This window comes from Methylobacterium oryzisoli (assembly GCF_046557895.1).
Taxonomy (GTDB): domain Bacteria; phylum Pseudomonadota; class Alphaproteobacteria; order Rhizobiales; family Beijerinckiaceae; genus Methylobacterium; species Methylobacterium oryzisoli.
Genome location: NZ_JBKIBX010000018.1, coordinates 1 through 53,232, shown reverse-complemented (window position 1 = coordinate 53,232; position 53,232 = coordinate 1). Strand labels below are relative to the sequence as shown.

Annotated in this window: 60 protein-coding genes and 1 tRNA gene (1 of these 61 only partly in view); 26 read left to right on the top strand and 35 right to left on the bottom strand. The window is 71.6% G+C overall.

Translation table 11 applies throughout. The features are described from left to right. The 8 genes from ACKUB9_RS18335 to ACKUB9_RS18300 form a co-directional block, all read right to left on the bottom strand. Positions 1-208: the 5' portion of a ParA family protein gene (locus ACKUB9_RS18335; protein WP_407525092.1), read on the bottom strand. It extends 641 nt beyond the left edge of the window; only the first 208 of its 849 coding nucleotides appear in the window; its start codon is at positions 206-208; its stop codon lies off the left edge, out of view. Then, a complete protein-coding gene (gene rsmG / locus ACKUB9_RS18330; RefSeq protein ID WP_407525090.1) occupies positions 205-843 on the bottom strand; it encodes a 16S rRNA (guanine(527)-N(7))-methyltransferase RsmG in 639 nt (212 codons plus the stop codon). Before rsmG ends, ACKUB9_RS18335 begins: the two co-directional genes overlap by 4 nt. A gap of 100 nt (positions 844-943) precedes the next feature. Next, complete coding sequence (gene mnmG / locus ACKUB9_RS18325) at positions 944-2,824, bottom strand: tRNA uridine-5-carboxymethylaminomethyl(34) synthesis enzyme MnmG (RefSeq protein WP_407525280.1); 1,881 nt, start codon at positions 2,822-2,824, stop codon at positions 944-946. A gap of 102 nt (positions 2,825-2,926) precedes the next feature. Further along, entirely contained in the window at positions 2,927-4,228 is a 1,302-nt protein-coding gene (gene mnmE, locus ACKUB9_RS18320) for a tRNA uridine-5-carboxymethylaminomethyl(34) synthesis GTPase MnmE (protein WP_407525087.1), read from the bottom strand. 115 nt (positions 4,229-4,343) lie between these two features. Beyond that, positions 4,344-5,654 carry a transcription termination factor Rho gene (rho, locus tag ACKUB9_RS18315; protein ID WP_238240808.1) on the bottom strand — a complete coding sequence of 437 codons (1,311 nt, stop codon included), beginning with the start codon at positions 5,652-5,654 and terminating at the stop codon, positions 4,344-4,346. Positions 5,655-5,996: 342 nt separating this feature from the next. Then, the gene (locus ACKUB9_RS18310; RefSeq protein WP_407525084.1) at positions 5,997-6,572 is read right to left on the bottom strand and encodes a Smr/MutS family protein; all 576 of its coding nucleotides are present in this window, start codon (positions 6,570-6,572) and stop codon (positions 5,997-5,999) included. Beyond that, a complete protein-coding gene (gene mltA / locus ACKUB9_RS18305; RefSeq protein WP_407525082.1) occupies positions 6,569-7,771 on the bottom strand; it encodes a murein transglycosylase A in 1,203 nt (400 codons plus the stop codon). The genes ACKUB9_RS18310 and mltA overlap by 4 nt, the downstream gene beginning before the upstream one ends. Before the next feature lie 21 nt (positions 7,772-7,792). Then, a complete protein-coding gene (locus tag ACKUB9_RS18300; RefSeq protein ID WP_407525277.1) occupies positions 7,793-8,518 on the bottom strand; it encodes a Tim44/TimA family putative adaptor protein in 726 nt (241 codons plus the stop codon). 361 nt (positions 8,519-8,879) lie between these two features. On the opposite strand from ACKUB9_RS18300, the gene secB reads away from it, so the two are divergent. Then, entirely contained in the window at positions 8,880-9,386 is a 507-nt protein-coding gene (gene secB / locus ACKUB9_RS18295) for a protein-export chaperone SecB (protein ID WP_407525079.1), read from the top strand. A 40-nt stretch (positions 9,387-9,426) separates the two neighbouring features. Here secB and ACKUB9_RS18290 read toward each other — a convergent pair whose 3' ends face one another. Genes ACKUB9_RS18290 through ACKUB9_RS18275 form a run of 4 tightly spaced genes read right to left on the bottom strand, consistent with a single transcriptional unit; the run spans position 9,427 to position 11,933 of the window. Further along, positions 9,427-9,705, bottom strand: a complete 279-nt coding sequence (locus tag ACKUB9_RS18290; RefSeq protein WP_407525077.1) for a hypothetical protein — start codon at positions 9,703-9,705, stop codon at positions 9,427-9,429. Positions 9,706-9,722: 17 nt separating this feature from the next. Further along, a complete protein-coding gene (locus tag ACKUB9_RS18285; RefSeq protein WP_407525074.1) occupies positions 9,723-10,736 on the bottom strand; it encodes a CobW family GTP-binding protein in 1,014 nt (337 codons plus the stop codon). Continuing rightward, positions 10,733-11,029, bottom strand: a complete 297-nt coding sequence (locus tag ACKUB9_RS18280) for a hypothetical protein (RefSeq protein ID WP_407525071.1) — start codon at positions 11,027-11,029, stop codon at positions 10,733-10,735. The genes ACKUB9_RS18285 and ACKUB9_RS18280 overlap by 4 nt, the downstream gene beginning before the upstream one ends. Positions 11,030-11,033: 4 nt before the next feature. Beyond that, a complete protein-coding gene (locus ACKUB9_RS18275; RefSeq protein ID WP_407525068.1) occupies positions 11,034-11,933 on the bottom strand; it encodes a polysaccharide deacetylase family protein in 900 nt (299 codons plus the stop codon). A 125-nt stretch (positions 11,934-12,058) separates the two neighbouring features. Here ACKUB9_RS18275 and ACKUB9_RS18270 point away from each other — a divergent pair. Then, positions 12,059-12,150 (top strand) — tRNA-Ser (locus ACKUB9_RS18270). 161 nt (positions 12,151-12,311) lie between these two features. Here the strand turns inward: ACKUB9_RS18270 and ACKUB9_RS18265 are convergent. Continuing rightward, on the bottom strand, positions 12,312-12,971 hold the full coding sequence (locus ACKUB9_RS18265) for a hypothetical protein (protein ID WP_407525066.1): 660 nt from the start codon (positions 12,969-12,971) through the stop codon (positions 12,312-12,314). A gap of 99 nt (positions 12,972-13,070) precedes the next feature. On the opposite strand from ACKUB9_RS18265, the gene ACKUB9_RS18260 reads away from it, so the two are divergent. Then, positions 13,071-14,468: an ADP-ribosylglycohydrolase family protein gene (locus ACKUB9_RS18260; protein ID WP_407525063.1), complete on the top strand. Its 1,398-nt coding sequence runs from the start codon at positions 13,071-13,073 to the stop codon at positions 14,466-14,468. A 48-nt stretch (positions 14,469-14,516) separates the two neighbouring features. Continuing rightward, positions 14,517-15,428, top strand: a complete 912-nt coding sequence (locus ACKUB9_RS18255; protein ID WP_407525060.1) for a hypothetical protein — start codon at positions 14,517-14,519, stop codon at positions 15,426-15,428. 108 nt (positions 15,429-15,536) lie between these two features. Here ACKUB9_RS18255 and dgcA read toward each other — a convergent pair whose 3' ends face one another. Further along, on the bottom strand, positions 15,537-16,517 hold the full coding sequence (gene dgcA / locus ACKUB9_RS18250; protein ID WP_407525057.1) for an N-acetyl-D-Glu racemase DgcA: 981 nt from the start codon (positions 16,515-16,517) through the stop codon (positions 15,537-15,539). Continuing rightward, on the bottom strand, positions 16,514-17,536 hold the full coding sequence (gene dgcN / locus ACKUB9_RS18245) for an N-acetyltransferase DgcN (RefSeq protein WP_407525054.1): 1,023 nt from the start codon (positions 17,534-17,536) through the stop codon (positions 16,514-16,516). Before dgcN ends, dgcA begins: the two co-directional genes overlap by 4 nt. 274 nt (positions 17,537-17,810) lie before the next feature. Here dgcN and ACKUB9_RS18240 point away from each other — a divergent pair, with 274 nt between their 5' ends. The 5 genes from ACKUB9_RS18240 (at position 17,811) to ACKUB9_RS18220 (ending at position 21,653) form a co-directional block, all read left to right on the top strand. Then, positions 17,811-18,716 carry a transporter substrate-binding domain-containing protein gene (locus ACKUB9_RS18240; RefSeq protein ID WP_407525051.1) on the top strand — a complete coding sequence of 302 codons (906 nt, stop codon included), beginning with the start codon at positions 17,811-17,813 and terminating at the stop codon, positions 18,714-18,716. A 177-nt stretch (positions 18,717-18,893) separates the two neighbouring features. Next, positions 18,894-19,616 (top strand): amino acid ABC transporter permease, encoded by a 723-nt coding sequence (locus ACKUB9_RS18235; protein ID WP_407525048.1) that lies wholly within the window; start codon positions 18,894-18,896, stop codon positions 19,614-19,616. 42 nt (positions 19,617-19,658) lie between these two features. Beyond that, a complete protein-coding gene (locus ACKUB9_RS18230) occupies positions 19,659-20,351 on the top strand; it encodes an amino acid ABC transporter permease (RefSeq protein ID WP_407525045.1) in 693 nt (230 codons plus the stop codon). Positions 20,352-20,404: 53 nt separating this feature from the next. Continuing rightward, entirely contained in the window at positions 20,405-21,133 is a 729-nt protein-coding gene (locus ACKUB9_RS18225; RefSeq protein WP_407525274.1) for an amino acid ABC transporter ATP-binding protein, read from the top strand. A 16-nt stretch (positions 21,134-21,149) separates the two neighbouring features. After that, positions 21,150-21,653, top strand: a complete 504-nt coding sequence (locus tag ACKUB9_RS18220) for a hypothetical protein (protein WP_407525042.1) — start codon at positions 21,150-21,152, stop codon at positions 21,651-21,653. Positions 21,654-21,703: 50 nt separating this feature from the next. Here ACKUB9_RS18220 and ACKUB9_RS18215 read toward each other — a convergent pair whose 3' ends face one another. The 3 genes from ACKUB9_RS18215 to ACKUB9_RS18205 form a co-directional block, all read right to left on the bottom strand. After that, entirely contained in the window at positions 21,704-21,958 is a 255-nt protein-coding gene (locus tag ACKUB9_RS18215) for a hypothetical protein (protein WP_407525039.1), read from the bottom strand. A 200-nt stretch (positions 21,959-22,158) separates the two neighbouring features. After that, positions 22,159-22,887, bottom strand: coding sequence for an acetoacetyl-CoA reductase (phbB, locus tag ACKUB9_RS18210; RefSeq protein WP_407525036.1), 729 nt, complete (start codon positions 22,885-22,887; stop codon positions 22,159-22,161). Between the two features lie 150 nt (positions 22,888-23,037). After that, a complete protein-coding gene (locus ACKUB9_RS18205) occupies positions 23,038-24,219 on the bottom strand; it encodes an acetyl-CoA C-acetyltransferase (protein ID WP_407525033.1) in 1,182 nt (393 codons plus the stop codon). 299 nt (positions 24,220-24,518) lie between these two features. Here ACKUB9_RS18205 and phaR point away from each other — a divergent pair, with 299 nt between their 5' ends. Both phaR and ACKUB9_RS18195 read left to right on the top strand, forming a co-directional pair. Next, the gene (gene phaR, locus ACKUB9_RS18200; RefSeq protein ID WP_407525030.1) at positions 24,519-25,118 is read left to right on the top strand and encodes a polyhydroxyalkanoate synthesis repressor PhaR; all 600 of its coding nucleotides are present in this window, start codon (positions 24,519-24,521) and stop codon (positions 25,116-25,118) included. 91 nt (positions 25,119-25,209) lie between these two features. Then, positions 25,210-25,506 carry a hypothetical protein gene (locus tag ACKUB9_RS18195; RefSeq protein ID WP_410825862.1) on the top strand — a complete coding sequence of 99 codons (297 nt, stop codon included), beginning with the start codon at positions 25,210-25,212 and terminating at the stop codon, positions 25,504-25,506. Here ACKUB9_RS18195 and rpmF read toward each other — a convergent pair. Continuing rightward, entirely contained in the window at positions 25,490-25,675 is a 186-nt protein-coding gene (gene rpmF, locus ACKUB9_RS18190; protein ID WP_410825860.1) for a 50S ribosomal protein L32, read from the bottom strand. The genes ACKUB9_RS18195 and rpmF overlap by 17 nt on opposite strands. 394 nt (positions 25,676-26,069) lie before the next feature. Here rpmF and ACKUB9_RS18185 point away from each other — a divergent pair, with 394 nt between their 5' ends. Beyond that, positions 26,070-27,278: an ABC transporter substrate-binding protein gene (locus ACKUB9_RS18185; protein ID WP_407525024.1), complete on the top strand. Its 1,209-nt coding sequence runs from the start codon at positions 26,070-26,072 to the stop codon at positions 27,276-27,278. Positions 27,279-27,485: 207 nt separating this feature from the next. Then, on the top strand, positions 27,486-27,974 hold the full coding sequence (locus tag ACKUB9_RS18180; RefSeq protein WP_287740889.1) for a MarR family winged helix-turn-helix transcriptional regulator: 489 nt from the start codon (positions 27,486-27,488) through the stop codon (positions 27,972-27,974). A 293-nt stretch (positions 27,975-28,267) separates the two neighbouring features. On the opposite strand, the gene ACKUB9_RS18175 is transcribed toward ACKUB9_RS18180, so the two are convergent. The 4 genes from ACKUB9_RS18175 to ACKUB9_RS18160 form a co-directional block, all read right to left on the bottom strand. Further along, positions 28,268-28,495: a hypothetical protein gene (locus ACKUB9_RS18175; RefSeq protein WP_407525022.1), complete on the bottom strand. Its 228-nt coding sequence runs from the start codon at positions 28,493-28,495 to the stop codon at positions 28,268-28,270. Next, positions 28,495-28,677, bottom strand: coding sequence for a hypothetical protein (locus tag ACKUB9_RS18170; protein WP_407525019.1), 183 nt, complete (start codon positions 28,675-28,677; stop codon positions 28,495-28,497). The genes ACKUB9_RS18175 and ACKUB9_RS18170 overlap by 1 nt, the downstream gene beginning before the upstream one ends. A gap of 73 nt (positions 28,678-28,750) precedes the next feature. Further along, on the bottom strand, positions 28,751-30,259 hold the full coding sequence (locus tag ACKUB9_RS18165) for a flavin-containing monooxygenase (RefSeq protein WP_407525017.1): 1,509 nt from the start codon (positions 30,257-30,259) through the stop codon (positions 28,751-28,753). Continuing rightward, on the bottom strand, positions 30,256-30,930 hold the full coding sequence (locus ACKUB9_RS18160) for a DUF938 domain-containing protein (protein ID WP_407525014.1): 675 nt from the start codon (positions 30,928-30,930) through the stop codon (positions 30,256-30,258). Before ACKUB9_RS18160 ends, ACKUB9_RS18165 begins: the two co-directional genes overlap by 4 nt. Before the next feature lie 166 nt (positions 30,931-31,096). Here ACKUB9_RS18160 and ACKUB9_RS18155 point away from each other — a divergent pair, with 166 nt between their 5' ends. The 8 genes from ACKUB9_RS18155 (at position 31,097) to ACKUB9_RS18120 (ending at position 37,295) form a co-directional block, all read left to right on the top strand. Continuing rightward, positions 31,097-31,744 (top strand): biliverdin-producing heme oxygenase, encoded by a 648-nt coding sequence (locus ACKUB9_RS18155; RefSeq protein WP_407525011.1) that lies wholly within the window; start codon positions 31,097-31,099, stop codon positions 31,742-31,744. A gap of 42 nt (positions 31,745-31,786) precedes the next feature. After that, positions 31,787-32,458, top strand: coding sequence for an amino acid ABC transporter permease (locus tag ACKUB9_RS18150; RefSeq protein WP_407525008.1), 672 nt, complete (start codon positions 31,787-31,789; stop codon positions 32,456-32,458). A gap of 12 nt (positions 32,459-32,470) precedes the next feature. After that, positions 32,471-33,121 (top strand): amino acid ABC transporter permease, encoded by a 651-nt coding sequence (locus tag ACKUB9_RS18145; RefSeq protein ID WP_407525006.1) that lies wholly within the window; start codon positions 32,471-32,473, stop codon positions 33,119-33,121. Between the two features lie 32 nt (positions 33,122-33,153). Then, a complete protein-coding gene (locus ACKUB9_RS18140; RefSeq protein WP_407525003.1) occupies positions 33,154-33,990 on the top strand; it encodes a transporter substrate-binding domain-containing protein in 837 nt (278 codons plus the stop codon). A gap of 17 nt (positions 33,991-34,007) precedes the next feature. After that, on the top strand, positions 34,008-34,790 hold the full coding sequence (locus ACKUB9_RS18135; RefSeq protein WP_407525000.1) for an amino acid ABC transporter ATP-binding protein: 783 nt from the start codon (positions 34,008-34,010) through the stop codon (positions 34,788-34,790). 138 nt (positions 34,791-34,928) lie between these two features. Continuing rightward, positions 34,929-35,726, top strand: coding sequence for a lytic murein transglycosylase (locus ACKUB9_RS18130; protein WP_407524997.1), 798 nt, complete (start codon positions 34,929-34,931; stop codon positions 35,724-35,726). 46 nt (positions 35,727-35,772) lie between these two features. Continuing rightward, positions 35,773-36,657: a 2-dehydro-3-deoxygalactonokinase gene (locus ACKUB9_RS18125; protein WP_407524994.1), complete on the top strand. Its 885-nt coding sequence runs from the start codon at positions 35,773-35,775 to the stop codon at positions 36,655-36,657. After that, positions 36,648-37,295, top strand: a complete 648-nt coding sequence (locus ACKUB9_RS18120) for a 2-dehydro-3-deoxy-6-phosphogalactonate aldolase (protein WP_407524991.1) — start codon at positions 36,648-36,650, stop codon at positions 37,293-37,295. Before ACKUB9_RS18125 ends, ACKUB9_RS18120 begins: the two co-directional genes overlap by 10 nt. A 108-nt stretch (positions 37,296-37,403) precedes the next feature. Here the strand turns inward: ACKUB9_RS18120 and ACKUB9_RS18115 are convergent, their stop codons facing one another. From ACKUB9_RS18115 to ACKUB9_RS18065, 11 genes are all read right to left on the bottom strand, one after another. Further along, positions 37,404-37,664, bottom strand: coding sequence for a PepSY domain-containing protein (locus tag ACKUB9_RS18115; RefSeq protein WP_407524988.1), 261 nt, complete (start codon positions 37,662-37,664; stop codon positions 37,404-37,406). A 234-nt stretch (positions 37,665-37,898) separates the two neighbouring features. Next, a complete protein-coding gene (locus ACKUB9_RS18110) occupies positions 37,899-38,204 on the bottom strand; it encodes a helix-turn-helix domain-containing protein (RefSeq protein ID WP_407524985.1) in 306 nt (101 codons plus the stop codon). A gap of 405 nt (positions 38,205-38,609) precedes the next feature. After that, entirely contained in the window at positions 38,610-38,753 is a 144-nt protein-coding gene (locus ACKUB9_RS18105; RefSeq protein ID WP_407524982.1) for a hypothetical protein, read from the bottom strand. A 64-nt stretch (positions 38,754-38,817) separates the two neighbouring features. Beyond that, positions 38,818-39,135 (bottom strand): hypothetical protein, encoded by a 318-nt coding sequence (locus ACKUB9_RS18100; protein ID WP_407524979.1) that lies wholly within the window; start codon positions 39,133-39,135, stop codon positions 38,818-38,820. Between the two features lie 4 nt (positions 39,136-39,139). Beyond that, positions 39,140-39,772: a TPM domain-containing protein gene (locus ACKUB9_RS18095; RefSeq protein ID WP_407524976.1), complete on the bottom strand. Its 633-nt coding sequence runs from the start codon at positions 39,770-39,772 to the stop codon at positions 39,140-39,142. Continuing rightward, on the bottom strand, positions 39,762-40,535 hold the full coding sequence (locus ACKUB9_RS18090) for a TPM domain-containing protein (protein ID WP_407524974.1): 774 nt from the start codon (positions 40,533-40,535) through the stop codon (positions 39,762-39,764). Before ACKUB9_RS18090 ends, ACKUB9_RS18095 begins: the two co-directional genes overlap by 11 nt. A 54-nt stretch (positions 40,536-40,589) precedes the next feature. After that, complete coding sequence (locus tag ACKUB9_RS18085) at positions 40,590-41,222, bottom strand: LemA family protein (RefSeq protein ID WP_407524971.1); 633 nt, start codon at positions 41,220-41,222, stop codon at positions 40,590-40,592. A 99-nt stretch (positions 41,223-41,321) separates the two neighbouring features. Further along, positions 41,322-41,768, bottom strand: a complete 447-nt coding sequence (locus ACKUB9_RS18080) for an acyl-CoA thioesterase (RefSeq protein ID WP_407524969.1) — start codon at positions 41,766-41,768, stop codon at positions 41,322-41,324. Beyond that, entirely contained in the window at positions 41,765-43,588 is a 1,824-nt protein-coding gene (locus ACKUB9_RS18075) for a feruloyl-CoA synthase (RefSeq protein ID WP_407524966.1), read from the bottom strand. The genes ACKUB9_RS18080 and ACKUB9_RS18075 overlap by 4 nt, the downstream gene beginning before the upstream one ends. A 5-nt stretch (positions 43,589-43,593) precedes the next feature. Continuing rightward, complete coding sequence (locus ACKUB9_RS18070; RefSeq protein ID WP_407524964.1) at positions 43,594-44,799, bottom strand: ABC transporter substrate-binding protein; 1,206 nt, start codon at positions 44,797-44,799, stop codon at positions 43,594-43,596. A 182-nt stretch (positions 44,800-44,981) separates the two neighbouring features. Then, the gene (locus ACKUB9_RS18065; protein WP_407524961.1) at positions 44,982-45,773 is read right to left on the bottom strand and encodes a crotonase/enoyl-CoA hydratase family protein; all 792 of its coding nucleotides are present in this window, start codon (positions 45,771-45,773) and stop codon (positions 44,982-44,984) included. A gap of 139 nt (positions 45,774-45,912) precedes the next feature. On the opposite strand from ACKUB9_RS18065, the gene ACKUB9_RS18060 reads away from it, so the two are divergent. The 3 genes from ACKUB9_RS18060 (at position 45,913) to ACKUB9_RS18050 (ending at position 49,176) form a co-directional block, all read left to right on the top strand. Beyond that, positions 45,913-46,896 carry a 3-hydroxyacyl-CoA dehydrogenase NAD-binding domain-containing protein gene (locus ACKUB9_RS18060; protein WP_407524958.1) on the top strand — a complete coding sequence of 328 codons (984 nt, stop codon included), beginning with the start codon at positions 45,913-45,915 and terminating at the stop codon, positions 46,894-46,896. A 150-nt stretch (positions 46,897-47,046) separates the two neighbouring features. After that, the gene (locus tag ACKUB9_RS18055) at positions 47,047-47,928 is read left to right on the top strand and encodes a beta-keto acid cleavage family enzyme (RefSeq protein WP_407524955.1); all 882 of its coding nucleotides are present in this window, start codon (positions 47,047-47,049) and stop codon (positions 47,926-47,928) included. Between the two features lie 96 nt (positions 47,929-48,024). Continuing rightward, a complete protein-coding gene (locus ACKUB9_RS18050) occupies positions 48,025-49,176 on the top strand; it encodes an epoxide hydrolase family protein (protein WP_407524952.1) in 1,152 nt (383 codons plus the stop codon). 22 nt (positions 49,177-49,198) lie between these two features. Here ACKUB9_RS18050 and ACKUB9_RS18045 read toward each other — a convergent pair whose 3' ends face one another. Then, positions 49,199-50,536, bottom strand: a complete 1,338-nt coding sequence (locus ACKUB9_RS18045; RefSeq protein WP_407524950.1) for an ABC transporter substrate-binding protein — start codon at positions 50,534-50,536, stop codon at positions 49,199-49,201. 160 nt (positions 50,537-50,696) lie between these two features. Here ACKUB9_RS18045 and ACKUB9_RS18040 point away from each other — a divergent pair, with 160 nt between their 5' ends. Beyond that, complete coding sequence (locus tag ACKUB9_RS18040; protein WP_407524947.1) at positions 50,697-51,182, top strand: MarR family winged helix-turn-helix transcriptional regulator; 486 nt, start codon at positions 50,697-50,699, stop codon at positions 51,180-51,182. A gap of 83 nt (positions 51,183-51,265) precedes the next feature. Further along, the gene (locus tag ACKUB9_RS18035) at positions 51,266-53,191 is read left to right on the top strand and encodes an FAD-binding monooxygenase (RefSeq protein WP_407525270.1); all 1,926 of its coding nucleotides are present in this window, start codon (positions 51,266-51,268) and stop codon (positions 53,189-53,191) included. Positions 53,192-53,232: the final 41 nt, after the last annotated feature.

The following is a 53,232-nucleotide window of genomic DNA, read 5'->3' as shown; positions in this document are numbered from 1 at the left end:
TGCGCCGGTCGATGCCGAGCCCAGTCGAGGCGTTGCCCTGCGGATCGAGATCGATGATCAGCACCTGCTCGCCGATCGCCGCGAGCGCCGTGCCCAGATTGATCGCGGTCGTGGTCTTGCCGACGCCGCCCTTCTGGTTGGCGAGCGCGATGATGCGAAGAGGGCGAGAGGACGATCCCGCCTTCACCTCGGTTCGGTCCGCATTCATGAAAGTGGGCCGCTCAAGCTGGAGATGCGGAGGATTCCGGCAGCGGAATCGGTCCGGCTCGGGATCACGTCGACGTCGAATGTCCACGTTTCGCGGGCGGCGGTCAATTCGGCGGCAGCCTCCCGACCCTTCGGAAACAGCCCGATGACGCCGTTTTTCAACAAGGGTGCGGTCCACGACAACAATTGGGGGAGGGGGGCGAGGGCTCGAGCGCAGACGACCTGCACCTCGGTGAAGCCGGCGACGACGGTCTCGATCCGGGCGACGTGGATGCGGGCCGGTGCACCGGTCAGGCGCGCGGTTTCCTGCAGGAAGGCGCCCTTGCGGGTGTTGCTCTCGACCAGATCGACGTGGAAGCCGGGCCGTTCGGCCCCCGCGATGGCGAGGATCAGGCCGGGGATGCCGGCGCCGCTGCCGAGGTCGAGCCACCGCGTCGCGTGCGGGGCCGCGTCGAAGAGTTGGAGTGAGTCGGCGATGTGGCGGTTCCAGACCTCCGGCAAGGTCGAGGGACCGATGAGGTTCTTCACCTTCTGCCAGCGGGTGAGCTGGGCGACGTAGAGGTCGAGACGCGCGGCTGTTTCACGTGAAACACCGGCTTGCGCCAGGATGGCATCGCGGTCGCGCGGAAGGGGCATCTGTTCTCGTCGTGTTGCAGGGCATGCGTCTCGGAGGCGTTCGCTGCGGCGTCACCCAAACCGCCGTAGTGGGGAGGCCGCTCGGCGGATGTACGACCGCTCAGCGAGCCGCGGCGGTCGCCTCGCCTCGGCGGGCGTAGGCGGCGAGCAGCGTCAAGGCCGCAGGCGTCACCCCTTCGATGCGGGCGGCCTGACCGAGGGTGAGCGGGCGCACCCCTTCGAGCTTGACGCGAAGCTCGTTCGACAGGCCGGGGATGCCGCCGTAGTCGAGGGAGGCGGGCAGGTGGATCGCCTCGTCCTTGCGGAATGCCGCGATGTCCGCCTGCTGCCGGTCGAGGTAGACGGCGTAGGTCGCATCCGTGCGCAGCCGGTCCGCGAGGGCGGGCGGCACCGCATGAAGCTCTGGCCAGATGGCCGCCAGACGGTCCCAGGTGATCTCCGGATAGGACAGGAGCTGGAAGGCCGTGCGCCGGACCCCGTCCCGGTTGACGCTGAGGGCGTGACGCGCGGCCTCCGTCGGGGTGAGGCTCAAAGCGTCGAGCCGGTCGCGCACCGAGGCGAGGGCGGTTTGATGCGCGGCGTAGTGGCGGGCGCGATCAGACCCGACGCAACCGAGGACGTGCCCACGCGGCGTCAACCGCTCGTCGGCATTGTCGACGCGCAGGCTCAGGCGGTACTCCGAGCGGGAGGTGAACATGCGGTACGGCTCGCTCACCCCGTGGGTGACGAGGTCGTCGATCATCACGCCGATGTAGGATTCGGCGCGGTCAAAGACCGCCAGGGCCTGCCCGCCCGCAGCCCGGGCCGCGTTGAGGCCGGCAACGATGCCCTGGCCTGCCGCCTCCTCGTAGCCGGTGGTGCCGTTGATCTGACCGGCCAGAAACAGGCCCTGGATGCGCCGGGTCTGCAGGGTCGGATCGAGTTCGCGCGGGTCGACGTAGTCGTACTCGATCGCGTAGCCGGGCCGGAGCATCACCGCCCGCCCGCAGCCCGGGATCAGGGCGAGGAGCGCCCGCTGCACCGGCTCGGGCAGCGAGGTGGAGATGCCGTTCGGATAGACGGTCGGATCGTCGAGGCCTTCCGGCTCCAGAAAAATCTGGTGACCCTCGCGGTCGCCGAACCGCACCACCTTGTCCTCGATCGACGGGCAGTAGCGCGGCCCGCGGCTGGTGATGCCGCCCGAGTACATCGGGGAGCGGTGCAGGTTCGCGCGGATCAGGTCGTGGCCGGCCGTCGTGGTCCGGGTCACCCCGCAGGCGACCTGCGGCGTGGTGATCCGCTCCGTGAGGGTCGAGAACGGCACCGGATCGTCGTCGGCTGCCTGGAGCTCGATGCCGTGCCAGTCGATGCTCCGGCCGTCGAGGCGCGGCGGCGTCCCTGTCTTGAGACGGCCGAGCGCGAAGCCGTGGCGGTCCAGGGTCTGGGCGAGGCCGACCGCCGGGCTTTCGCCGACGCGGCCGGCCGGAACGGTGTGCTCGCCGATATGGATCAGGCCGCGCAGGAAGGTGCCGGTGGTGAGCACCACGGCCGCGCAGGGGATGGCGCGGCCATCCGCCAGTGTCACACCGCCGACGCGGCCGTCCCGCACCATCAGGTCCTGAACCTCGCCCTCTACGACCGTGAGGTTCGGGAGCGCGGTCATGGCGGCCTGCATGGCCCGGGCGTAGAGCTTGCGGTCGGCCTGCGTGCGCGGCCCGCGCACCGCCGGACCCTTGCGGCGGTTGAGCAGGCGGAACTGAATTCCGGCGCGGTCGGCGACGCGCCCCATCAGCCCGTCGAGGGCGTCGACCTCGCGCACGAGGTGGCCCTTGCCGAGACCGCCGATCGCCGGGTTGCACGACATCGCCCCGAGCGTGTCGCGCCGGTGTGTGACCAGGGCAGTGCGGGCGCCGATGCGGGCCGAGGCAGCCGCCGCCTCGGCGCCGGCATGACCGCCGCCCACGACGATGACGTCGAAGCCGGAAGAAGCAGGATGGTGCATGAGGTTGATGTGGACCGAGCCGAGGATCGCGTCAACGCGCGATGTTTTCACGTGAAACTGTGGCTGGCTATCGGTCATCGGCTTGCCGTCGCAGCACGGCCCTCACTTGCCGATGCAGAAACTCGCGAAGAGCCGGTCCAGCATCTCCTCGACGCCGACGCGGCCCGCCACCTCGCCGAGCGCCCGCACGGCGAGCCGCAGGTCCTCTGCGACGAGTTCGGGCGGCAGGGTCATCGCCCCGGCCGCGGCCCGGTCGAGATGGCCGATGCAGCGTTCCAGGGCAAGGCGCTGGCGCTCGCGCGTCACCACCGCGTCGCCCTCGCCGAGCGCGGTCGCGGCAGAGGCCTGGAGGGCATCGAGCAGCCGGTCGAGGCCTGCGCCCGTCAGGGCCGAAACGGCGAGATCCGCGCCGGACGATTCTTGGACAAGATCGGCCTTGGTGCGCACCACGAGCGTGTGGGCGTGAGGCCTGTCGATCGGATCGCAGGGGCCTGCGAGCCACAGCACCAGATTGGCGTTCTTCATCCGCTGCCGGCTGCGCGCGATGCCCTCGGCCTCGATCGCGTCGGTGCTCTCGCGCAGGCCAGCCGTGTCCACCAGCACCACCGGCAGTCCGCCGAGATCGCATCGCACCTCGATGGCATCGCGCGTGGTGCCGGGAATGGCCGAGACGATCGCGGCGTCGCGGCGGGCGAGCGCGTTGAGCAACGTGGACTTGCCGGCATTCGGCGGTCCGGCGAGCACCACCGTGTAGCCGTCGCGCAGGCGCTCGCCCCGCCGCCCGTCGGCCAGAGCGGCCCGGATCTCGTCGCGCACCCGCACGAGGCCCGCGAGACTCACCTGCGAGAGCGCGTCGCCATCCACGTCGCCCTCGTCCGAAAAATCGAGAGCGGCCTCGGTCGCCGCGAGCCCGTCGAGGAGGCTCGCGCGCCACGCCTCGACGCGGCGGCCGAGCACGCCGTCGAGCTGGAGCATCGCCTGGCGCCGCTGCGCCTCGGTCTCGGCGTCGATCAGATCCGCCAAGCCCTCGACGGCGGTGAGGTCCATGCGCCCGTTGAGGAAGGCCCGCCGGGTGAAGGCGCCGGGCGCGGCCGGCGCGAGGCCGGGAAGGCGCCCGAGGGCCGCCAGCACGGCCGCGCGCACCGCGACGCCGCCGTGCAGGTGCAGCTCCACCACGTCCTCGCCCGTGAAGGTCGCTGGACCCGGCATCCAGGCGACGAGCGCTTGATCGAGAGGTACGCCGGTCTCCGGATCGCTCAGCACGCGCAGGGACAGGCGCCGGGGCGGGGGAGGGGGCCTGCGGCTCAGCCGCTCCAGTGCGGCGCCCGCCTGCGGCCCGCTGATGCGCACCACCGCCACCGCGGCGCGGCCGAAGCCCGATGCGGGCGCGAAGATCGTCTCCATCCTGATCCGAAGGGTGTTTGGCCCTGCGCTTCGGGTCCGCCACGAGCGGGCGGCTCCGGAATACTCGTGTGTTTGCCGGCAAAGAAAAGGCGCCCCGGAGGGCGCCCTGGTCGCGTCAGGTGTTCATCGAGTCGAAGAAGTCGGCGTTGCTCTTCGTCTGCCGCAGCTTGTCGAGCAGGAACTCGATCGCGTCCGTGACGCCCATCGGGTTGAGGATGCGGCGCAGCACGTAGGTCTTCTTGAGCATGTCAGGCGGCACCAGCAGCTCCTCCTTGCGGGTGCCGGAGCGGGTGATGTCGATGGCCGGGAAGGTGCGCTTGTCGGCGACCTTGCGGTCCAGGATGATCTCGGAGTTGCCGGTGCCCTTGAACTCCTCGAAGATCACCTCGTCCATGCGCGAGCCGGTGTCGATCAGCGCGGTCGCGATGATGGAGAGCGAGCCGCCCTCCTCGATGTTGCGGGCCGCGCCGAAGAAGCGCTTCGGGCGCTGGAGCGCGTTGGCGTCCACGCCGCCGGTCAGCACCTTGCCGGAGGAGGGCACCACGGTGTTGTAGGCCCGGCCGAGCCGCGTGATCGAGTCGAGCAGGATCACCACGTCGCGCCCGTGCTCGACGAGGCGCTTGGCCTTCTCGATCACCATCTCGGCCACCTGCACGTGGCGGGTCGCCGGCTCGTCGAAGGTGGAGGCGATGACCTCGCCCTTCACGGAGCGCTGCATGTCCGTGACCTCTTCGGGCCGCTCGTCGATGAGCAGGACGATGAGGTAGCACTCGGGGTGGTTCAGGGTGATCGACTGGGCGATGTTCTGCATCAGCACCGTCTTGCCGGTGCGGGGCGGCGCCACGATCAGCGCGCGCTGGCCCTTGCCGATCGGCGAGACGATGTCGATGATCCGGGGCGAAAAGTCCTTGCGGGTCGGTTCGCTGAGTTCGAGCTTGAAGCGCTGCGTCGGAAACAGCGGCGTCAGGTTATCGAAATGAACCTTGTGCTTGATCTTGTCCGGGTTCTCGAAGTTGATCGTGTTGACCTTCAGGAGCGCGAAGTAGCGCTCACCTTCCTTCGGTCCGCGGATCGGCCCTTCGACCGTGTCGCCGGTGCGCAGGCCGAAGCGGCGGATCTGGGTCGGCGAGACGTAGATGTCGTCCGGACCCGGCAGGTAGTTCGAGTCCGAGGAGCGCAGGAAGCCGAACCCGTCCTGCAGCACCTCGACCGTCCCGGCCCCGATGATCTCGACGTCCTTCGCAGCGAGCTGCTTCAGGATCGCGAACATCAGTTCCTGCTTGCGCATGGTCGAGGCGTTCTCGACCTCGACTTCTTCGGCGAAGGCGATCAGTTCCGTGGGGGTCTTCGACTTGAGATCCTGAAGCTTCACTTCCCGCATCGGGGGGGTGAAGGTCTCGATCGGTGCGAGGGTGTCTTCGATCATCGGATTTCGCTGTGAGAGCGGTGCGGGGAGAGAGTCGTGTCGGGAAGCGCCTCGGCCGTGGGGTGGCCTGGAGAGGGGAAAGGCGAGTGCCGCACCGGAAGCCGGCTGCGGATGGTCGCCTGCTTGTCCCGGAAGGTCGCGAGGGTCGAACCGGGCGGTTCGTAAGCGACGTGACCTGACTGTGGGGAGGGAGACCCTTACATAGATGCTTCTTGGGCTGAACTCAAGACCCCCGAGCGCGAATGCCGGTCCCAGCACCCCGGCACGCCCGCAGTATCGAGCCGCTCGCCCGCCGGTCGCATTAACATTCGGCGCTCGGCCGCCCGTTTTCGCGAAGCCGCCTCAGGCGCCGCGCCGCCGCAGGCGCACGTACAGGGCGCCGCTGCCGCCGTGGTGGTGGGCCGCCTCCTCGAACCCGAGCACGAGCGGGCGCAGGTCCGGCAGGCGCAGCCAGTGGGGCACGCTGCGGCGCAGGACGCCGCGCTCCGCGAAGGCATCGTCCCCGGCGCCGCCCTTGCCGGTAACGACGAGCACCAAGGTGTGCCCGGCGCTCCGGGAGCGGTGCAGGAAGCCGATCAGCGCCGCGTGGGCCTCCGCCTGCCGCAGGCCGTGCAGGTCGATCGCCGCATCCACCGCGCGCGATCCGCGGCGCAGGGCCGTGCGCACGCGCCGCTCCATCGGGGCGAGGGGCGGCAGCGCCGGCCGGACCGGCACCGGGCCGCGGGGCACCGCCCGGGCGCCCGGCGCGCGCGGCTCCGGAGGGGAGGGGGGCGGCTCCGCCGGGGCGGCCGCCTGCGCGGGGAGCGGTTCTGGCTCGGGCCGGCCCGGCAGCGGCGTGACGAGGCGGGCGATCTCGGCCCAGAGGCGGCGCTCCTCCGCCGTGAGGCGGCGCTCTCGCGGGCGGCGCGGTCCGGTCACCGTGGAGCGTCCGGCGTCGACGCGACCGGCTTGGGCAGCAGCACCGTGAAGCGCGCGGCGTCCCGCAGCAGCCCCGCCACGGCGCCGGCGGTCTCGCCGGTGCCGAGGTAGAGGTCGCCCCGGGCCGGACCGACGATGGCCGAGCCGGTGTCCTGCGCGATCACGAGGCGGGCCAGCGGCACCGAGCCGCCCTCCGGCGTCGGCAGCCGGCCTTCGAGCCAGAAGGGCAGGCCGTAGCGCCACAGGGTGGCGTCCACCGCGAGGCTGCGGCCCGGGGTGAGCGGCACGCCGCCCCCGCCGAGGGGACCGGGCGCGCCCGCGGGCGGTTCATCCAGGCGGAAGAAGATGTAGGAGGCGTTGCGGCGGATCAGGTCGCGGGCGAGGCGGGGGTTGTCGCGCAGCCAGCCGGTCCAGCGCGCCAGCGTCAGGCCCTCCAGCGGCAGGTGGCCCCCGGCCACGATCAGCCGGGCCACCGAGGTGTAGGGCTGGCCGTTGCGCCCGTCATAGGCGAGGCGCACCACGCGCCCGTCCGGCAGCCGCACCCGCCCCGATCCCTGCACCTGCAGCACCAGGAGATCGACGGCGTCGCGCAGCCACAGGATCGGCTTGGCCCGGCTCCCGAGCGCCCCGTCCTCGATCGCGGCCCGGTCCGGATAGGGCGCGAGGCCGTTCTCGCTCCGGCGGGCGGCGCGCAGGGACGGGTCGAGGCCCGGCGGCGTCTGGCCCGGCTCGAACGAGACGAGATCGTCGGGGCGGGCGAGGGCCGGGACGGCGAAGTCGGGGCCCGGCGTGAGCGCGCCCTGCAGTTCCGGCTCGAAATATCCGGTGAGGAATCCCGCCCGGCGCTCGGATGCCGCCTCGCGGGCGGGCCGGGTGATCCGGTAGGCGTCGAAATGATCGGAGAAGAAGCGGCCCGCCTCGGCCGGAGCGGCGGGCGCGGCCGCGCAGGCCGCCGCGAGGTCCTGGCCCGGTGCGCCGGGCGCGGCCTCGGCCGGCACGGGCCGGGGCGGCTGGGCGCAGGAGGCCCGGAAGGCCGTGAGCGCCGCCCCGAGGTCGTCCGCGGACAGCCCTGCCAGCGCCGCGACCGGCACCGGCTCCAGCACCGCCTCGCCGACGCGGAGTATTTCGGCGCGGACGGGCGGCGCGAGGGCGAGGAGCAGCCCGGCGCAGGCCGGGAGGAGGCCGGATTGCGGCGGCATGCGCGCGAACCCGGCCGGGATCTACTGACCGGCTTCGGTCGCGACGAGCTGCCAGTTCGGGTCGCGGCTGCCGAGGGTGCGGGCGAAGGTCCAGACGTCGGTCACGTCCACCACCGTCTCCGGGCTGCCGTCCACCACCGCCCCCTGCGCGTTGCGCGTCGCGGTGATCAGCTTGGAGAGGAAGCGCACGGTGATCTGGGCGACGCGGTTGCGCACGTCGACGCCGACGATCTCCGCCCGGTCGATGGACACGAAGGTGGTCTCGACGGTCTGGCCGGCGCGCTCGCGGGTCTGGATCGCCCGCTCGAACCCTTCCGCCACCTCGCGGGAGAGCAGCGTCTTGAGGGTGCGGCGGTCGCCCTTGGCGAAGGCCATCACGATGGTCTCGTAGGCCACCTTGGCGCCGTCCGCGAAGGTGCGGGGGTCGAAGGCCGGCTCCAGCTGGAGCACCTGATCGAGGCCGCGGGCCGCGGGCGAGTTCGGCTCCACGACGCCCTTCCAGTTGCGCGCCACCGTCGCGGTGGCGGGCGCGGCGGCGGCCCGGTCAGCACCTGCGCCGGGCAGCCGCACCACGTTGTCGCCCCCCTCCCGGGGGGTCGCCGGGGGCTCCTCGCGGCGGCGGATCAGCGGGTTGAACGGCGGCCGCTCATTGCCCGTCTTCTGGCCGAGCACCGAGCGCAGCTTCCAGATCACGAAGACCGCAAGCCCGAGGAAGATGAGGGTCGTAAGGTCGAGGGAGTCCTGCATCATCGATCCGATCGTGGCGGCTGCCGCGCGCCGCCCGGGCCTGAACGCCGTGTGCAATCGGCTTTGGCATCGGCACCCCCGGAAGGCAAGCCGCGAGCCGGTGCACGGCCCTGCGGCATGCCGCAACGGGTCCCTCTTCATATGGGGGGACGCCCCCGCGGCTTCCAGGCGGGCCGAAGCGGACCGGCCGCCGGCTGGTCCATGCCGCAGGGGAAGGGGCAAACCGCAGGATGGGCCGGGCCTCAGCTTGTTCGCGCGCAGCGGGCATGATAGCGCCAACGCCGCCGCCGCGCGCGCCGCTTTTCGCGCCAGCGCGGTCTCGAAGCCTTGGCTCACACGACTTTTCGAAGGAACCTCCACCATGGCCGATTCCCCGGTCCCGAACGGCAACGGTGGCGCCGCGGCGCAGCCCGACGACCTCACGCCCGCCCTCAACGCGCTGGCGCAGTACGCCAAGGATCTCTCCTTCGAGAACCCGAATGCGCCGCGCTCGCTGCAGCCGCAGCAGGGCCAGGGCCCGCAGATCAACATCCAGGTGAACGTCAACGCCCGCCAGCTCGCGGAGGCCGATTTCGAGGTCGACCTGCGCCTGGAGGGCGACGCCAAGATCGGCGCCGACGTGCTGTTCGCCTTCGAGCTGACCTATGCGGGCATCTTCCGCCTGCGCAACATCCCGCAGGACCAGATCCACCCGGCGGTGATGATCGAGTGCCCGCGCCTGCTCTTCCCCTTCGCCCGCCAGATCATCGCGGACGCGGTGCGCAACGGCGGCTTCCCGCCCCTCTACATCGACCCGATCGACTTCGTCGGGCTCTACCGCCAGAAGGCCGCCGAGGCCCAGGCGCAGGGCGACCAGCCCTTCGCCTGAGCGCGGACCGATCCGCGGCCGCTCCCGGACCGGGGGCGGCTCACGCCGCCTTGCGCCGGGACCGGGGCTTCTTCTCCGCCGGCGCCGTCTCGGCGGGTGGGGGAGGGGAGGGATCGCCCCCGGTCCTGGCCTCGCGCACGATCATCTCGACGAGGCTCTGCGGCAGGCGGACGAAGTGGCCGGTGCCATGGCCGGAGCGGTCGAGGATCTCGGCGAAGACAGGGTGGTGCGGCTCGTGGCCGGCCGCGTGGAGCGCGCAGGGCCGGCGCGGCAGCGCGCTGAGCTTCGTGGCGAGTTCCTTCGGCACCCAGGCGTTCACCGCACGTCCCTCCGCTGTCACGATCCCGAGGGATCTAGACAGGTTTCGTTAACGACGCCTTCCGGAAGCCCGGCCGGCCGGCCCGTGAAGGCCGCGAAGGAGCGGCGCAGCAGGGCCGTGTCGAGGTCGCGGACGATCGCCACGAGGCGGGTGCCCGGCCGCCCGTCCGGCCATGCGGCGAGGTGCAGCGGCGGGTGGATCAGGTGCTGCACGCCCTGGATCACCACCGGCGTCGCCACGCCCTCCACGGCGACGAGGCCCTTGAGCCGCAGGATGCGCGCCCCGTGCCGGTGGAGCAGCATCGAGAGCCAGAGGCCGAACCGGACCCAGTCGACCGGCCCGCTCTCCAAGAGCACGGCGGTGATTCCGGCATGCGGCACGGGCTCCGCCTCGGCCCGGAACCGCCCGGGCAGGATCGCCGCCGGGTCGAGGATCAGGGCCGCCTCCGGATCCGTGCCAAGGGCGAGCCGCCGGACGGGCGCCACGGGGTTGAGGCGGGCGAGCCGCGCCGCCACGCCCGCCACCGTCTCGGGCGCCGCGAGGTCGGTCTTGGTGAGGACGATCCGGTCCGCCGCCGCCACCTGCCGCACCGCCTCGTCGCAGGTGTCGAGCGTCGCCGCGCCGTTCACCGCATCCACCACCGTGACGGTGCCGGCGGGCGCGAAGGCGTGGCGCAGCACCGGATCGGCGACCAGGGTGGCAAGCGCCGGCCCCGGATCGGCCAGCCCCGTGGTCTCGATCACCACCCGCCGGAAAGCCGGCACCAGCCCCCGCCGCCTGCGGTCGTGAAGGCCGAGCAGCGCCGCCTTCAGGTCGCCCCGGATGCTGCAGCAGACGCAGCCGCCCCGCATCAGGACGACCTCGCCCTCCACCGCCTCGACGAGGAGGTGGTCGAGCCCGACCGCGCCGAACTCGTTGATGAGCACGGCGGTGTCGCGCAGGTCCGGCCGGGCGAGCAGCCGGGCGAGCAGCGTGGTCTTGCCCGCGCCGAGGAAGCCCGTCAGCAGCGTGACGGGGGTCGCCCCGCTCACCCGGCGCCGCCTTCGAGGCGCGCGATCACCGCCGGGTCGAGGGGATCGCAGGGCCGGCCGGCCAGCCGCTCCGCCTCCGGCCACAGGGCGCCGAGATGCGCGACCACCGCCGCGCGCCCGGTGCGGCCGGTGAGGGTGAAGCGGTCCGCCCAGGGCGCGAGGCGCAGCCCGTAGAGGCCGAGCACCCGGTTGGCGGCGGCGGCCCGCGCCTGCCGCTCGGCCTGGGGCGTGCGCCCGCCCATCGGGTCGCTCCAGTGGGGACCGGCGCCGAGCGCGCCGCACAGGCCGCACATGCGGTCACGATTCCGGCCGGGCCGTGCCCTCGAAGGGGAAGCGGCGGGCGAAATCCGCGGCGATCGTCTCCATGGTGACGAACTTCACCCCATCATGCGCCTTGAAGTGGCGAAACAGGCGCTCGTGCATCTGCAGCACGTGCGGCTTGCCCGAGACGTCCGGATGGATGGTGAGCGGAAAGACCGCGTAGTCGTAGGTCTCGTAGACCCAGTCGAACTGGTCGCGCCACATCTGCTCGATGTCGCGCGGGTTGACGAAGCCGTGGCTGTTGGGGGCGGCCTTGATGAACATCATCGGCGGCAGGTCGTCCAGGGTCCACGAGGCCGGGATCTCGATGAGGCGGGTCTCGGTGCCGTGCTGGAACGGCGTCATCCAGGCCGAGGGGTGCTGGGCGTAGTCGATCTTGGTCCAGGCCTCGCCGACGCGGACGTAGTAGGGATGGTGGTCGTTGTGCATCAGCGAGTGGTCGTAGCGGATGCCCTTGGCCTGCAGCAGTTCGTTGGTCTTCGGGCCGAACTCCCACCAGGGGGCCACGTAGCCCCGGGGCGGCTTGCCGGCGAGGGTGGCGATGAGGTCGACGCAGCGGTCGAAGATCGCCTCCTCCTGCTCGGGCGTCATGGCGATCGGATTCTCGTGGCTGTAGCCGTGCATGCCGATCTCGTGACCGGCGGCGGCCACCGCCTTCATCTCATCGGGAAAGGTCTCGATGGAGTGGCCGGGCATGAACCACGTGGTCTCGATGCCCCAGCGCTCGAACATCCGCAGCAGGCGCGGGCTGCCGACCCGGCCCGCGAAGACGCCCCGCGAGATGTCGCACGGGCTGTCCTCGCCGCCGTAGGAGCCGAGCCAGCCCGCCACCGCGTCGACGTCCACCCCGTAGGACACGAAGATCTCTTTGGGCATGCGCGCACCTCCCGCCTCGGGTCTCACCCGCCATTGGCGCCCCGGCTGCCGGCGCGGTCAACCCGGGCCGCCGCGGCAAATCCGGGTTGACCGAAACCCGCCGAGTCCCTAGAGCGGACCGACCCGGAGACGTGGCCGAGCGGCTGAAGGCACTCGTTTGCTAAATGAGCAAGCCTCGAAAGGGGCTTCGAGGGTTCGAATCCCTCCGTCTCCGCCATCTGGCCGCCGACGAACGTTTCGTTTCACGACGGGTTGGCGCGCGTCCGAGATCGATCACGCCCCGGCATGCTCCCGCCCCGGTGACGATCGGGCGCCGAGGACGAGGTTCGTGCCGCACGCGGCCTGACGCGACCCCGCCGAGCCCTATGGGCGGTGCCCTCAGGGCCGCGAACTCACGGCGGAGGCTGCCAGAAGCTGGGCCGCCTTGCGGACGTTGTCGGGCGTCCAGATCGCCCCGCCTCCGAAGGTCGGGACCTCGCGCGCGTTCAGGAGAAGCGCGACGGCCTTCCAGCGTCCTCGTCCCTCCGGCACCTCGGCGAGGGCTGCCGCCAGCGCGGCCGGGATGTCGCCTTGCCGGCGCGCGCGGGCCTGCGCGTCCCGGACCCGCCACAGCGAGAAGTGCTCCGCGGGATCGAAGAATCGTCCGTCGAGGATGATCTCGTCGGCCGGCAATCCCAGCACGGGCACGCCGGCCCCTGCGAGCGCGGCGAGCGCCTCCGAGAGGATGGGATGCGGTCGCCAGCCGCCGTTCTTCCGGAAGTCCACGTGCAGCAGCATCGCCCCGGTCTCGCGGCAGAGGCGGCCGGCTCGACCGACGTCCGCCTCGATGGCCGTGGTTCCCCGGTCCGGGCTGACCTCCAGGGCCACCACTTCGCCGGCCAGGGTGCCTCTCTCTCCTTCGACGTATCGTCTCACCAGGGTGCGCTGATAGGCGATCGTGCGGCTCGCCTCCGCGGCACGGGCCGCCTCCTCTGGCAGGACGAGGAACCCTGCCCACCGCACCGGGAGCGTCCAGTAGAACCCGACGAACACAGCCATCCCGTACCCCAACGCGATTCCGGAAAATTCCGACGCGGCTCCTCCCGCCGGCGGCCCGAGGTTAGCGTGACCCCGCCATCAGCCGAACAGGACCGCGCCATGACGAACGCCCTTCGCATCGCCGAACTGCCCGCTGGCAACCATGGCGGCCTGATCGGGGTCGCCCTCGCGGACGGCCCGCCGCAGGCCGAGGGCCTCGCCTTCGATGCCGTGGCGGATTGGGGCGCCGTGGCCGTGGTCACCGTGACGGAGACCGACGCACTCGCCCGTGACCGCATCTCCGGGATCGGCGAGGCGGTGCGGACCCGCTTCATGGAATGGCACCCTCTGCCCCTCGGCGACGCGGCCGGGCCGGACGCCGCCTTCGAGGCGGCCTGGCCCCGACACTCCGCCCGCCTGCGGTCCGTGATCGGCGCCGGCAATCGGGTGCTGATCCACGGCCAAGCCGGCATGGTCGCCGCCCGGGTGCTGGTGGAGATGGGAACGGATCCCGAGGCGGCGATCGCGGCCGTCTCCCGCGTCGGTGATCCGCGGGTCCTTGAGACCGGCGCCTGGCAGGCGTGGGTCCGTGAGGGCCGCCGCCCGACCTCCGGGCCGCCCGACGGGACCGGCGCCCGCGACCGCGCGGTCGGCGCCCTGCTTGGCTTGGCCGTGGGCGACGCGGTCGGCACTACCCTCGAATTCTCGGCCAAGCCGGCCCGCGCCGTGCTTTCCGACATGGTCGGTGGCGGACCGTTCGGGCTGGAGGCCGGACAATGGACCGACGACACCGCCATGGCGCTCGCCCTGTGCGACAGCCTGACCGCCCATCCCGACCTCGACCCCGGCGACCTGATGCGCCGGTTCGTCTCCTGGCACCGGCAGGGCACCTACTCCTGCACCGGCAGGTGCTTCGACATCGGCGCCACCACGGCGACGGCTCTGCACCGGTTCGAACGGACCGGCGAGCCCTTCGCCGGCTCGGACGATCCGCGCACGGCCGGCAACGGCTCGATCATGCGGCTCGCCCCCGTCGCGCTGCGGCACTGGCGGGATCCCGCTGCGATGCTGCGGATCGCCCGCGACCAGTCCCGCACCACCCATGCCGCGCCGGAGGTCATCGCGTCCTGCGAGATCCTCGCCGACCTGCTCGCCGCTTCCATCCGGGGCACCACCCTGCCGGACCTCGTCGCGTCGGAGGCCGCCGGACGGGTGCGCGGCTTCCGGGTCGGACAGGTCCGGCACGAGGTCCGCGGGACCGGCTACGTCGTGGCCTCGCTCCACGCGGCCCTGTGGGCGGTCTCACGCACCTCGACCGTCCGGGACGCCGTGCTGCTCGCCGCGAACCTCGGTGAGGATGCCGACACGACCGCGGCGGTCGCGGGGCAGATCGCGGGGGGCCTCTACGGCGCCGAGGGCATTCCCGACGCGTGGCGCCGCCGGCTGGCTTGGGGCGAGCGCATCGAGCGGGTGGCCGGCGCCCTGTTCGACGCCGGCTCGGACCGGCCCGCCGCCTGAAGGCGCCCTACCTCCCGTCATCGGACTGGAACCCACCAAGGACGACACATGGCCCCCTTCGACCACGCCCTCTCACAGGACTTCCTTGAGGCCCTCCGAAAGGAGGTCGCCCGTGGCGGCTGGTGGCGGGACGTCCTCGCCGACCCGACCCTCGTGATCGCCACCCGGGGCCGCTCCCTCAACGTCTACTGGAAGGGGCAGTCCCTCTTCCGGGCGTCCCTCGTCCACGGCGCCATTCGCGTCACCACTCACGAGAAGTTCCTGCTCAACCCCGCCCTGGAAGGGCAAGTGCCGCTCAACGCGGATGGGCTCTTCGACATCGCCGCCCTCACGCAGAAGGGCTTCCTCGATCGCTACGAGGACAAGGAGACGCTCAAGAAGCTGAAGGCGGCTGCGGGGCGGTTCGCCGATGCGGAGAAGTCCGGCTGCCATGAGATCGCAGTGCGCAATGCCGGTGTCATCGACGTCGAGATCGCCTTTCCCGGCAAATACGTCATCGAGGAGACGGAGACGACGGCGCCGCGCGTGGACCTTGCTGCGGTCGAAAGTGACGGTTCTGATGCTCGCCTCGTCTTCTGGGAGGCGAAGACCTACGACAACGGCGATTTGCGCACGCTGACCGAGGAGAAGCCCGCGACGGTGTGCGGCCAAGTCGGCCTATACCGGTCCATCCTGGCCCAGCATCGCGAGGCCGTCGAGGCGAGCTATGCGCGGGTCGCCGCCAACCTCGTGGCCTTCCGGGACATGGGGTGGACCCGCCCTCTGTCGCCGGCGATCGAAGCCGTTGGAAGGAACACGGCCACGCTTCGCCTTCACGACGAGCCCGCGGTCGGGCTCATCGTCTTCGGCTTCGACAAAGGACAGCGCGACGAGGCGCGCTGGGTCGGCCACCGCAGCAAGCTTCAGCAGAACATTGCTCGGGTGAAGCTCATCGGTGATCCGAAGCAGATCCGGATCTGACGCCGCTGCGCGTCACGGTCACCCAACCCATACGCCTGAGCCGTCCGATCGGCTCAGGGCCCCGCCGGCTCCCGCGCTCCGGCCCGCGAACGGCTCGCCCGCCTCGCCTCACCCCCACAGGGCCGGTTCGGGCGGATGGATGATGCTGCCCTCGAAGCGCAGGCCGGGGTCGCGGTCGCGCGCCAGGAGCAGCGGCCCGTCGAGATCGATGAAATCCGCGAAACCCGCGATCAGCATCGCGGGCGCCATCGCGAGCGAGGTGCCGACCATGCAGCCGACCATGATCGACAGGCCCCGCTCCCGCGCGGCCCGGGCGAGCAGCAGCGCCTCGGTCAGGCCCCCCGCCTTGTCGAGCTTGATGTTGATCGCGTCGTAGCGCCCGGCCAGAACATCGAGCCCGGCGCGGTCGTGCAGGCTCTCGTCGGCGCAGAGCGGGATGGTGCGGGCGATGTCTTCGAGGGCTGCGTCGTCGCCGGCCGGGAGCGGCTGCTCGATGAGGCCGACCCCCGCCGCCGCGCAGGCCGCGAGGTTGGCCTCCAGCGTGTCGGGCCGCCACGCCTCGTTGGCATCGACGATGAGGCGGGATTCCGGCGCGCCGCGGTGCACGGCGGCGATGCGGGCCGGATCGCCCGCGCCCCCGAGCTTCACCTTGAGGAGGGGGCGGTGGGCGGCGGCGCGCGCGGCGGCCTCCATCTCCTCGGGCGTGCCGAGGCTCAGCGTGTAGGCGGTGGTGGCAGGCGCCGGCGCGGGCAGCCCCGCGAGGTCGTGCGCCCGCACGCCCCGGCTTTTCGCCTCGAAGTCCCACAGCGCGCAGTCGAGGGCGTTGCGGGCCGCCCCCGCTGTCATGCGGGCCAGGAGATCCTGGTGGGTGGCGCCGGCCGCCACCGCCTCGCCCTGCGCGGCGATGAGGTCGCGCACTCCCTCCACGGTCTCGCCGTAGCGGGCGTAGGGCACGCACTCGCCCCGGCCGGTCACGGTGCCGTCGGTGACGCGGGCGACGACCACGACCGCCTCCGTGCGGCTGCCGCGGGCGATGGTGAAGCGGCCGGCGATCGGCCAGTGCTCCACCGCGACGTCGAGGCGGATCACCGGCTCACCCCGGCCGGATAGAGCGCGGCGAGCCGCTCCACGATCGCCTCCACGCCGAAGCGGACCGGATCGGTCGCCGGCAGGTCGTGCTCGGCGGCGAGGCGCGCGAGGAGCGCCCGCGCCTCGTCCTCGGCGAGCGCCTGCGTGTTCACCGCGATGCCCACCGGGCGGATCTCCGGATTGGTCAGGCGCCCGCAGCGCACCGTGAGGTCGATGACCTCCTGGATCGAGGGCAGCGGGTGCTGCACGCCGCGCATCGTCGTGCGGGTGGGCTCGTGGCAGATCACGAAGGCGTCGGGCTGCGCCCCGTGCAGGAGGCCGAGGCTGACGCCCGCGAAGGAGGGATGGAACAGCGAGCCCTGGCCCTCGATCAGGTCCCAGTGCTCGGGCGCCGCCGCGGGCGAGATCCACTCCACCGCGCCCGAGATGAAGTCCGCCACCACCGCGTCGATGGCCACGCCGCGGCCGGAGATGAACACGCCGGTCTGGCCGGTGGCGCGGAAATCGGCGTCGAAGCCGTGCGCGCGCATCCCGGTCTCCAGGGCCAGCACCGTGTACTTCTTGCCCACCGAACAGTCGGTGCCGACGGTCAGCAGGCGCCGCCCCGGCCGCTTGGTGCCCTTGCCGGTGTCGAAGCGCTGGTCGGAGTGGCGCACGTCGTGGAGCTGGCGGCCGGTGCGGCCGGCGGCCTCCGCGATGGCGGGAACCGCGCCGAGGCGGGTGTGCAGGCCGCTCGCCACGTCGAGCCCCGCCTCGATCGCCGCGACGATGGTGGCGATCCAGTGGTCGGGCAGCACCCCGCCCGCGTTGACGACGCCGACGATCAGCGTCCGGGCGCCCTTCTCGACCCCCTGCGCGATGGTGAGGTCGGGCAGGCCGAGATCGGCCGCGCAGCCGGGCAGCCGCACCTGCCCCACGCACCAGTCCGGCCGCCAGTCGACGATGCCGTAGGCGGTCTTGGCCGCGAGGCGGTCCGGCACGTCGCCGAGGAACATCAGGTAGGGGGTGGCGATCTGCATGCGTTCCGCTCCGCGGGGGGCGTTCGGGGCCGGCAGCGTGCCGGCGCGGGGGCTCGGCCACCTTCGCCCGGCCCTCGCGGCCGCGCAACCGCCGCCGTTCGCTGGCCCGGCTCTTGCCAAGAGCGGAGGGGCGAGCGCGGAGAGGCGAGCGCGGATGGAAATCTCGGCCGGACGGCGCATCCCGGGGCGCCGCTCCCCCGGCAACGCACGGCAGCACCTTGACGCCACGGCCCGGGATAGCGGACGTAAGGCCTTGCCCAAAAGGAGAACAGAAATGCGCTTGAGACGCCTCGTACCGGTCCTGATCGCGGGCCTCGCCGCCGTCCCGGCCTCGGCCCAGGACCTGACCGGAACCCTCAAGAAGATCAAGGATACCGGCGCGATCACCCTGGGATACCGCGACTCGTCGGTGCCGTTCTCCTACCTCGACGGCGATCAGAAGCCGGTCGGATACGCGATGGACATCTGCAACAAGGTGGTGGATGGGGTCAAAGCGCATCTGAAGCTCGACAAGCTCGAGACCAAGCTCAACCCGGTGACCTCGGCCACGCGCATCCCGCTGATCGCCAACGGCACCGTCGACCTCGAATGCGGCTCGACCACCAACAACGCCGACCGCCAGAAGCAGGTCGCCTTCACCAACACCCACTTCCTGACCGCCACCCGCTTCGTCGCCAAGAAGGCCAGCAACGTCGGGAAGTTCGAGGATCTGAAGGGCAAGACCGTGGTGTCGACCTCCGGCACCACCAACATCCGCCAGATCAACGAGTACAACACGGCCAACAAGCTCGGCCTCACCATCCTGCCGGCCAAGGACCACGCCGAGGCGTTCCTGATGGTCGAGACCGGGCGCGCGGTCGCCTTCGTGATGGACGACGTGCTGCTGGCCTCGCTGGCCGCCGGCTCCAAGGATCCCGACGCCTACCTCATCTCCAAGGACACGATCTCGAAGCCCGAGCCCTACGGCATCATGCTGCGCAAGGACGACGCGCCGTTCAAGAAGGTCGTCGACGACGCCACGGCCGCGTTCTACCGCAGCCCCGAGGGCAAGACGACCTACGACAAGTGGTTCACCAAGCCGATCCCGCCGCGCAACATCAACCTCAACCTGCCGATGGACGAGGCGCTCAAGAAGGCCTTCGCCAGCCCGAGCGACAGCCCCGACCCGGCGATGTACTGAACGTGCCGCCCTCCGCACCCCGTGCGGAGGGCTTTTTTTCGGGCGGGCGCCGAGCGCCCGCCGCCCCGCGGCGTCTTCCGCGGTGGATATCGTTGATTCCGGCCCGAGCGCGGCCGAGAATGGCTTAGGGTCAGGGAGGCGGCGCCGGCTCTCCGGAGCCTGCCGGCGGGGCGCGACATGAACTACAACTGGAATTGGGGCATCTTCTTCGACCTGTCGCCGGAGGGCACCGGCACCTACGCGGACATGCTCCTCTCCGGTCTCGTCTGGACGATCGTCACGGCGCTCTGCGCCTGGGTGATCGCCTTCGCGATCGGCTCGCTCATCGGCGTGATGCGCACCCTGCCGAGCCGCGCCGCGCAGACCGTCGGCAACGCCTACGTCGAACTCTTTCGCAACATCCCGCTGCTCGTGCAGATGTTCCTCTGGTACTTCGTGCTGCCGGAACTGCTGCCGCAGAGCTGGGGCGACTGGCTGAAGCAGCTGCCGAACGCGCCCTTCTACACGGCGGTGGTGTGCCTGGGCTTCTTCACCGCCTCGCGCGTGGCCGAGCAGGTGCGCGCCGGCATCCAGGCCCTGCCGCGGGGCCAGCGCATGGCCGGCACGGCGCTCGGGCTCACCACCGCCCAGACCTACCGCTACGTGCTGCTGCCCAACGCCTACCGCATCATCCTGCCGCCGCTCACCTCCGAGTTCCTGAACAACCTCAAGAACACGTCGGTGGCGCTGACCATCGGGCTGCTCGAACTCACCGCCCGCGCCCGCTCGATGCAGGAATTCTCCTTCCAAGTCTTCGAGGCGTTCACCGCCGCGACCGTGCTGTACATCATCATCAACCTCGTGGTGGTGACGGCGGCGGGCTACCTCGAGCGCCGCGTCGCGGTGCCGGGTGGCCGCTGACCGATGCCGCTCTCCCTCCCTCCCGCCCGCGGTTGACGCCACATGCTCGCGAATTTCGACTTCAGCGTCATCCTGAACTCGTGGCGCTACCTGTTTCTCGACGGGATGACCTTCACGCTGACGCTGACGGCGCTCGCCGCGGTCGGCGGCGTGATCCTCGGCACGCTGATCGCGATGATGCGGCTTTCCGGGCTCCCGGTGCTGCCGCAGGTGGCCAAGGCCTACGTCAACTTCATGCGCGCGCTGCCGCTCGTGCTGGTCATCTTCTGGTTCTACTTCCTCGTGCCGTATATCGGGCAGTGGCTCACCGGAGCGGAGCGGCCGATCCAGGTCGGCGCCTTCACGTCGAGCCTCATCACCTTCACGCTGTTCGAGGCGGCCTACTTCTCGGAGATCATGCGGGCGGGCATCCAGTCGATCCCCAAGGGGCAGACCGCGGCGGCCTCGGCGCTCGGGCTGACGTACTGGCAGACGATGGGCAACGTCGTCCTGCCCCAGGCCTTCCGCAACATGCTGCCCGTCCTGCTGACCCAGACCATCGTGCTGTTCCAGGACACCTCGCTGGTCTACGTCCTGTCGATCACCGACTTCCTCGGCGCCGCCTCCAAGGTGGCGCAGCGCGACGGCCGCCTCGTCGAGATGTACCTGTTCGCGGCCCTCGTCTACTTCGTGATCTGCCTCCTCGCCTCGATGCTCGTGCGCCGCCTGCAGCGCCGCATCGCCATCATCCGCTGACGCTCAGAGACGCCGCCATGACTGCATCCGCGATGCCGCAAGCCGCCGGCCCCATGATCGACATCGATCACATCAGCAAGTGGTACGGCGATTTCCAAGTGCTGACGGACTGCACCACCAACGTCGCCAAGGGGGACGTGGTGGTGGTCTGCGGCCCCTCGGGCTCCGGCAAGTCGACCTTGATCAAGTGCGTCAACGCGCTCGAACCCTTCCAGAAGGGCCAGATCACCGTCGACGGGACGAAGATCGCCGACAAGAAGACGAACCTGCCGAAGCTCCGCTCGCGGGTCGGCATGGTCTTCCAGCACTTCGAGCTGTTTCCGCACCTGTCGATCACCGACAACCTCACGCTGGCCCAGCGCAAGGTGCTCGGCCGCAGCCGGGACGAGGCGCAGCAGAAGGGCACGGCCCTCCTCAAGCGCGTGGGGCTCGAAGCGCACGCCCACAAGTTTCCGGGCCAGCTCTCGGGCGGGCAGCAGCAGCGCGTGGCGATCGCCCGGGCGCTCGCCATGAACCCGGTGGTGATGCTGTTCGACGAGCCGACCTCGGCCCTCGACCCCGAGATGGTGGGCGAGGTGCTCGACGTGATGGTGCAACTGGCCCGCGAGGGCATGACCATGATGGTGGTGACCCACGAGATGGGCTTCGCCCGCAAGGTCGCCAACCGCGTGATCTTCATGGACCGCGGCGAGATCGTCGAGGACGCCAAGAAGGAAGAGTTCTTCGGCTCGCCCCGCAGCGAGCGCGCCCAGACCTTCCTGTCGAAGATCCTGTCGCACTGAGGCCGGCCGGCCCCCGATGCGGTGGATCGGCCGGCTCCTCGTCGTCGCCTTCGCGCTCTGCGTCGCCATCCCGTGCGGCGCCGCCATGCTCGGCCTCGGCGCGCTCCTCGACCCGGCCCTGCGCGACCTCGCCGGCACGCTCGGGCTCGCAGCGATCGAGGCGATCCTCGCCGAACTCGCGGCCGGCTATCCGCCGGATCCCGGCATGCTCGATGCCGTGCTCACCGCCGGGCGGGCACTGGTGCTGCTCGTCGTCGTGCCCCCGACGCTGAACGCGGTGGTCGGCGAGGTGCTGCGCTGGCGCTCGCTCGCGTGGTACGGCGGCGCCACCGGCTTCCTCACCGCCCTCCTGCCGTGGCTGATGCGCGGCGCGCCGCAGGCCGGCCCGGCCGCGGCCGCCGAGGGCCGGATCACCGCCATCCTCTTCCTCACGGGCGGCGTGGCGGGCCTCGTCTACTGGCTGCTCGCGGGCCGCTGGACCGGGCGCCCGCCCGCCACCATGCCGCTGCCGCGGCGGTGAACGAGGCCCGCGCGGGCCTCGTCATGACACGGCCTGAGGCCGCGGCCGCGTCAGTCGCAGCCCTCCTTGTGGACGGTCTTCGACTCGCCGAGGCTATTTTCCTTGTGCACCGTCTTGGAGCCGCAGCCGGTCCCGTCGGTGGAGCGCGTCACGGTCTTGCGCTCCACGGAGCCGGTGGTCTCCCGCTCGACCACGGTGTCGGCCGGACCATCGCGCCGGATCACGGTGGTGTCCTGGGCCAGGACGGCGGTCGACACCCCGGCCAGGGTCGCGGCGGCACTCAGGGCGATCAGAATCGTGCGCATCGTGTCTGCTCCCGTGTAGAACGGGCGCTCAACGTCAGGTTGACCAATCCGGTTCCGGGCGAGGCGGGGCGGCGGATCCGAGTGATCGTGCGCGCATCTGCGGCCGGGGCCGGATGTCTCTCGCGGGCGCCGGCAGGACTGGCGGGGGCGCCCGCCACCCTCGCCCGTATCCTGGCGAGAGTGGCGGAACGCCGTGGGCGTCAGTGGAAGTACTGGCCGCCGTTGATGGTCAGGGTCGAGCCGGTGATGAAGCCGGCCTGCTCGCCCGCCAGGAACTCCACCGCGCGGGCGATCTCCTCGGCCTCGCCGAGGCGGCCGACCGGGATCTGCGGCAGGATCTTGGACTTCAGCACCTCCTCGGGCACGGCCTTCACCATCTCGGTGGCGATGTAGCCGGGCGCGATCACGTTCACGGTGATGCCCTTGTTGGCGTTCTCCTGGGCGAGCGCCTTGGCGAAGCCGATCACGCCGGCCTTGGCGGCCGAGTAGTTGGTCTGGCCCATCTGGCCCTTCTGGCCGTTGATGGACGAGATCAGGATGATGCGCCCGAAGCCGCGCGCCCGCATGCCATCGATCACGGGCCGCGTGCAGGTGAACATCGAGTCGAGGTTGGTGCGGATCACCGCCTGCCACTGCTCGAAGCTCATCCGGTGGAACATGCCGTCCCGGGTGATGCCGGCGTTGTTGACGAGGATGTCGACGGGGCCGAGCTCGGCCTCCGCGGCCCGGATGCCCGCCTCGCAGGCGGCCGGATCGCCGACGTCGAACTTGAACACCGAGATCCCGGTCTCGGCCTTGAAGGCGTTGGCGGCCTCGTCGTTGCCGCCGTAATTCGCCGCCACCTTGTAGCCGGCCGCCTTCAGGCCCTTCGAGATCGCGGCGCCGATGCCGCGCGTTCCGCCTGTCACCAGTGCGACGCGTTCTGCCATGTGCCTCTCCTCAGTGGTGCGTTGTCTTCCCTAGAGACGGGGGGCCCTTTCGAGAAGGGCCTCTCCGCTTGGTCTGTCTTGGCTTTTATGGTTGGGCGGCCCGGGAGCCCGGACCGCCGCGAGGCCCCGGCCGCTCAGCGCTCGAGGCACTCAGCGCTCGAGGCACATGGCGACGCCCATGCCGCCGCCGATGCACAGGGTGGCCAGCCCCTTCTTGGCGTCGCGGCGCTGCATCTCGTGCAGCAGCGTCACCAGCACGCGGGCGCCCGACGCCCCGATCGGGTGACCGATGGCGATGGCGCCGCCGTTCACGTTCACCTTGGCATCGTCGAAGCCCAGGTCCTTGTTCACCGCGAGCGCCTGGGCCGCGAAGGCCTCGTTGGCCTCGATCAGGTCGAGGTCGGAGGCCTTCCAGCCGGCCCTCTCGAGGGCCTTGCGCGAGGCCGGGATCGGGCCGGTGCCCATGATCTTCGGATCGACGCCGGCGGTGGCCCAGGAGCGGATGGTGGCGAGGGGTTTCAGGCCGCGCTTCTCGGCTTCCGCCGCCGACATCAGCACCAGGGCGGCGGCGCCGTCGTTGATGCCCGAGGCGTTGCCGGCCGTGACCGTGCCCTCCTTCGAGAAGGCGGGCTTCAGCTTGGCCATGCCCTCGGCCGTCGCGCCCTCGCGGATGTACTCGTCGGCATCGACCACCACGTCGCCCTTGCGGCCGGGCACCGTGACGGGGACGATCTCGTCCTTGAACCGGCCCTCCTTCTTGGCCGCCTCGGCCTTGTTCTGCGAGCGGGCCGCGAAGGCGTCCTGCTCCTCGCGGGTGAGCTGCCACTGCTGGGCGATGTTCTCGGCGGTGTTGCCCATGTGGTAGCCGTTGAAGGCGTCCATCAGGCCGTCCTTCAGCATCGTGTCGACGAGCTTGAGGTCGCCCATCTTCTGGCCGCCGCGCAGGTACTGGGCGTGGGGCGCCATCGACATCGATTCCTGGCCGCCCGCCACGATGATGTCGGCGTCGCCGTTGGCGATCTGCTGCATGCCGACCGCGACGGTGCGGAGCCCCGAGCCGCAGAGCTGGTTGAGGCCCCAGGCGGTTTTCTCCTGCGGGATGCCGGCGGCCATGGCGGCCTGGCGGGCCGGGTTCTGGCCCTCGCCGGCGGCGAGCACTTGGCCGAAGATCACCTCGTCGACCTCCTCGGGGGAGACCTTGGCCCGCTCCAGCGCCGCCTTGATGGCGATCGCGCCGAGCTTGTGGGCCGGCACGGTGGCGAAGGCCCCGTTGAACGACCCGACCGGCGTGCGGGCCGCGCCGACGATGACGATATCCTGCTTCTCAGCCATGAGCCTCTCCTCGAAACCTGCCGCCGGCTCTTCCGCCTGGGACACGCGCCCCGCGCTTCGCGTCCCGGGCGAGACCGGCTCTCAAAGAGCCGATGAAGCCCCTTGCCCCAGGGAAGTCAAGCTGGCCTGCGGTAGCGAAGAGCTGGGTTGCAAGGCACGGTTTGGGTGGACGCCGTGCAGATTGCTGTTTTCGCCGGCATGGGAAGGCCTTAAGGTCTCACCCAGGCTACGCGACAAAAACCGTCCCCGGCGCCGTTCGGCAGCCCGGCGGCAGGTGACCTTGAGGAGACCCCGTCGAGATGGCGGACAGCGGCAAGTCAACTCCCACCGTCATCAAGAAGTACGCCAACCGGCGTCTCTACCACACCGGCACGTCGACCTACGTGACGCTCGAAGACCTGGCCGCGATGGTGCAGGCCGGCGAGGACTTCGTGGTCTACGACGCGAAGTCCGGCGAGGACATCACCCGCTCGGTGCTGGCTCAGATCATCTTCGAGCAGGAGAACAAGGCCGGGACCGAGAACCTGCTGCCCGTCGCCTTCCTGCGCCAGCTGATCCGCTTCTACGGCGACAGCATGCGGGCGATGGTGCCGAGCTACCTAGAATACTCGATGGACCATCTCGCGCGCGAGCAGAACGGCCTGCGCGAGAAGATGTCCCAGACCTTCGGGGCGAACGCCTTCCAGCACGCGATGGAGGAACAGGTCCGCGCCAACATGACTTTCTTCAGCGAGGCCATGCGGATGTTCGCGCCGTTCGCGCAGGCCGGCCAGCCGGAGAAGCCGGCCGAGGCGACCCCGCCCGCGCCTGCGCCCGCCGCCTCGAAGGGTGAGCTCGATGACCTGAGACGCCAGATGCTGGAGATGCAGAGCCGCCTCGACGCCCTGGCCAAGAAGTAGGCCTTTAGCGGGGAGGCGGTTTCGCAGGGCTGAGGTCTCGCGGTCCAGTCCTTGCGGCACACGCCGTCGAACCCCGCGGGGAGGCTGGAACATGTCCCATTCCGACACGGAGCGGACGGAGACGGACGAGGCCGCGCCCTCGCGGGCGCTCACGGTGATCGAGGCGCCGCGGCCGGCGGCGAGTGTTTCCGCCCGCCCGCTGGCGACCTTCCTGGTGCAGCTGATCGATGGTCCGTCCGGGGCCTTGCGCCCCTCGCGCCTGCGGCGCAGCCGCGAGGCGTCGGAGCGCTACGCGGCGGGAGCCCGGCGGCTCGGAGGACGGGGGGCGGCCCGGGCCACCCCGACAGGCGGCGCAGCCGCCCCGAAAGCCATCACGCCTCGGTCTTGACCTTCATCACCTGCCGGCCGCGGTACATGCCGGTCTTCAGGTCGATGTGGTGCGGGCGGCGCAGCTCGCCCGAATCCTTGTCCTCGACGTAGGGCGGGGCCTTGAGGGCATCGGCGGAGCGGCGCATGCCGCGCCGCGACGGGGAGGTCTTTCGCTTCGGAACGGCCATGACACGTCGTCTCTTGCAACAAAACGGGCGCGGGGCCGCTCCGGGCGGAGCCGCCGCGCACCCTGGGATCCGATTGGAGCGCGGCTTATACCGGGCACGGACCGCGCTGGCTAGCCCCCAACCGGAGGTGCGGACGCGGCCGCGATCGGCTAGAGCATTTTCCGACGAAGTGGATGCCGGTTCGTCGCAGAAAATGCGGCAAATCAAAAACTTAGAGCAGTGCCCGATTGCAACGCGATCGGGCACTGCTCTAAGCATCCTGCGCCGCCACGGCCGCCGGTTCGGCGGCCGTGTGCAGGATCGAAGCCCCGGCCGGGCCGCCCCGCGCGGGTCCGCCGGGACCCGACAGCCACCGGGCGGGACAGCCCGGGCTGCTCTTCAGGGAGGAACCACCGTGCCCCGTTGCGCCCGTCTTCCGTATGCCCTCGTGCCGCTCGCCCTCGGCCTCCTCCTCGCGGGCTCCGCCGCGGCGCAGGTCTCCGACGACGTGGTGCGGATCGGGGTGCTCACCGACCTCTCCGGCCCCTACGCGGACAGCGGCGGCAAGGGATCGGTGGCCGCCGCCCAGATGGCGGTGCGCGACGCAGGGGGGAAGGTGCTCGGCAAGCCGGTCGAGGTGGTCTCGGCCGACCACCAGAACAAGCCGGACGTCGCCTCGGCGCTGGCGCGGCGCTGGTACGACGTCGACCGGGTCGACGCGATCATCGACCTGCCGGTCACCGCCATCGCGCTCGCCGTCCAGGCGGTGGCCCGCGAGAAGAACCGCACGGTGATGATCACCTCGGCGGCGACCCAGGATCTCACCGCCAAGTCCTGCTCGCCCGTGAGCTCGCACTGGACCGACGACACCCATGCGCTCACCGCCGGCACCGCCCGCGCGGTCTACGAGCGCGGCGGCAAGTCGTGGTACTTCATCACCGTCGACCACGCCTTCGGGGCTGCCCTGCAGAAGCAGGCCACCGAGGTCATCCAAAGCCTCGGCGGCAAGGTGGTGGGCACCTCGCGCCATCCGATCGGCACCTCCGACTACTCGTCCTTCGTGCTGCAGGCCCAGGCCTCGGGCGCCGACGTGGTCGCGCTGGCGAGCGTCGGCGACGACTTCATCAAGGCGGTCAAGCAGGCCAACGAGTTCGGGCTGATGACCGGCAGCCAGACCATCGCGGGCTTCCTCGTCTACGTCACGGACATCCACGGCCTCGGGCTGCCCGTGGCGCAGAACCTGACCTTCTCGTCGGTCTTCTACTGGGACCAGAACGACGAGACGCGGGCCTTCGCCAAGCGCTTCTTCGAGGCGGTGGGCAGCATGCCGACCAAGATCCATGCGCTGATCTACACGGCGACGCGCCACTACCTGAAGGCGATCGAGGCGGCCGGCACCGACGAGGCGCTCGCCGTGAACAAGGCGATGCGCGCGGCCCCCGTGGCGCTGTTCGGGCAGAGCGCGACCCTGCGGGCGGACGGGCGCCTGCTCTACGACACCACCCTCTGGCGCGTGAAGACGCCCGCCGAGAGCAAGCGGCCGTGGGACTACTACGTCCCCGTCCGCACCATCCCGGCCGCGGAGGCCTTCCTGCCGATGAACCCGGCCTGCGCGGGCGGCTGAGCCGGCCCTGAGCATCATTCCGCCGGCCGGATCGGCCGGTGCCGCCTGATCGGCTGGTGCCGAAGCGGTCGCCGGTTCGGCGGCGGCCGTGATGCACCATCAAGAGCCTCAGCAGACTTGTCCCGTGCAGGTCTGCTCAGGCTTGCGCGCGAGGGCGATCACGGGCAGGTGGCGGGGGAGGATTCCGCTCACAGGGACGCGCCGGAGTTGCAGAGAGAGTTCGTCGGCCTCGCCCACCTCGAAGGGCTGCTCGGTTACACCCTGCGGCGCACCCAGGTCGCCATCTCCCGCAGCTTCGTCCAGATCTTTTCCGATCTCGACGTGCGCCAGACCCAGCTCGGCGTCCTGAACGTCATCGAGGGCACGCCGGGCCTCAAACCGAGCCAGATCGGCGCGCTCATCGGCATCAAGCGGGCGAATGTCGGGCCGCTCCTCGACGAGCTGGAGCGGCGCGGCCTCGTGCGGCGGGAGCCCGCGCCCGCCGACCGGCGCTCGCACGCGCTGTTCCTCACCGAGGCCGGCGCGGCGCTGATGACCGAACTCCACCGCCGCGAGGCCGCGCACGAGGAGCGGATCGCCACCCTGCTGGAGCCCGAGGAGCGCGCGGTGCTGCTGCGCCTGCTGCGTCGCGTGGAGCAGGGCTGCCGCGACATGGCGGACGAGGAGGCGGGACCGGAGGGGGACGAGGGGCTGTGATACGGTTTACGCTTGATTCGTTCGAGTAAAGAAGTGGCGTTTCTCCCCTCTCCCGAGTGGGAGAGGGGTTGGGGGTGAGGGTGGCGACGGTTCAATGTGAAGCGCTGAGCCTCGTGCTGGCAGCGGGACGTTCGGTGCTCGACTCAGAACCGTCACACCCTCACCCCTACCCCTCTCCCACTCGGGAGAGGGGCTCCCGCGCTTCATTGATTCCTGGACAGATCAGGCGGAAATCGTGTGAGCGGCGGCCCGGCGGGCGTGCCCGGGCTCAGCCTTTCCGCCGCGATCAGGCCTCAGTGGGACCGGTCGGTCCGGTCCGGCGCGTGGCCCAGGTTGCTGTGCCGGTGATGCGCGTCGCGCTCGCCGCCGCCGCCGGAGACCCCGGATTTCGACGTGTTGGTCGGGCTGCCGGGCGTCGGGCCGTGATGCTCCTCGGTGGCGGGCTCGGACTGGTCCTGGTGGCTGCTGCCGGGGCCGCCGTGATGGCGGTTCGCGGCGGGGTTCTTCTTCGACGTGCTCATCACCGGTCCTGCTGGTAGCCCTGGTTCACCGTGTTCACCTTGGTGTTCCCGGTCTGGCCGATCTTGTCGGGATCCTTCGTCTGCGAGGAACCCTGGCCCTCGGCGAGCGGGGCCGGCGCGGCGCTGCCCGGCCCCTTGTCGGACCGGTTCGCGGGCGGGACGGGAGGGGGCTTCGTCGTCATCGTTCCTCCGGTGCTGGTGATGTCGAGCCAACCCCGGGGGAGTACGCCCTGTTCCATCGCCCGGCGGCCGGGCTCAGGCGGCGCGGCGCTCCGCCGCCGGGCGGCGTCCGAATTCCAGCGCGCCGTCCTCCAGGCTGCCGAAGCGCAGGGTGGCGAGGTCGAGCAGGTAGTTCTGGTAGAGCTTCCAGGGCTTGCTCGCGCCCTGCTTGGGCAGCAGATCGTGCGCCCGCTGGATGTAGCCGGACGAGAAATCGATCAGCGGCGCCTCGCCGGTCGCCTCGCCCCGGCGCGGCACGCACCACTCGTCGCCGCGCGCCGCCATGCGGTTGATCAGGCGGCAGACGAAGCGCGCGGTCAGCTCGCATTTGAGGGTCCAGGAGGCGTTGGTGTAGCCGATCGCGACCGCGAGGTTCGGCACGTCGCTCAGCATCATCCCCCGGTACAGGAAGGTCGCGGGCGCCTCGACCGGGCGCCCGTCGACGGTGAGCGTCAGGCCGCCCATCATCCGCAGCTTGAGGCCGGTGGCCGCCACCACGATGTCGGCGTCGAGATGCCGCCCGGAGGCGAGCTGCAGTCCGCGCGGCGTGAAGGTCTCGATCCGGTCGGTCACCACCGAGGCTTGGCCGGAGCGGATCGACTGGAACAGGTCGCCGTCCGGCACGAGGCAGAGCCGCTGGTCCCAGGGCTTGTAGGCCGGCGTGAAATGCGTGGCGACGTCGTAGTCCGGCCCGAGCTGCCGGCGGGCCAGCCCGATGATCTGGCGCGCCATCCAGTCCGGCTTGCGGCGGGCGAACTGGTAGAAGGCGAGGGTGAGAAACACGTTCTTCCAGCGCGCGAGGCCGTGCGCGAGGCGGGCCGGCAGGCGGCGGCGCAGCCAGTTCGCGATCGGGTCCTCGGCCGGCATCGTCAGCACGTAGGTGGGCGAGCGCTGCAGCATGGTGACGTGGGCGGCACTGCGGGCCATCTCCGGCACCAGCGTGACCGCGGTGGCGCCGCTGCCGATCACCACCACGCGCTTCCCCGCGTAGTCGAGATCCTCCGGCCAAGCCTGCGGGTGGATGATGGGCCCGGCGAAGCGCTCGGTGCCGGGCCAGTCCGGCCGGTAGCCCTCGTCGTAATCGTAGTAGCCGGCGCAGACGTAGAGGAAGCGGCAGGTGAAGCGGACCGGCGCGGGATCGTCGCCGACCTGCACCTCCACGCGCCAGCGCGCGTCCGCCGCGTGCCAGGCGGCCGAGACGACCCGGTGGCGGTAGCGGATCCTGCGGTCGATGCCGAACTCGGCGGCCGTCTCGTGCAGGTAGCGCAGGATCGCCGGTCCGTCGGCGATGGACCGGTCCCCGGACCAGGGCCGGAAGCTGAAGCCGAAGGTGTAGAGATCGGAATCGGAGCGCAGGCCGGGATAGCGAAACAGGTCCCAGGTGCCGCCGATCGCCTCGCGCGCCTCCAGGATGGCGTAGCTCTGCGTCGGGCAGCGCGTCTGCAGGGCGTGGCCCGCGCTGATGCCGGAGATGCCGGCGCCGACCACCAGCACGTCGAGGTGCCGGGCGCCAGTGGCGTCGGACGGGGCGGAGCTGGAACTCACGGGGCGTCGCCTCCTCGGTCGGGGACTGGCGTCTCGCCTCCGGCGCGACGTTCGCCTCCGGCGCGAAACACCAGGGTGAGATTGTTGGCCGGCATCGCGATCCGCTCGGCGAGGATGAGCCCGCGCGCGCGGGCGCAGGCGGCCAGGTCCGCCACCTCGCGCAGGCCCCAGGCCGGGTCGCGCCGCCGCAGATCGGCGTCGAAGGCGGCGTTGCCGGGGGCGGTGGAAACACCTTGCTCCAGGAACGGGCCGTAGAGCACCAGCGGCGCGCCCGCCGGCAGGAGGCGGCCGGCCCCCGCCATCAGCCCTTCGGCCGCCGCGATGGGGGCGATGTGGACGAGGTTGATCGCCACCACCGTGTCGGCCCGCTCCACCGGCCAGTGCGGGGCCGCCGCGTCGAGGGCGAGGGGCGGCAGGAGATTGGGCAGGCCCGCCATCCGGGCATGCGCCGCGATGCTGCGCCGCGACGCCGGCTCCGGGTCGCTCGGCTGCCAGACGAGGCCGGGGCAGGCCCCCGCCACGTACACGGCGTGCTCCCCTGAGCCGCTGGCCACCTCCAGCACGAGGCCCGTGGGCGGGAGCACGCGGCGCAGCACGCCGAGGATCGCCTCCCGGTTGCGGGCGACCGCAGGCGCGATCAGCGCCTCCCCCTCCAAGTCCCATCCGAGCATCGCGCGCCCTGCTCCGCCGCGCCCCGCGCCGTCCGGCGGCGCGGGCGGACTCTAGGCAGGATCGCTCCGAACGGGTAGGGGCGGGAGCGCGGCCGTCTCTGCCGAAGGCGCGGCCGCATCGCCATCGCCGGCCGCATCCCGCGGATCGCCAGGAGACGCCCCCGCCGTGCCACTGCCGCTCCCCGCCGCGCATCCGGTGCCGCCGGGCGAAAGATCGCCCGCCGCGGCGGGCCGGGACGGGCGCGTCCACGCGGTGCTGCGGTCCCGCACCGAGGCGGCCCATCGGCGGCTCGACGCGGCCTTCGACCTCGCGCGCCTGCCCGAGCGCGGCCCCTACGGCGCCTTCCTGCGGGCCTCGGCCGCCGCGCTGATCCCGCTGGAGGCGCGGCTCGACGCGTCCGAAGCCGCCTCCGTGCTGCCGGACTGGCCCGCGCGCCGCCGCGGCGCGGCGCTGCTCGCCGACCTCGCGGGTCTCGGCGAGCCCTGCGCGCCGGCCAGCCCCATCGGGGGTCTCTTCGACCGCGACACGCTCCTCGGCGTGCTGTACGTGCTGGAGGGCTCGCGGCTCGGCGGGGCGATGATCCGGCGGGCGGTGCTCGACGGAGGCGATCCGGCGGTCTGCGCCAACCTGCGCTACCTCGACCACGGCCGCAGGCAGCGCCTGTGGCCGAGCTTCCTCGCGCGGCTCGACCGCGCGGCGCCGGACGAGGCGGGCCTCCGGCGGATGACCGAGGGGGCGCTCGCCGCCTTCGCGGCCTTCGAGCGCGCGGCGGCGGAATCTGACGCCGGGTCCCTGGCGGTCCGGCAGGGCTAGTCGAGGATCCCGGATCGGTCACGGAAGGATGCACGGGCGGCCATGACCTACGAGTTCGAGTTCGGCGAAGTCTTCGCCTACTGGCCCGAACTCGCGGCCGGCGCCGCCCACACCCTGATCCTGTCGATGCTGGCCATGGCCATCGGCATGGTGGTGGCGGTGCTGGGCGCGCTGGCCAAGACCTCGGGGCCGGTCTGGCTGCGCTGGATCATCGACGCCTACATCGAGCTGATCCGCAACACCCCGTTCCTGATCCAGATCTTCCTGATCTTCTTCGGCCTGCCCTCGATCGGGCTGCGCCTCTCGCCCGACGCCGCCGCGCTGACCGCGCTCGTGGTCAATGTCGGGGCCTACGGCATCGAGATCATCCGCGCCGGCATCGAGAGCATCGACGGCGGCCAGATCGAGGCCGGCAAGTCGCTGGGGATGAAGCCGCTGCAGATCTTCCGCTACGTCGTGCTCAAGCCGGCGATCCAGGCGATCTACCCGGCGCTGACGAGCCAGTTCATCCTGCTGATGCTGAATTCCAGCGTCTGCTCGGCGATCGCCGCGAGCGAGCTGACGGCGGCGGCCGGCGACATCCAGTCCCGCAACTTCCGTAGCTTCGAGGTCTACCTCGTCGTCACGGGCATCTACTTCGCCATCTCGGTCGTGCTGTGGACCGCCTTCGCGGGCATCGAGCATGCCTTCCTGCGCAAGCCCAGCCGCCGATAGGAGCGCCCCGCCATGCGGACGTTGAGCGAAGGCGACATCCTGTTCATCCTGCTGGCGGTGCGCTGGACGCTGCTCCTGTCGCTGATCGCCTTCCTGGGCGGCGCGCTGGGCGGACTCGCGGTGGCGCTCGCGCGCACCGGCGAGATCCGGCTCCTGCGCCTCCTGGCGCGCGGCTACATCACGGTATTTCAGGGCACCCCGCTGCTGATGCAGCTCTTCCTGGCCTTCTTCGTGCCCAGCATCTTCGGGATCAACGTCGATCCCTGGACCGCGGCGGCGCTCGGCCTGTCGCTGCACGCGAGCGCGTTCCTGGGCGAGATCTGGCGCGGCAGCATCGAGACCGTGCCGCGCGGGCAGACCGAGGCCGCGACGGCCCTGGGCCTGCGCTACTGGCCGCGCATGGCGCTCGTGGTGGTGCCGCAGGCGGTGCGCATCGCCGTCCCGCCGACCATCGGCTTCCTGGTCCAGCTCATCAAGGCGACCTCGCTCGCCTCGATCATCGGCTTCGTCGAGCTGACGCGCGCCGCGCAGATCATCAACAACGCCACCTTCCGGCCCTTCACGCTCTTCGGGCTGGTGGCGCTCGTCTATTTCGTGATCTGCTGGCCGCTCTCGGCCTACAGCCGGCGGATCGAGAGGAAGCTCACCCTCGCGAGCCGATGAACGGCCGCGTGCGGCGGACAGGGAGGAACCGGATGACGCGAGTGACGATGGTGCGGCGGCGCTTCGGATCGATGCTGGCGGGGGGCCTCCTGTTGGCTGGCCTCTTTGCCGGCCTCGCGGCGGGCGCGAGTCCGGCCGCGGCGGCGACGCCGGAGGAGATCAAGGCCAAGGGCAAGGTCGTGGTCGGCGTGCTCACCGACTACCCGCCCTTCGGCGGCACCGACGCCCAGCAGCAGCCCGCGGGCTACGACGTCGACGTCGCCCGGCTCTTCGCCAAGAAGCTCGGCGTCCAGCTCGAACTCGTCCCGGTGACGGGGCCGAACCGGATTCCCTACCTCCTCACCAACAAGATCGACCTCCTGATCGCGACCTTCGGCATCACCGCCGAGCGCTCGCGGCAGGTGCTCTTCTCCAACCCCTACAGCGCGCTGACCACCTACGTGCTGGCGCCGAAGTCGCTCGCCATCAGCAAGCCCGAGGACCTGAAATCGGTGACGATCGGGGTGGCGCGGGCGAGCACGCAGGACACCGCCGTCTCGGCCATCGCGCCCTCCGGCACCCGCGTCATGCGCTTCGACGACGACGCCACCACCACGCAGGCGATCATCTCGGGCCAGGTGCAGTCGATCGGCGCCAGCAACACCGTGCTCGCGCAGCTCACCAAGGACTACGCCTCGCTCCAGATCGAGCCGAAGTTCAACCTGCGCCAGCAGGCCAACGGCATGGCCTTCCGCAAGGCGGACACGGCCCTGCGCGACTACGCCAACGGCTTCATCGCCGAGATCGCCGGCAACGGGCAGCTCGACGAGATCAACAAGCGCTGGTTCGGCACCCCGCTCGGCACGCTGCCGCCGATGCCGCAGTTCTGAGCCGCGGGGGAAGAGGGATGGCCGTGAGCGAGCCGGCCGGCGAGGGCGCCCCCGTCGTCACGATGCGCGGCGTGAGCAAGTGGTTCGGCAGCTTCCAGGTGCTGCGGGCCATCGACCTCACCGTGCACCGCGCCGAGCGGATCGTCATCTGCGGGCCGTCGGGCTCGGGCAAGTCGACGCTGATCCGCTGTCTAAACCAGCTCGAAGCGCACCAGGAGGGCACCATCACGGTCGACGGCGTCGAGTTGCGGCCGGACCTGCCGGGCCTCGACGTCGTGCGGCGCGAGATCGGCATGGTCTTCCAGCGCTTCAACCTCTTCCCCCACCTCACAGCCTTGGAGAACTGCATGCTCGCGCCGATGAAGGTGCGCGGGCTCAGCCGGGCCGCCGCCGAGGAGGCGGCCCGCACCTACCTCGCCCGGGTGCGCATCCCCGAGCAGGCGCACAAGTACCCGGTGCAGCTCTCGGGCGGGCAGCAGCAGCGCGTCGCCATCGCCCGCTCGCTGTGCATGAACCCCAAGATCATGCTGTTCGACGAGCCGACCTCGGCCCTCGACCCCGAGATGGTCAACGAGGTGCTCGACGTGATGGTCGAACTCGCCGAGAGCGGCATGACCATGCTGGTGGTCACCCACGAGATGGGCTTCGCCCGCCGGGTCGCCGACCGGGTGGTGTTCATGGATCGCGGCGAGATCGTCGAGGAGGCGCCGCCCGCTTCGTTCTTCGGCAGCCCGCGCAACGAGCGCACGCGCCAGTTCCTCGGCCAGATCCTGCCGGCGGGGCTGCCCGGGACCCATTGAGCCTGGACCAATCGAGACGGTCTGCCCCGCAAATGCCACAGCCCCGATCGAGGTGTCTTTACCGAATGGAGAGATCGGTCTGCGCGGGGTGATCCGGCGTGCTAGCGTCGCGCCCGCGCTGAGGAAGAGGACATCCGGATGATCAAGGGCGGTCACAAGAAGAGCGTCGCCGCCGCGGCGCTGGCGGTCTTCTGCGCGGCCGGGACCGTGCAGGCGGCGCAATGCGGCAACGGCCCGGGCGGCTTCGAGGCGTGGAAGCGGGACTTCGCCGAGGAGGCGCGGGCGAACGGCGTCAGCGCGAACGCCGTCGCGGCCCTGATGACGACCACCTACAACACGGCGACCATCTCGGCCGATCGCGGCCAGAAGAGCTTCCGCCTGTCCCTCGACCAGTTCCTGGCCAAGCGCGGCGGCTCCACCATCGTGTCGCGCGGGCGTGCGCTCAAGCGCACCCACGCCGCCCTGTTCGCCTCGATCGAGGACCGCTACGGCGTGCCGCCCGGGCCTCTCCTGGCCATCTGGGGCATGGAGACCGGGTTCGGGGCCGTGCGCGGCAACCAGAACACCCTCTCGGCGGTGGCGACCCTGGCCTATGATTGCCGCCGCTCGGCCTTCTTCACCGACCAGCTCTACGCCGCCCTGAAGCTCGTGGACCGCGGCATCATCACGGCGAGCACCCGCGGCTCGATGCACGGCGAACTCGGCCACACCCAGTTCCTGCCGAAGGCGATCCTGAACTACGGCACAGGGGGCAGCCTGGAAAATTCCTCGGTCGCGCTCACCTCCACGGCGAACTTCCTCAAGGGGCACGGCTGGCGCGCCGGCGCGGGCTACCAGCCGGGCGAGGCCAATTTCGCCGCGCTCCAGGCCTGGAACGCCGCCTCGGTCTACCAGCGGGCGCTGGCGCTGCTCGGACGGCAGATCGACGGCGAGTAAGGCGCCGGGCATTGCGCCGGCCGCGCCGACGCGGCAGCCTGCCGGCATGATCGCGATCGACTGGGGCACGAGCAGCGCCCGGGCCTACCGGCTCGGGTCGGACGGGGCGGTGGCGGAGCGCCGCGAGGGCGCCCGCGGCATCCTGCACGTGCCGCCCGGCGGCTTCGGGCAGGCCCTCGACGAGATGGTCGGCGACTGGCTCCGGGCCGGCGAGGCGCAGGTGCTCCTCTCCGGCATGGTCGGCAGCCGCCAGGGCTGGCGCGAAGCGCCCTACCTGCCCTGCCCGGTCGGGCTCGACGCCCTGGCGGCAGGCGTGATCGCCCTGCCGTTCGAGGGAGCCGCACAGGTGCGCCTCGTGCCGGGCCTCAGCGCCGCGGACGCCTCGGGCGTGCCCGAGGTGATGCGCGGCGAGGAGGTGCAGGTCTTCGGGGCGCTTCGGGAGGCCGGCGGCGACGCGTGGCTCTGCCTGCCGGGGAGCCACGCGAAGTGGGTCGAGGTCCGGGCCGGCTGCATCGCGGGTTTCTCCACCAGCCTCACCGGCGAGGCCTTCGCGGCCCTCTCCGCCCACACCATCCTGGCCCGGATGATCGAAGGCCGGCCCGAGCCGGGGCCCGCCTTCGATGCGGGCGTGGCGCGCTCGGGCGAGCCCGGTGGGCTGCTCCACCACCTGTTCGGCACCCGCGCCCTCGGCCTGTTCGGGCGGCTCGCGGCCGGCGACGGGGCGAGCTACCTCTCCGGCCTGCTGATCGGCCACGACGTGCGGGAGAACCGGCCGGGCGGAGACGTGCCGGTCGACCTCGTCGGATCCGGGCCGCTGATGGCGCTCTACGCTCGGGCGATCGCGGGCTGCGGCGGCCGGGCGCGCAGCGGCGACCCGGATGCCGCCGCCCGGGGGCTGACCCTGATCGGGGAGAGACTCGCATGGACCTGAAGGGCTTGGACGTGAAGAGCTTGGATGTGAAGGACTGGCTCGCCCGCTGCCCGCTCGTGGCGATCCTGCGCGGCGTGCGGCCCGACGAGGTCGAGGCGGTGGGCGACGCGCTCGTGGCCGCCGGCATCGTCGTCATCGAGGTGCCGCTCAACTCGCCCGAGCCGATCGAGAGCGTGCGCCGCCTGAGCACCAGGTTCGGCGACCGCGCCCTCGTCGGCGCCGGGACGATCCGGCGCCCGGTCGAGGTGGCGGCGGTGGCGGAGGCCGGCGGGCGCCTCCTCGTGACGCCGCACGCCGATCCTGGCCTCGTGCGCGAGGCCAAGACCCGCGGCATGGTGGCGATGCCGGGCTTCTTCACGCCCGCGGAGGCGTTCGCGCTCCTCGATGCCGGTGCGGACGCCCTGAAGCTGTTTCCGGCCGAGGCCGGCGGCCCCGCGACCCTGCGGGCCCTGCGCGCCGTCCTCCCGCCGGAGGTGCCGCTCCTGCCGGTCGGCGGGGTCGATGCCGGCAACCTCGCGGCGTGGCGGGAGGCGGGCGCGGCGGGCTTCGGCTGCGGCTCCTCGCTCTACAAGCCGGGTGACGCGCCCGGCACGGTGGCCGCCAAGGCGGCGGTCCTTCTCGCCGCGCTCGGGCGCTGAGGCCGCCTAGAGCACTGCCCGATCGCGTTGCAATCGGGCAGTGCTCTAGGTCTTTGATTTTGCCGCATTTTCTTCGCCGAACCGGTATCCACTTCGTCGGAAAATGCTTTAATCGGCCTTGCGGGTCTTGATCGCCAGGGTGGTCGGGTCGAGCTTCAGGTCGAACTGCTTGCCGTTGGCATCGACGGCGTCATCGACCTCGATCATGCCGTCATCGAGCTCGATCTCCTTCCACTTCGAAAAACCCTCCTGCCGCAGGAGCGCCTCCACCTTGGCGAGCTGATCGGCCGGCAGAGGCTGGTCGGCCAGCGCGGCGCCGGTGAGCGGGATGGCGGTGGCCAGGGCCAGGGGCAGCACGAAGCGGCGCATGGGACTCTCCTCCGTCGTCACGTCCAGCGAGCAGCCGACTGGACATTAGCCGGCTCTATATCGCGCGTGCCCGTGGGAACGTCGAGGGGCCGCGACCGCCGGCCGACGCCAGGAGCCCTAGGATAACTTCGGTTCTGGCCGAAGATGCGCCTCATGAAGATTTTTCGAGATGTGCGCAAGTTTTACAAGTCGGATTCATGGGTTGAGATTCAGCTCCGAATTGACATGCGCGGATCATTTCTTATCTGCGTGCGTCAATGCCTGCCGAACCGCCTTGGGATCGCGCTGAATGACAGTCAGGTAAGCTCGCGTTGAGCTGTCCGGCCGCGCCCGACCTTGCTCCAAGTCGCGCAAAGTGCCGAGCGGAAAGCCGAAGCTCCGGGCAAACTCGGCCTGAGTCATGTCGAGGGCCGCGCGGATGGCGAGCACATCGATGTCGGCCGGGACGTGAACACGGAACGTGGCCGGATCGGCCTCGCCCTTGGCGATCGCGACGGCTTCTTCGGCGGCTTGGATGAGACGGTTACCGAATGCGGTCATGGCGTCATTCCTGGTGGCCAGAACGGTGGGCGTCTGAATAGAAATTCGCCATCCATGGTCGCGGCCGTCAGCCTCCCTGGCGGAACAGTTTCAGTCGCCACGAATGGCAAAGTCGGTGAACAATTGAGACGATCGCCGCCTGATCTGCTCCGAAATCAGTAAAGCGCGGGATCCCCTCTCCCGTGTGGGAGAGGGGAAGGGGTGAGGGTGCGGGAGGGAGCCGCAAGCAGGCGCGACGCTGCCGCTACCAGCACCACGCTTCGTGCTTGAGTCCGAACCGTTCCGTTCCCCTCACGACGCTCACAGCTTCACACTGAACCGTCACACCCTCACGCGCGATCTTCGATCGCCAGCCCCTCTCCCACACGGGAGAGGGGAGAGGCGCTTCCTCTTTACTCGAACGGATCAAGCGTAAACCGTATGAATGACGGTGTGCACGGTGACAGAGTGCGGGTTGCCCGTAGTGCAGTCAAGGAAACTGAAAGACGACGCGCGGCCGAAGCCCATGCGAACAAGATGGTGAGCCGCACCGCTCACGTCGGCGGTCATGCCATGATCTCATGACGAGGGCGCAGATCCCACCTGCCGTCATCCACGGCACGGCGCCCTCGCCTCAGCCCTCGCTCTCCAGCGCCGCGAACCACTCCGCGTAGGGCGTGGTGCGCGCCATGCGGCGGTTGTAGTCGGGCGCGCCGTCCGTCCACCAGACCGGTCCGCGCTCCCCGAGGCCCCGCTTGGCCGCGTCGACCCGGGCCCGCGCGGCGGCCCGGGCCTCGTCGTCCCCGGCATCCCGCACCGCCCGGCGGGCCCGCATCAGGTCGCCCACGAGGCGCTCCCGCTCGGCCGGGGCAAGGTGCGGGTCGGCGAGCCGCCACAGCCGCCCGCGCACCACGAGGTAGCGGCCGTCCGGCGTGCGCGGCGGGGCGGCCATCCGCTCACTCCGCGACGATGACGCGGTTGGGCAGCTCGTCCGTGTCGCCGGGGGCGGCCGGGAACTCGGCCGCGAGCGCGGCGCCGATCCGCTCCACCGCCCGGATCAGGCCGGCCTCGGCCTCCCCGCGCGCGAGCGCCGCCATCAGGTCGCGCAGCACGCCGCTCCAGGCCTCCGGCGCGATGCGCGCGAGGATGCCCTCGTCCGCCACGATCTCGGCGTGGCGCTCGGCCACCGCCAGGAAGAGCAGCACGCCGGTGCGTCCGCGGGTGCGGCTCAGGCCCCGCGACCAGAAGGCGAACTGCGCCGCCTCGCGCACCCGCGCCCGCCGCAGGCGGCGCGGCATCAGGGCGAGCCGCAGGGGCTCGGCCTCGCTCGCCGCGAGGATCAGCGCCGCGACCGCGGCCTGCACCAGCAGGATCAGGCCGGCGCTCCACGCCGTGAGCGCCAGGAGCGGCCAGGGCACGACCAGCCCCCCGACCAGGGCGGCCGTGAGCACGACGGAGCGGTAGCGCCCGGCCCGGGTGCCGAGCATCACCACGATCTCGCCCGCGGTGCCGGCCTCCGCCTGCGCCACCGCCCGGGCGACGCGCTCCTGCCCCTCGCGCGTGAGGAGATCGGCCGCCCTACCAGTCACCGGATGCTCCCCCGCCGCCCGACGAGCCGCCCCCGCCCGAGAACCCTCCTCCGAACCCGCCGCCCCCGCCCGAATAGCCGCCGCTCCAGCCGCCCGAGCCCGGCATCGGCAGGACGACGATGCCGCCGCGGCCCCGCCGTGCCCCCCGGTTCATGCGCCAGACCACGATCAGCACGATCAGGAACAGCACCACGAGCACGAGCCCCTGGGCGGAATCGACCTCGTCCTCGCGCACCTGCGGCTTGCGCTGCCACTCCTGCGCGTCTCCCGCCAGGATGGACAGGATGCCGTCGACACCGGCCGTGAGGCCGCCCGCGAAATCCCCCGCCTTGAAGCGCGGCGTGATGCTGCTCGCGATCAGCACCTTCGAGAGGGCGTCGGTGAGCGCGCCCTCCAGGCCGTAGCCCACCTCGATGCGCACCTTGCGCTCGGCCGGCGCCACCAGCAGCAGCACGCCGTTGTTGGTCTTCGCCTGCCCGAGCTTCCAGGCGCGGAAGAGCCGGTTGGCGTAATCCTCGACGCTGGTGCCCTGGAGGCTGCGCACGGTGGCCACCACCACCTGATCCGAGGTCTTGTCCTCATGCGCCTTCAGCTTGGCGTCGAGGTCGGCGCGCTGCGCGGGGGTGAGCAGGCCGGCCTCGTCCACCACGCGTCCGGTGAGCGCCGGAAACGACAGGTCGACTGCCAGCGCCGCCACCGCCAGGAGGAGGAGTGCGAGGAGCGGCAGGCCGCCCCGGGCGAGCGCCCGCATCCGTTCAGGCATGGGCGCTCGCAGCAGCGTCGCCGCCGGACCGGCGGTCATGTCGGCGCACGAGGCCTAGAACTTCACGTTCGGCGGCCGCGCGGAATCGGGCGTCGCCGTGAAGGTCTCCATCGGCTTGGCGTCGGGGTAGAACCACGCGGCGATCCAGCGCCCGGGGATGGTGCGGACCTCGGTGTTGTAGGATTGGACGGCGCCGATGTAGTCGCGCCGCGCCACCGCGATCCGGTTCTCGGTGCCTTCGAGCTGGGATTGCAGGGCGAGGAAGTTCTGGTTGGACTTCAGGTCCGGGTAGCGCTCCACCGTGACGAGGAGGCGGCCCAGCGCGCCCGAGAGCTGGTTCTGGGCGTCTTGGTACTCCTTGAACTTCTGCGGGTCGCTCACCGTCGAGGCGTCGACCTTGACGCTGGACGCCTTGGCGCGCGCCTCCGTGACGCCGATGAGCACGTCCTTCTCCTGCTGGGCGTAGCCCTTCACGGTCTCGACGAGGTTGGGGATCAGGTCGGCGCGGCGCTGATACTGGTTCTGCACCTCGCTCCAGGCCGATTTCGCCTGCTCCTCCAGGGTGGGCACCCGGTTGATGGCGCCGCAGCCCGAGAGGCCGCCCGCGACCGCCACGAGGGCGAGCGCCCCGGCGAGACGCGAGAGCCACGGCCCCGCGGCTGGAACGCTCCTGGAATACGACGGCATGCCACGCCCTCCGGCCTGCGGGATGGTTTCACGGCGCGACGGCCGATCACCATAGGGACTCGCGCGGCGCAGCTTGGTTCCGGCGAACCCGCCGATCCGTCAGCCCCCGCGCAGGCGGCGCGCCAGATCCTCGGGAATCGGCGCGGCCTTCATCCGGCCGGGATCGTCCGGGTGGCGCCCGGCCCAGACCCGGCGCTCGCGCCCCTCCACCGCCAGGTCCCCGGCATTGTGCAGCCGGTGGCGCACCGCGAAGCTGGAGCGGCCGACCTCGACCACCGTCGAGACGATCTCGACCGGGTCGCCGTAGCGCGACGGCTTGAGGAAGCGCGCGCCGGTCTCCACCAGCGGGATGCCGATCAGGTCGTAGGCGGCGAGCATCGCGGGCTTCGGCAGGCCGGTGGCGGCCTCGCACAGGAGCGCCGTCGACCAGTCGAAGAACTCGAAGAAGCGCGGATTGAAGACGATCCCGGCCGGGTCGCAATGGCCCCACTCGATGGTGAGGGACCGGGTGACGGAAAAACCGTCGTGGTCGTCGGGCGGCGTCATGCGGGGTCCGGGGTGATGACGGCGGGAGCGCAGGGCACGGCGTAGAGCAGGTCGACGAGATCCGCCCGCCCGCGCAGCACGCCGCGCTGGTTGATCGAGCCCTTGTCGGTGACCTCGTCGCGGTCGAGGGCCGGCGGCTCGGCCATCAGCAGCAGGCGGGCGACGCGGTTCGAGGAGCCGGTGCTCCGGCCCGCGAAGGCGGCGAGGCGGCGCGCGAACTCCGCCCGCACCGCCGGATCGGCCAGGATGGCCGCGTCGTCGCCCTCCGCCCCGCACAGGGCGCGGCAGGCGGCGAGGTCGGGGAAGACCAGGGCCGCGACCGTGTCGCGCGCCTCGCCCGCGAGCGCGACGTCGCGCACCAGCGGCTGAAACGCGTCGAGGAAGGCGGCCCGCAGCGGGCCGACGCTGACCCAGATGCCGGTGGTGAGCTTGAAGTCCTCGTTGAGGCGTCCGTCGAAAACCAGGCCCCGGGCGGGCTCGGCGTCATCCACCGGCACCAGCGCGTCGCCGAGGCGGTAGAAACCCTCCTCGTCGAAGGCCGCCGCGGTGAGGTCCGGGCGGCGCCAGTAGCCGGGCGTGACGTTGGGGCCGCGCAGGCGGGCCTCGCGCTTCGTCCCGACCGGGGCGAGCTTCAGCTCCACCCCCGCGGCCGGCAGCCCGACCTGCCCGGCCCGGCCGGGACCGTCGTCGGTGACGAGGGCGAAGGGCGCGGTCTCGGTGGCACCGAGGCCCGTGATCATCGGCACCGTGCGCCCGATGGTCTCGCGGGCGAGCGCGTCGATGGCATCCCAGACCGGCTGCGGAAGGCCGGCGGCGGCGAAGAAGTTCATCTTCAGCCGGCTAAAAAAGTTCTCGCGCAGCGTCCGATCGGCCCGCAGGTGGGGCACCAGCGCCTCGAAGCCCTTCGGCACCGTGAGGTAGAGCGTGGGGGCCACCTCCTTGAGGTTGCGCACCGTCTCGTGGATCGCCGCCGGGGTCGGGCGGCCCTCGTCGATGTAGAGCGTGCCGCCGTTCGCCAGCACGAGGTTGAAGTTGTGGTTGCCCCCGAAGGTGTGGTGCCAGGGCAGCCAGTCCACCATCACGGGCGGCGCCTCGGCGAGGTAGGGATAGCGCGCCGCGATCATCGCCTGGTTGGCGGCGAGCATCCGGTGGGTGTTGATCACCGCCTTCGGCACGCCCGTCGAGCCGGAGGTGAAGAGGAGCTTCGCGACCGTATCGGGCCGCACGCCCGCGTGGGCGCGGGCCACCGCCTCCGGGTCCTCGGCCGCGAGGTCCGCGAGCGGAATGGCGGAGCGCCCGACCGGCGCGCCGTCCCCGGTCACCACCTCAACGCCCTCCGGCACGGCGGTCGCCAGCGCCGGGGCGAAGACCCGGCCCTCCTCGGCGAAGACGAGGCCGGGGGTGAGCAGGTCCACGATCGCCTTCAGGCGGGCATGGTCCTGCGACACCGTGGAGTAGGCGGGCGAGACCGGCGCCACCGCGATGCCGACATGCATCGCGGCGAGCGACAGGAGCGCGAAGGCGAGGCTGTTACCGGACAGGAGCATCAGCGGGCGCTCGGCCGAGAGGCCGCGGGCGAGGAGGGCGGCGCCGATCCGCTCGACCCGCGCCAGCGCCTCGCCGTAGCTCAGCCGCTCCCAGTCCCCGCCCGGCCCGCGCCGGGCCAGGAAGGTGCGGTCGGGATGCGCGCGCGCGTGCCGCACGAGGTGCGCGGTCAGGCTGTCCGGGTAGGGCGGCAGCGGGGCCGCGGCGCGGATCACCTGCGTGCCGTCGGGCCGGGTGGCGAAGAGGTGGGCGCCGTGGCGCCTGAAGTCGGCCATGGGCTTTAGCCCTTCACCAGCGGGCAGCCGCCCTCGGCGAGCGGGCGCCACGCCTCGTCGGCGGGCAGCGTGCGGACCGCCTTGAAGTAGTCCCAGCCGCCCTTGCTCTCGCCCTCGGTCTTGGTCGCGAGCAGGTACATCGGGTGGAGCTTGCGCCCGTCGGCGCGGATCGTGCCCCTGCCGAAGATCGGGTCGTCCGTGGGCTGCGCCTTCATGGCGGCCACCAGCGCGCGGCCGTCGCCCGGGTCCTTCGCCGCGGGCAGCGTCTTCAGCAGATGCGCCACCGCCGAGTAGACGCCCGCCTGCATGTCGTTGGGCACGGCGCGGCGGGGATGGCGGGCGGCGTAGCGCGCCGCGAAGGCGCGGGTGTCGTCGCTCAGGTCCCAGTAATAGGGCGTGACGATGTAGACGCCCTGCGTGGCCTTGAGGCCCAGCGCCGGCATGTTGGTGATGTTGAGGATCAGCCCGGCGAGGCGCTGGGCCGGGGCGATGCCGAACTCCGCCGCCTGCTTGAGGGCGTTCGAGGTGTCGTCGCCCGCATTCGCCAGTCCGATCACGTCGGCGCCGGAGGCCTGCGCCTGGAGCAGGAAGGAGGAAAAATCGGAGGACCCGAGCGGGTGGCGGGCCGAGCCCTTCACGCTGCCGCCATTCGCCTTGACCTCGTCGGCGGCGCTGCCCTCCAGGTCCTTGCCGAAGGTGTAGTCGGCGGTGAGGAAGAACCACGTCTTCGCCCCCTGCGCCACCAGCGCCTTGGCGAGGCCGTGCCCGAGGGCCCAGGTGTCGTAGGTCCAGTGAATGGTGTTGGGCGAGCATTGCCGCCCGGTCAGCTCCGCGGTGCCGGCGCCCGAGCCGATGAAGACCTTGTTCTTGTCCCGCGCGAGGTTCGACACCGCGAGCGCCACGGCGGAGTTCGGCACGTCCACGATGACGTCGACGCCCTCCTGATCGAACCAGCGCCGGGCGATCGACGCGCCGATATCGGTCTTGTTCTGATGGTCGGCGGAGACGAGGTCGACCGGCCGCCCGGCTCGTCCGGCGAAATCCTCGATGGCGAGCTGGGCGGCGATGACCGAGCCCTGGCCCTGGTAGTCGGCGTAGGGGCCGGACATGTCGTTGAGGACGCCGATCTTGAGCGGCCGCTCGGCCGCGGCGGCCGGGGCCGCGAAGGCGAGGCAGGCCGCGAGGGCCGTGGCGAGGATTCGGCGTGACATGGCGTGTTCCTCCAGGGGGAGTCGTGGGGTCGGTCTTATTCGGCTGTGAGCCTATTTCTTCTTATGTTTGTTTCGATATCGGCGGCTTCGATTAGATAAAGGACCCGCGAGAACCCCTCTCCCGTGCGGGAGAGGGGATCCTGCGGTGCTCGCGGATCTCTGGCGGAGCCTCGCGCCGGACCCTACTCCCGCACCTTCCTGGCCCGCCCCTCCAGGAACTCCGTCAGCCGGCGCTTGGCCTCGGCATCGCTCTGGGCCACGGCCGTCATCAGGGCCTCGGTGAGGTAGCCGGTGGCGGGGTCGGCCTCGGCGATGCGGGGCAGGGCGTGGATCAGGGCGTAGTTGGTGAGCGGCGCGTTCTCGGCCGCCCGGGCGGCGAGCGCCACCGCCCGCTCAAGGCCCTCGCCCGGGGGCACGACGTAGTGCGAGATGCCGAGGCGCTCGCCGCTCTCGGCGTCGTGGACGCGGCCCGTCAGCATCATGTCGCGCATCCGCGACACGCCGATCAGCCGCGGCAGGCGCACCGAGGCGCCCCCGCCCACGAAGATGCCGCGCTGGCCCTCCGGCAGGGCGTAGAAGGCGGAGGTCTCAGCCACCCGCAGGTGGGCGGCGAGCGCGAGTTCGAGCCCGCCGCCGATCACCGCTCCCTTGAGCGCGGCCACCACCGGCACCCGGCCGAACTCGATCTCGTGGAAGGCCCGGTGCCACATGCGCGAGTGCAGCATGCCGGCGGGCGCGTCGCGCTGGGTGAGCTCCGCGAGGTCCAGCCCGGCGCAGAAATGCTCGCCCTCGGCCGCGAGCACCAGCGCCCGCACATCGTCCGGCAGGTTGCGGGCGATGCGCTCCAGCGCCAGGATCATGCCGTCGTCGAGGGCGTTGCGCTTGCCCGGCCGGGCCAGCGTCACCACCGCGACGGCCTCCCGGCGCGCGACGCGCACGGCCTCCGTGCCCAGGGCCGACAGGTCTTCCGCCATGGCGGTTCCTCCGCATGTCGCCTCCGGCCTGTGATCGCCGGATTGCCAAATCCGATTAGTAATGTGATATAACTATCTCGCCGGGTCAATCGGGCTTGCGGGCACCGGACCAAAGGACCCGGCTCAGGGAGGGCGCGCCATGATGGACGCGAGCACGGACGCGAGCGAGCCGGCCGGCGGCTACCGCACGGCGATTCGCCGGGTGGCGGTGATCGGCACCGGGGTGATCGGGGCGTCCTGGGCCTCGCAGTTCCTGGCCCGCGGCCTCGACGTGACGGCCTGCGACCCGGCGCCGGGGGCCGAGGAGCGCCTGCGCGCGACCGTGGCCCGGCAATGGCCGGCCCTCACGGAGATCGGCCTCGCGGCGGGGGCTTCGCCCGAGCGCCTGCGCTTCGAAACCGAGCCGGAGGCGGCGGTGGCGGGGGCCGACTTCGTGCAGGAGAACGGCCCCGAGCGCCTGGAGATCAAGCGCGAGACCTATCGGCGCCTCGACGCGGCGGCCCCGCCCGACGTGGTGCTGGCCACGAGCTCGTCGGGTCTCACCCCGAGCGCGATCCAGGCCGCCTGCCGCCACCCGGGCCGGGTGGTGCTCGGCCATCCCTTCAACCCGCCCCACCTCGTGCCGCTGGTGGAGGTGCTGGGGGGCGAGCGCACGCACGAGGGCGCGGTCGCGGCCGCGATGGCCATCTACGCGGATCTCGGCAAGCGCCCGATCCGCCTGAAGCGCGAGCTCGTCGGCCACGTCGCCAACCGGCTCCAGGCGGCGTTGTGGCGCGAGGCCTTCCACCTCGTCGGCACGGGGGCGGCCTCGGTGGCCGACATCGACGCCGCGATCAGCCACGGGCCGGGCCTGCGCTGGGCCCTGATGGGGCCGTGCCTGCTCAACCACCTCTCCGGCGGTCCCGGCGGGCTCGCCCACACCCTCGACCACCTCGGCCCCCTGATGGAGGCGATGTGGGCGGATCTCGGCGACCCGCGCCTGACCCCGGAGCTGAAGGACGCGCTCGTCCGGGGGCTCGGCGAAGAGCTCGCCGGGCGCGACGCGGAGGCGATGCTGGCGGAGCGCGACGCCATCCTGATCGAACTCGTGCGGCGCAAGCGCGGGGCGGCGAACCTGCCGTGAGCGGCAGCACCCGGGGATCCCCGGGCGAGAGCGCGGGTCCGCATCATCGCCGCCGCCGGACCGGCGAGCCGGGATGATGCTCCGGATTCGACCAGGCCGGATTCAGCCAGGCAAAGTTCAACCAGGCAAAGTTCAACCAAGGAGGACCCCATGGCCAAGGTGATCGTGACGGTGGCGCCGACGGGCGGCATGGCCTCGAAGGCGCAGAACCCCAACCTGCCGACCCAGCCGGACGAGATCGCCGAGTCGGTGCACAAGTCGTGGAAGGAGGGCGCCGCCATCGCGGCGCTCCACGCCCGGCGCCCCGACGACGAGGCGACCTGCAACGCCGACATCTACCGGCGCATCAACGGCCTGATCCGCGAGCGCTGCGACATCGTCCTCAACAACTCGACCGGCGGCGGCTCGAACGGCGACATGCTGGTCTCTCGCCCCGACGGCCTGTTCGAATCGAACTTCGAGGAGCGGCTGAAGGGCTGCGACGCGGGCGCCGAGATGGCGACCTTCGACGGCATGACCTTCGCCGACGTGCACGGGGGTCGCGAGATCCTGGTGATCACCACGCCCTCGCGCTGCGAGGCGCTGGCGAAGCGCATGCAGGAGCGCGGCATCAAGCCGGAATGGGAGGTCTTCGGCCCGCAGCACATCCTGCAGGACGTCACCCGGCTGATCGAGAAGGGCTACGACAAGCCGCCCTACTACATCAACATGGTGCTGGGCGCCGACAAGGGGTTTCAGGGCGCGATGCCCTATTCCCACGACATCCTGGCGGCGATGATCCGGATGCTGCCGCCGCAATCGATCTTCTGCGTGTCGGCGATCGGCCCGGCGCAGCTGCCCGCGACGACGCAGGCGATCCTGCTCGGCGGCCACGTCCGGGTGGGGCTGGAGGACAACAACTACTATGCCCGCGGCCAGCTCGCCACGAACGAGCAGCTCGTCGCCCGCACGGTGCGGATCATCAAGGAACTCGGCCACGAGCCGACCAGCCCGGCCGAGGCGCGCGACATCCTCGGTCTTCCCGCGCGCTGAGCGGAATCGCACCGGGGCCGGCGGTGGACGGACCGCGCCGCCGGCCAATCTTCATCGGGCGATGACGGCCGCCCCCGGCGGCCGGGGAGGAGCCCGATGACTGCAACCCCCTTCACCTGCGACGTTCCGGACGCGGCGCTGGCCGACCTGCGCGAGCGGCTGGCCCGCACCCGCCTGCCCGATCAGGCGCCCGAGGCGCCCTGGACCTACGGGACGGACGTCGCCTACCTCGCCGACCTGATCGGCCATTGGCGCGACGGCTTCGACTGGCGGGCGCAGGAGGCGGCGCTGAACGCCTTCCCGCAGGTGATGGTGCAGGTGGGCGATCTCGGCGTGCACTGCCTGCACGTGCCCGGCAAGGGAGCGGCGGGGGGGCCGGCGCCCCGGCCGCTCCTGCTCTGCCACGGCTGGCCGGGCTCGGTGTTCGAGTTCCTCGACATCATCCCGCGCCTCACCGATCCGGCGGCGCACGGGGGCGACCCGGCGCAGGCCTTCACGGTGGTGGCGCCCTCGCTGCCCGGCTACGGGTTCTCGTTCCGCCCGGGCCAGCGGCGGCTCGGCGTCGAGGAGATCGCCGACACGCTGGCCGAGACGATGGGGCTCCTCGGCTACGACCGCTTCCTCGCGCAGGGCGGCGACTGGGGCGCCTTCGTCACCGCCCGCATGGCCTACCGCTACCCCGAGCGGATCGCGGGCCTGCACCTCAACATGCTGCCGGTGCGCCGCGACAGGAGCGGGGCCGACCCGACGCCCGAGGAGGCGGCCCATTACGAGCGGGTCGCGCACTGGCTCAAGGAGGAGACGGGCTACCAGTGGATCCAGGGCACGCGCCCGCAGACGCTGGCCTTCGCGCTCACCGATTCGCCCGCCGGGCTCGCGGCGTGGCAGGTGGAAAAATTTCGGGCGTGGTCGGATTGCGGCGGCACGATCGAGACCGCGATCCCGCGCGAGCGGATGCTCGCCAACATCGCGCTCTACTGGTTCACGGGGGCGATCGGCTCCGCCTCGCATCCCTACTTCGCCCGCATGCACCGGCCCTGGCCGATCCCGGACGGGGAAAAGATCACGGTGCCGACGGGCTACGCGGCCTTTCCCAAGGAGATGGTGCGCCCGCCGCGCTCCCTCGCGGGCGCGATGTTCGCCGACATCCGGCGCTGGACCGAGATGCCGCGCGGCGGCCACTTCGCGGCGCTGGAGCAGCCGGCCCTCCTGGCCGACGACATCCGGGCCTTCGCGGCGTCGCTGTGACGGCGGCCCGCCGGCCGCCAGGCTACGGCTTCACCAGCGGGCAGCCGCCGTCCTTCAGCGGCCGGAAGGCCTCCTCGGCTGGGATCTCCGCCACCGTCTCGTAGTAATCCCAGCGTCCCTTCGAGGCGGCGGGCGCCTTCACGCGAAACAGGTACATGGCGTGGACCGCCCGGCCGTCCGGCCGGATGACGGTGCGGCCGAACAGGGGATCGTCGATGGGCGCCGCCGCCATGCGCCGGACCACCTGCGCGCCCGCCACCGTGGACTCGGCCGCCGCCGCCCGCAGGTAGGCGAGCGTGCTCGAATAGACGCCCGCGTGGTTCATGGTCGGCATGCGCCCGCCGGTGCGCTCCGCGAAGCGCCGCGACCACGCCCGGGTGCCCTCGTTGAGGTCCCAGTAGAAGGCCTCGGTCAGGACGAGGCCCTGCGCGGCGGACAGGCCGAGCGCGTCGATATCCGTGAGGAAGACGAGGAGCCCGGCGAGCTGCTGCCCGCTCGCCCGCCCGATGCCGAACTCCGCCGCCTGCCGGATGGCGGTGGTGGCGTCCGTGCCGGCATTCGCGAGCCCGATCACCTGGGCGCCGGACCCTTGCGCCTGCAGCAGGTAGGAGGAGAGGTCGGCGCTGCCGAAAGGCGCCCGCACCGCCCCCTTCACGCTGCCGCCGGCCGCCTTCACCAGCGCGCCCGCGTCGCGCTCCAGCGCGTGGCCGAAAGCGTAATCGGCCGTTAGGAAGAACCACGAGGTACCCCCTAAGCGGACCAGCGCGCGCGCTGTGCCGTTCGCCAGCGCCCAGGTGTCGAACACCCATTGCACGGTGGTGGGCGCACAGGCCTTGCCGGTGAGGTCCGAGGTCGCGGTCGAGGAGGCCAGGAAGGCCCGGTCCTTCTGGCGCAGCACCTCGTTGACCGCGAGGGCGACCGCGGAGTTCGGCACGTCCACGATGGCCGCGACGTCGTCGACGTCGACCCAGCGCCGCGCGATCTGCGCGCCGACATCGGCCTTGTTCTGGTGATCCGCCGACAGGATCTCGACCTTCGGGGCGGCAGTGCCGGCCTCCCGGGCGAAATCCTCCGCGGCCAGCTGCGCGGCCGTCACCGAGGCGGGGCCCGACAGGTCGGCGTAGGGGCCCGACATGTCGTTGAGCACGCCGATGCGGATCCGGTTGCCGGCGATCTCGGCCTGCGCGGATCCGGCGCCCGGACAGGCGAGGGCGAGGGCCAGGAGGGCGCTCGCCCACGGGCTGCGGCACGTCCGGCGGCCCGGCGGGATGGCATGACCTTCCAGTTCCGGGTGCAGCGGCAGTATCGAAGGGCTGGCCGGCGCGGATCGCGCGGGCTCGCGGCAGAGGGCATGCTCCATGGGTATCCTCCTGAGGGGGCGTCCCGCGCGGTCTGGCGCCGATCGGCCGCCTCCATATTGACAGCATACGTTCAATCAGTATGCTGTCAATATGATCTGAGGCAGAGCCGCTGCCGGTTCCGCCCCGCCGGCGGTCCGGGCTGTCCCGCCCGCCAACGGAATGCCAGGAGAGAGCGCCGTGTCGATGGACGACCTCTACGCCAAGCCGGGCCACCTGATCCGGCGCGCCCAGCAGATCGCCGTCTCGATCTTCCTCGACGAATGCGCGCCCTTCGACCTGACGCCGGTGCAGTACGCCGCGCTGGTCGCGATCCGGGAGCAGCCGGGGATCGACGCGACCCGCCTCTCGGCCCTCGTCGCCTTCGACCGCTCGACCCTGGGCAGCGTGCTGGAGCGGCTGGAAGCCAAGGGCCTCGTCGCCCGCGCGGGCAGCCCGGAGGACAAGCGCATCAAGGTGCTGAGCGTGAGTCCCGAGGGGACACGAGTGCTGGCGGCGGTCGAGCCCGCGGTGCAGCGGGCGCAGGAGCGCATCCTGGCGCCGATCCGGCCGGAGGACCGGCCGCGCTTCCTGGCGATGCTGGGTCAGCTGGTGGAGTTCAACAACGAGGTGTCTCGCGCGCCGCTGAAGGTGGCCGCGGGGCGCTGAGCGCCGGACGGCACGGGAGGCGGCCCCGATGGCGGGCCGCGCTCCGAGACGACGTGAGTCACGCCATCGGAGAGGCCCTCGCCATGCAGTTCCATCTCAACGGATACAGGCCGGGAGACCCGGCGATCGCCGAGCCGCTCGGGGAGCCCGATGCGGCGCGGCCGGACGATGGGCTTCCGGCCGAGGTCGACGTCCTCATCGTGGGCAGCGGCCCGACCGGGCTGACCCTGGCGGCGCAGCTCGCGGCCTTTCCCGACATCACGACCCGGATCGTCGACCAGCGGCCGGGCCGGCTCCTCGTGGGCCAGGCCGACGGCATCGCCTGCCGCACCATGGAGATGTTCCAGGCCTTCGGCTTCTGCGAGCGCGTGCTCAAGGAGGCGTACTGGGTCAACGAGACCGCCTTCTGGAAGCCCCGCGACGGCCGGCCGGACGAGATCGCCCGCAGCGGCCGGATCCAGGACACGGAGGACGGGCTGTCCGAGTTCCCGCACGTCATCCTGAATCAGGCGCGGGTGCACGACTTCTACCTCGACGCGATGCGCAACGCCCCGGCGCGGCTGGAGCCGAGCTACGGGCGCCGGTTCCTCGACCTCGACCTCGCCGCCGCGGAGCCGCCGGACGGCCATCCGGTGACGGTCAGGCTGGAGCGGGTCGATGACGCCCACCAGGGCGAGGTGGAGACCGTGCGGGCGCGCTACGTGGTGGGGTGCGACGGGGCCCGCAGCGGCGTGCGCCGCGCGCTCGGACGGGCGCTCCACGGTGATTCGGCCAACCAGGCCTGGGGCGTGATGGACGTCCTGGCGGTCACCGACTTCCCCGACATCCGCCTGAAGGCCGCCATCCATTCGGCCCACGAGGGCAGCCTCCTCGTCATCCCGCGCGAGGGCGGCTACCTCGTGCGGCTGTACATCGAACTCGACAAGCTCAGGCCCGACGAGCGCGTCGCGGACCGCGCCATCACGGTCGACCGCCTCGTCGCGGCCGCCCAGCGCATCCTGCACCCCTACACGCTGGAGGTGAAGGAGGTGGCGTGGTGGTCGGTCTACGAGATCGGCCAGCGGCTCTGCGACCGGTTCGACGACGTGCCGGCGGAGGAGGCCGGCCGGCGCACCCCGCGGGTCTTCATCGCGGGCGACGCCTGCCACACCCACAGCCCCAAGGCTGGGCAGGGCATGAACGTCTCGATGCAGGACGGTTTCAACCTCGGCTGGAAGCTCGCCTCCGTGATCCGGGGCCGCAGCACGGCGGCGATCCTGCACACCTACTCGTCCGAGCGCCAAGGGGTGGCGCGGGAACTCATCGACTTCGACCGGGCCTTCGCCAAGATGTTCAGCGCGGCGCCCAAGCAGCCCGGCGCTGAGGGCGAGGGCATCGATCCGGAGGAGTTCCAGCGCTACTTCGTCAAGCAGGGCCGCTTCACGGCGGGCACGGAGACCTGCTACGCGCCCTCGCTCATCTCGGCCGAACCCCGCCACCAGCATCTCGCCGCGGGGCTGACGATCGGCAAGCGCTTCCACTCGGCGCCGGTGATCCGCCTCGCCGATGCCAAGCCGGTGCAGCTGGGCCACGCGGTGACGGCGGACGGCCGCTGGCGCCTGTTCGTCTTCGCCGACGATCAGGACCCGACCGTCCCGTCCTCCCGGCTTCACGTCCTCTGCGGCTTCCTCGCCGCCTCGCCCGATTCGCCGATCCGGCGCGCCACGCCGGACGGTGCCGACCCCGACGCGATCATCGACGTGCGGGCGATCCTGCAGCAGGGCCACCGCGCGGTGGCGATCGGCGCCCTGCCGCCGCTCCTGCGGCCGCGCAAGGGCCGCTACGGGCTCGTCGACTACGAGAAGGTTTTTTGTCCCGACCTCAAGGCTGGCGACGTCTTCGATCTGAGAGGCATCGCGCGCCAGGAGGGCTGCGTCGTGGTCGTGCGCCCCGACCAGTACGTCGCCCACGTTCTGCCGCTCGACGCAACGTCCGACCTGGCCGCCTTCTTCGATGCGTTCATGATATGAGCGCAGGGAGTGCGGCCGAGAGCGCCGTCGCGGGCGCTCTC

Bases quoted from the DNA above. Each gene is read 5' to 3' on its own strand.
- ACKUB9_RS18105 (WP_407524982.1), bottom strand. From the start codon at position 38,753: ATGACCGCCGACGTGAGCGGTGCGGCTCACCATCTTGTTCGCATGGGC.
- ACKUB9_RS18055 (WP_407524955.1), top strand. From the start codon at position 47,047: ATGGCCAAGGTGATCGTGACGGTGGCGCCGACGGGCGGCATGGCCTCG.
- ACKUB9_RS18240 (WP_407525051.1), top strand. From the start codon at position 17,811: ATGCGCTTGAGACGCCTCGTACCGGTCCTGATCGCGGGCCTCGCCGCC.
- ACKUB9_RS18110 (WP_407524985.1), bottom strand. From the start codon at position 38,204: ATGACCGCATTCGGTAACCGTCTCATCCAAGCCGCCGAAGAAGCCGTC.
- ACKUB9_RS18170 (WP_407525019.1), bottom strand. From the start codon at position 28,677: ATGACGACGAAGCCCCCTCCCGTCCCGCCCGCGAACCGGTCCGACAAG.
- ACKUB9_RS18045 (WP_407524950.1), bottom strand. From the start codon at position 50,536: ATGGAGCATGCCCTCTGCCGCGAGCCCGCGCGATCCGCGCCGGCCAGC.
- ACKUB9_RS18260 (WP_407525063.1), top strand. From the start codon at position 13,071: ATGACGAACGCCCTTCGCATCGCCGAACTGCCCGCTGGCAACCATGGC.
- ACKUB9_RS18280 (WP_407525071.1), bottom strand. From the start codon at position 11,029: ATGTGCGGCCTGTGCGGCGCGCTCGGCGCCGGTCCCCACTGGAGCGAC.
- ACKUB9_RS18040 (WP_407524947.1), top strand. From the start codon at position 50,697: ATGCCAGGAGAGAGCGCCGTGTCGATGGACGACCTCTACGCCAAGCCG.
- ACKUB9_RS18160 (WP_407525014.1), bottom strand. From the start codon at position 30,930: ATGCTCGGATGGGACTTGGAGGGGGAGGCGCTGATCGCGCCTGCGGTC.
- ACKUB9_RS18060 (WP_407524958.1), top strand. From the start codon at position 45,913: ATGATGGACGCGAGCACGGACGCGAGCGAGCCGGCCGGCGGCTACCGC.
- ACKUB9_RS18050 (WP_407524952.1), top strand. From the start codon at position 48,025: ATGACTGCAACCCCCTTCACCTGCGACGTTCCGGACGCGGCGCTGGCC.
- ACKUB9_RS18225 (WP_407525274.1), top strand. From the start codon at position 20,405: ATGATCGACATCGATCACATCAGCAAGTGGTACGGCGATTTCCAAGTG.
- ACKUB9_RS18115 (WP_407524988.1), bottom strand. From the start codon at position 37,664: ATGCGCCGCTTCGTGCTGCCCCTGGCCCTGGCCACCGCCATCCCGCTC.
- mnmG (WP_407525280.1), bottom strand. From the start codon at position 2,824: ATGCACCATCCTGCTTCTTCCGGCTTCGACGTCATCGTCGTGGGCGGC.
- ACKUB9_RS18080 (WP_407524969.1), bottom strand. From the start codon at position 41,768: ATGACGCCGCCCGACGACCACGACGGTTTTTCCGTCACCCGGTCCCTC.
- ACKUB9_RS18130 (WP_407524997.1), top strand. From the start codon at position 34,929: ATGATCAAGGGCGGTCACAAGAAGAGCGTCGCCGCCGCGGCGCTGGCG.
- ACKUB9_RS18035 (WP_407525270.1), top strand. From the start codon at position 51,266: ATGCAGTTCCATCTCAACGGATACAGGCCGGGAGACCCGGCGATCGCC.
- ACKUB9_RS18205 (WP_407525033.1), bottom strand. From the start codon at position 24,219: ATGGCTGAGAAGCAGGATATCGTCATCGTCGGCGCGGCCCGCACGCCG.
- phaR (WP_407525030.1), top strand. From the start codon at position 24,519: ATGGCGGACAGCGGCAAGTCAACTCCCACCGTCATCAAGAAGTACGCC.
- ACKUB9_RS18230 (WP_407525045.1), top strand. From the start codon at position 19,659: ATGCTCGCGAATTTCGACTTCAGCGTCATCCTGAACTCGTGGCGCTAC.
- ACKUB9_RS18300 (WP_407525277.1), bottom strand. From the start codon at position 8,518: ATGCAGGACTCCCTCGACCTTACGACCCTCATCTTCCTCGGGCTTGCG.
- phbB (WP_407525036.1), bottom strand. From the start codon at position 22,887: ATGGCAGAACGCGTCGCACTGGTGACAGGCGGAACGCGCGGCATCGGC.
- ACKUB9_RS18265 (WP_407525066.1), bottom strand. From the start codon at position 12,971: ATGGCTGTGTTCGTCGGGTTCTACTGGACGCTCCCGGTGCGGTGGGCA.
- ACKUB9_RS18275 (WP_407525068.1), bottom strand. From the start codon at position 11,933: ATGCCCAAAGAGATCTTCGTGTCCTACGGGGTGGACGTCGACGCGGTG.
- ACKUB9_RS18065 (WP_407524961.1), bottom strand. From the start codon at position 45,773: ATGGCGGAAGACCTGTCGGCCCTGGGCACGGAGGCCGTGCGCGTCGCG.
- ACKUB9_RS18075 (WP_407524966.1), bottom strand. From the start codon at position 43,588: ATGGCCGACTTCAGGCGCCACGGCGCCCACCTCTTCGCCACCCGGCCC.
- mnmE (WP_407525087.1), bottom strand. From the start codon at position 4,228: ATGGAGACGATCTTCGCGCCCGCATCGGGCTTCGGCCGCGCCGCGGTG.
- ACKUB9_RS18140 (WP_407525003.1), top strand. From the start codon at position 33,154: ATGACGCGAGTGACGATGGTGCGGCGGCGCTTCGGATCGATGCTGGCG.
- rsmG (WP_407525090.1), bottom strand. From the start codon at position 843: ATGCCCCTTCCGCGCGACCGCGATGCCATCCTGGCGCAAGCCGGTGTT.
- dgcN (WP_407525054.1), bottom strand. From the start codon at position 17,536: ATGCAGATCGCCACCCCCTACCTGATGTTCCTCGGCGACGTGCCGGAC.
- ACKUB9_RS18175 (WP_407525022.1), bottom strand. From the start codon at position 28,495: ATGAGCACGTCGAAGAAGAACCCCGCCGCGAACCGCCATCACGGCGGC.
- ACKUB9_RS18150 (WP_407525008.1), top strand. From the start codon at position 31,787: ATGACCTACGAGTTCGAGTTCGGCGAAGTCTTCGCCTACTGGCCCGAA.
- ACKUB9_RS18215 (WP_407525039.1), bottom strand. From the start codon at position 21,958: ATGCGCACGATTCTGATCGCCCTGAGTGCCGCCGCGACCCTGGCCGGG.
- ACKUB9_RS18090 (WP_407524974.1), bottom strand. From the start codon at position 40,535: ATGCCTGAACGGATGCGGGCGCTCGCCCGGGGCGGCCTGCCGCTCCTC.
- ACKUB9_RS18220 (WP_407525042.1), top strand. From the start codon at position 21,150: ATGCGGTGGATCGGCCGGCTCCTCGTCGTCGCCTTCGCGCTCTGCGTC.
- rpmF (WP_410825860.1), bottom strand. From the start codon at position 25,675: ATGGCCGTTCCGAAGCGAAAGACCTCCCCGTCGCGGCGCGGCATGCGC.
- rho (WP_238240808.1), bottom strand. From the start codon at position 5,654: ATGATCGAAGACACCCTCGCACCGATCGAGACCTTCACCCCCCCGATG.
- ACKUB9_RS18135 (WP_407525000.1), top strand. From the start codon at position 34,008: ATGGCCGTGAGCGAGCCGGCCGGCGAGGGCGCCCCCGTCGTCACGATG.
- ACKUB9_RS18145 (WP_407525006.1), top strand. From the start codon at position 32,471: ATGCGGACGTTGAGCGAAGGCGACATCCTGTTCATCCTGCTGGCGGTG.
- secB (WP_407525079.1), top strand. From the start codon at position 8,880: ATGGCCGATTCCCCGGTCCCGAACGGCAACGGTGGCGCCGCGGCGCAG.
- ACKUB9_RS18125 (WP_407524994.1), top strand. From the start codon at position 35,773: ATGATCGCGATCGACTGGGGCACGAGCAGCGCCCGGGCCTACCGGCTC.
- mltA (WP_407525082.1), bottom strand. From the start codon at position 7,771: ATGCCGCCGCAATCCGGCCTCCTCCCGGCCTGCGCCGGGCTGCTCCTC.
- ACKUB9_RS18100 (WP_407524979.1), bottom strand. From the start codon at position 39,135: ATGGCCGCCCCGCCGCGCACGCCGGACGGCCGCTACCTCGTGGTGCGC.
- ACKUB9_RS18085 (WP_407524971.1), bottom strand. From the start codon at position 41,222: ATGCCGTCGTATTCCAGGAGCGTTCCAGCCGCGGGGCCGTGGCTCTCG.
- ACKUB9_RS18070 (WP_407524964.1), bottom strand. From the start codon at position 44,799: ATGTCACGCCGAATCCTCGCCACGGCCCTCGCGGCCTGCCTCGCCTTC.
- ACKUB9_RS18120 (WP_407524991.1), top strand. From the start codon at position 36,648: ATGGACCTGAAGGGCTTGGACGTGAAGAGCTTGGATGTGAAGGACTGG.
- ACKUB9_RS18255 (WP_407525060.1), top strand. From the start codon at position 14,517: ATGGCCCCCTTCGACCACGCCCTCTCACAGGACTTCCTTGAGGCCCTC.
- ACKUB9_RS18195 (WP_410825862.1), top strand. From the start codon at position 25,210: ATGTCCCATTCCGACACGGAGCGGACGGAGACGGACGAGGCCGCGCCC.
- ACKUB9_RS18235 (WP_407525048.1), top strand. From the start codon at position 18,894: ATGAACTACAACTGGAATTGGGGCATCTTCTTCGACCTGTCGCCGGAG.